This window comes from Proteiniphilum acetatigenes DSM 18083, assembly GCF_000380985.1.
Taxonomy (GTDB): domain Bacteria; phylum Bacteroidota; class Bacteroidia; order Bacteroidales; family Dysgonomonadaceae; genus Proteiniphilum; species Proteiniphilum acetatigenes.
Map to the genome: position 1 here is coordinate 491,216 of NZ_KB905693.1, position 56,672 is coordinate 547,887.

The 56,672-nt window shown below is 42.6% G+C and carries 55 protein-coding genes, 3 tRNA genes and 1 pseudogene (1 of these 59 cut by a window edge); 37 read left to right on the plus strand and 22 right to left on the minus strand.

Translation table 11 applies throughout. The features are described from left to right. The 6 genes from F597_RS0104010 to F597_RS0104035 all read left to right on the plus strand — a co-directional run. Window positions 1–98, plus strand: the end of a protein-coding gene (locus F597_RS0104010) for a winged helix-turn-helix domain-containing protein (protein ID WP_019538429.1). The gene continues 205 nt to the left of window position 1, outside the view; the window shows 98 of its 303 coding nt (coding positions 206–303); the start codon falls outside the window, past its left edge; its stop codon occupies window positions 96–98. Window positions 99–186: 88 nt separating this feature from the next. Continuing rightward, window positions 187–1,635, plus strand: a complete 1,449-nt coding sequence (creD, locus tag F597_RS0104015) for a cell envelope integrity protein CreD (RefSeq protein WP_221406089.1) — start codon at window positions 187–189, stop codon at window positions 1,633–1,635. A 327-nt stretch (window positions 1,636–1,962) separates the two neighbouring features. Then, window positions 1,963–2,286: a hypothetical protein gene (locus tag F597_RS0104020; protein ID WP_169337962.1), complete on the plus strand. Its 324-nt coding sequence runs from the start codon at window positions 1,963–1,965 to the stop codon at window positions 2,284–2,286. A 125-nt stretch (window positions 2,287–2,411) separates the two neighbouring features. Beyond that, a complete protein-coding gene (locus tag F597_RS20090; RefSeq protein WP_019538432.1) occupies window positions 2,412–2,708 on the plus strand; it encodes a hypothetical protein in 297 nt (98 codons plus the stop codon). A gap of 88 nt (window positions 2,709–2,796) precedes the next feature. Continuing rightward, on the plus strand, window positions 2,797–3,456 hold the full coding sequence (locus tag F597_RS0104030; protein WP_026327102.1) for an anion permease: 660 nt from the start codon (window positions 2,797–2,799) through the stop codon (window positions 3,454–3,456). A 46-nt stretch (window positions 3,457–3,502) separates the two neighbouring features. Then, complete coding sequence (locus F597_RS0104035; protein WP_019538433.1) at window positions 3,503–4,966, plus strand: hypothetical protein; 1,464 nt, start codon at window positions 3,503–3,505, stop codon at window positions 4,964–4,966. A gap of 64 nt (window positions 4,967–5,030) precedes the next feature. On the opposite strand, the gene hflX is transcribed toward F597_RS0104035, so the two are convergent. The 3 genes from hflX to mnmA all read right to left on the minus strand — a co-directional run bounded on the left by hflX (window position 5,031) and on the right by mnmA (window position 8,120). Continuing rightward, complete coding sequence (gene hflX / locus F597_RS0104040; RefSeq protein WP_019538434.1) at window positions 5,031–6,254, minus strand: GTPase HflX; 1,224 nt, start codon at window positions 6,252–6,254, stop codon at window positions 5,031–5,033. Window positions 6,255–6,399: 145 nt separating this feature from the next. Next, window positions 6,400–6,900 carry an outer membrane beta-barrel protein gene (locus F597_RS0104045; RefSeq protein WP_019538435.1) on the minus strand — a complete coding sequence of 167 codons (501 nt, stop codon included), beginning with the start codon at window positions 6,898–6,900 and terminating at the stop codon, window positions 6,400–6,402. Window positions 6,901–7,055: 155 nt separating this feature from the next. Beyond that, on the minus strand, window positions 7,056–8,120 hold the full coding sequence (gene mnmA, locus F597_RS0104050; RefSeq protein WP_026327103.1) for a tRNA 2-thiouridine(34) synthase MnmA: 1,065 nt from the start codon (window positions 8,118–8,120) through the stop codon (window positions 7,056–7,058). Between the two features lie 536 nt (window positions 8,121–8,656). Here mnmA and recJ point away from each other — a divergent pair. From recJ to F597_RS22975, 6 genes and pseudogenes are all read left to right on the plus strand, one after another. After that, complete coding sequence (gene recJ, locus F597_RS0104055; protein ID WP_019538437.1) at window positions 8,657–10,372, plus strand: single-stranded-DNA-specific exonuclease RecJ; 1,716 nt, start codon at window positions 8,657–8,659, stop codon at window positions 10,370–10,372. 20 nt (window positions 10,373–10,392) lie between these two features. After that, window positions 10,393–12,333: a RecQ family ATP-dependent DNA helicase gene (locus F597_RS0104060; protein ID WP_019538438.1), complete on the plus strand. Its 1,941-nt coding sequence runs from the start codon at window positions 10,393–10,395 to the stop codon at window positions 12,331–12,333. Window positions 12,334–12,400: 67 nt separating this feature from the next. Then, window positions 12,401–12,598: an isochorismatase family protein gene (locus F597_RS23075; protein ID WP_425413888.1), complete on the plus strand. Its 198-nt coding sequence runs from the start codon at window positions 12,401–12,403 to the stop codon at window positions 12,596–12,598. Next, window positions 12,595–13,164, plus strand: coding sequence for a YdeI/OmpD-associated family protein (locus F597_RS0104065; RefSeq protein WP_019538439.1), 570 nt, complete (start codon window positions 12,595–12,597; stop codon window positions 13,162–13,164). The genes F597_RS23075 and F597_RS0104065 overlap by 4 nt, the downstream gene beginning before the upstream one ends. A gap of 55 nt (window positions 13,165–13,219) precedes the next feature. Next, window positions 13,220–14,227, plus strand: a complete 1,008-nt coding sequence (locus F597_RS0104070) for a hypothetical protein (RefSeq protein ID WP_019538440.1) — start codon at window positions 13,220–13,222, stop codon at window positions 14,225–14,227. Between the two features lie 617 nt (window positions 14,228–14,844). Continuing rightward, window positions 14,845–14,994, plus strand: a pseudogene (locus F597_RS22975) (HepT-like ribonuclease domain-containing protein); the annotation flags it as partial. A 51-nt stretch (window positions 14,995–15,045) separates the two neighbouring features. Here F597_RS22975 and F597_RS0104080 read toward each other — a convergent pair. Next, a tRNA-Arg gene (locus F597_RS0104080) sits at window positions 15,046–15,119 on the minus strand. Between the two features lie 419 nt (window positions 15,120–15,538). Here F597_RS0104080 and rplM point away from each other — a divergent pair. The 4 genes from rplM to tsf all read left to right on the plus strand — a co-directional run bounded on the left by rplM (window position 15,539) and on the right by tsf (window position 18,290). Then, window positions 15,539–15,994 carry a 50S ribosomal protein L13 gene (rplM, locus tag F597_RS0104085; protein ID WP_019538441.1) on the plus strand — a complete coding sequence of 152 codons (456 nt, stop codon included), beginning with the start codon at window positions 15,539–15,541 and terminating at the stop codon, window positions 15,992–15,994. A gap of 1 nt (window position 15,995) precedes the next feature. Continuing rightward, window positions 15,996–16,382, plus strand: a complete 387-nt coding sequence (rpsI, locus tag F597_RS0104090; RefSeq protein WP_019538442.1) for a 30S ribosomal protein S9 — start codon at window positions 15,996–15,998, stop codon at window positions 16,380–16,382. Between the two features lie 198 nt (window positions 16,383–16,580). Beyond that, a complete protein-coding gene (gene rpsB / locus F597_RS0104095) occupies window positions 16,581–17,438 on the plus strand; it encodes a 30S ribosomal protein S2 (protein WP_019538443.1) in 858 nt (285 codons plus the stop codon). Window positions 17,439–17,468: 30 nt separating this feature from the next. Further along, a complete protein-coding gene (gene tsf / locus F597_RS0104100) occupies window positions 17,469–18,290 on the plus strand; it encodes a translation elongation factor Ts (protein WP_019538444.1) in 822 nt (273 codons plus the stop codon). A 178-nt stretch (window positions 18,291–18,468) separates the two neighbouring features. Here the strand turns inward: tsf and F597_RS0104105 are convergent, their stop codons facing one another. The 4 genes from F597_RS0104105 to mutY all read right to left on the minus strand — a co-directional run bounded on the left by F597_RS0104105 (window position 18,469) and on the right by mutY (window position 22,138). Further along, complete coding sequence (locus F597_RS0104105; RefSeq protein WP_019538445.1) at window positions 18,469–19,098, minus strand: 4'-phosphopantetheinyl transferase family protein; 630 nt, start codon at window positions 19,096–19,098, stop codon at window positions 18,469–18,471. Then, window positions 19,098–20,429 (minus strand): gliding motility-associated protein GldE, encoded by a 1,332-nt coding sequence (gene gldE / locus F597_RS0104110; protein WP_019538446.1) that lies wholly within the window; start codon window positions 20,427–20,429, stop codon window positions 19,098–19,100. Before gldE ends, F597_RS0104105 begins: the two co-directional genes overlap by 1 nt. A 97-nt stretch (window positions 20,430–20,526) precedes the next feature. Then, window positions 20,527–20,985, minus strand: coding sequence for a single-stranded DNA-binding protein (locus F597_RS0104115; RefSeq protein WP_019538447.1), 459 nt, complete (start codon window positions 20,983–20,985; stop codon window positions 20,527–20,529). A gap of 82 nt (window positions 20,986–21,067) precedes the next feature. Further along, window positions 21,068–22,138, minus strand: coding sequence for an A/G-specific adenine glycosylase (mutY, locus tag F597_RS0104120; RefSeq protein WP_019538448.1), 1,071 nt, complete (start codon window positions 22,136–22,138; stop codon window positions 21,068–21,070). A 363-nt stretch (window positions 22,139–22,501) separates the two neighbouring features. Here mutY and F597_RS0104125 point away from each other — a divergent pair, with 363 nt between their 5' ends. Further along, window positions 22,502–22,783 (plus strand): HU family DNA-binding protein, encoded by a 282-nt coding sequence (locus F597_RS0104125; protein ID WP_019538449.1) that lies wholly within the window; start codon window positions 22,502–22,504, stop codon window positions 22,781–22,783. 292 nt (window positions 22,784–23,075) lie between these two features. Then, window positions 23,076–24,644, plus strand: a complete 1,569-nt coding sequence (locus F597_RS0104130) for an Rne/Rng family ribonuclease (protein WP_019538450.1) — start codon at window positions 23,076–23,078, stop codon at window positions 24,642–24,644. 73 nt (window positions 24,645–24,717) lie between these two features. Here the strand turns inward: F597_RS0104130 and priA are convergent, their stop codons facing one another. The 6 genes from priA to F597_RS0104160 all read right to left on the minus strand — a co-directional run bounded on the left by priA (window position 24,718) and on the right by F597_RS0104160 (window position 32,088). Next, window positions 24,718–26,955 carry a replication restart helicase PriA gene (gene priA, locus F597_RS0104135; RefSeq protein WP_019538451.1) on the minus strand — a complete coding sequence of 746 codons (2,238 nt, stop codon included), beginning with the start codon at window positions 26,953–26,955 and terminating at the stop codon, window positions 24,718–24,720. A gap of 3 nt (window positions 26,956–26,958) precedes the next feature. Beyond that, complete coding sequence (locus tag F597_RS0104140) at window positions 26,959–27,585, minus strand: porin family protein (protein WP_019538452.1); 627 nt, start codon at window positions 27,583–27,585, stop codon at window positions 26,959–26,961. A gap of 119 nt (window positions 27,586–27,704) precedes the next feature. Next, entirely contained in the window at window positions 27,705–28,343 is a 639-nt protein-coding gene (locus tag F597_RS0104145) for a porin family protein (RefSeq protein ID WP_019538453.1), read from the minus strand. Between the two features lie 307 nt (window positions 28,344–28,650). Beyond that, window positions 28,651–29,406, minus strand: coding sequence for a succinate dehydrogenase/fumarate reductase iron-sulfur subunit (locus F597_RS0104150; protein ID WP_019538454.1), 756 nt, complete (start codon window positions 29,404–29,406; stop codon window positions 28,651–28,653). A 44-nt stretch (window positions 29,407–29,450) separates the two neighbouring features. Beyond that, window positions 29,451–31,394, minus strand: coding sequence for a fumarate reductase/succinate dehydrogenase flavoprotein subunit (locus F597_RS0104155; RefSeq protein ID WP_019538455.1), 1,944 nt, complete (start codon window positions 31,392–31,394; stop codon window positions 29,451–29,453). Window positions 31,395–31,413: 19 nt separating this feature from the next. Continuing rightward, a complete protein-coding gene (locus F597_RS0104160; protein WP_019538456.1) occupies window positions 31,414–32,088 on the minus strand; it encodes a succinate dehydrogenase cytochrome b subunit in 675 nt (224 codons plus the stop codon). Window positions 32,089–32,360: 272 nt separating this feature from the next. Here F597_RS0104160 and trpS point away from each other — a divergent pair, with 272 nt between their 5' ends. The 3 genes from trpS to F597_RS0104175 all read left to right on the plus strand — a co-directional run bounded on the left by trpS (window position 32,361) and on the right by F597_RS0104175 (window position 35,434). Beyond that, window positions 32,361–33,350, plus strand: coding sequence for a tryptophan--tRNA ligase (gene trpS, locus F597_RS0104165; protein WP_019538457.1), 990 nt, complete (start codon window positions 32,361–32,363; stop codon window positions 33,348–33,350). Between the two features lie 210 nt (window positions 33,351–33,560). After that, the gene (locus tag F597_RS0104170) at window positions 33,561–34,457 is read left to right on the plus strand and encodes a DUF2156 domain-containing protein (protein ID WP_019538458.1); all 897 of its coding nucleotides are present in this window, start codon (window positions 33,561–33,563) and stop codon (window positions 34,455–34,457) included. Between the two features lie 95 nt (window positions 34,458–34,552). Continuing rightward, a complete protein-coding gene (locus F597_RS0104175) occupies window positions 34,553–35,434 on the plus strand; it encodes a GNAT family N-acetyltransferase (RefSeq protein WP_019538459.1) in 882 nt (293 codons plus the stop codon). 45 nt (window positions 35,435–35,479) lie between these two features. Here the strand turns inward: F597_RS0104175 and F597_RS0104180 are convergent, their stop codons facing one another. The 4 genes from F597_RS0104180 to rsmA form a co-directional block, all read right to left on the minus strand. Beyond that, complete coding sequence (locus tag F597_RS0104180; protein WP_019538460.1) at window positions 35,480–36,253, minus strand: sulfite exporter TauE/SafE family protein; 774 nt, start codon at window positions 36,251–36,253, stop codon at window positions 35,480–35,482. Between the two features lie 82 nt (window positions 36,254–36,335). Further along, the gene (locus F597_RS0104185) at window positions 36,336–37,166 is read right to left on the minus strand and encodes a helix-turn-helix transcriptional regulator (protein ID WP_019538461.1); all 831 of its coding nucleotides are present in this window, start codon (window positions 37,164–37,166) and stop codon (window positions 36,336–36,338) included. 199 nt (window positions 37,167–37,365) lie between these two features. After that, complete coding sequence (corA, locus tag F597_RS0104190) at window positions 37,366–38,310, minus strand: magnesium/cobalt transporter CorA (protein ID WP_019538462.1); 945 nt, start codon at window positions 38,308–38,310, stop codon at window positions 37,366–37,368. Between the two features lie 44 nt (window positions 38,311–38,354). Further along, window positions 38,355–39,155: a 16S rRNA (adenine(1518)-N(6)/adenine(1519)-N(6))-dimethyltransferase RsmA gene (gene rsmA, locus F597_RS0104195; RefSeq protein WP_019538463.1), complete on the minus strand. Its 801-nt coding sequence runs from the start codon at window positions 39,153–39,155 to the stop codon at window positions 38,355–38,357. A gap of 172 nt (window positions 39,156–39,327) precedes the next feature. Between rsmA and F597_RS0104200 the strand changes: the two genes are divergently transcribed. From F597_RS0104200 to F597_RS0104240, 9 genes are all read left to right on the plus strand, one after another. After that, on the plus strand, window positions 39,328–40,323 hold the full coding sequence (locus F597_RS0104200; RefSeq protein WP_139224113.1) for a lysylphosphatidylglycerol synthase transmembrane domain-containing protein: 996 nt from the start codon (window positions 39,328–39,330) through the stop codon (window positions 40,321–40,323). 4 nt (window positions 40,324–40,327) lie between these two features. After that, a complete protein-coding gene (locus F597_RS0104205; RefSeq protein ID WP_019538465.1) occupies window positions 40,328–41,791 on the plus strand; it encodes an aminoacyl-histidine dipeptidase in 1,464 nt (487 codons plus the stop codon). A 6-nt stretch (window positions 41,792–41,797) separates the two neighbouring features. Further along, window positions 41,798–42,298 carry a flavodoxin domain-containing protein gene (locus F597_RS0104210; protein ID WP_019538466.1) on the plus strand — a complete coding sequence of 167 codons (501 nt, stop codon included), beginning with the start codon at window positions 41,798–41,800 and terminating at the stop codon, window positions 42,296–42,298. Further along, window positions 42,282–42,509 (plus strand): LPXTG cell wall anchor domain-containing protein, encoded by a 228-nt coding sequence (locus tag F597_RS0104215; RefSeq protein ID WP_019538467.1) that lies wholly within the window; start codon window positions 42,282–42,284, stop codon window positions 42,507–42,509. The genes F597_RS0104210 and F597_RS0104215 overlap by 17 nt, the downstream gene beginning before the upstream one ends. Beyond that, the gene (locus tag F597_RS20095; RefSeq protein WP_019538468.1) at window positions 42,506–44,155 is read left to right on the plus strand and encodes a S8 family serine peptidase; all 1,650 of its coding nucleotides are present in this window, start codon (window positions 42,506–42,508) and stop codon (window positions 44,153–44,155) included. Before F597_RS0104215 ends, F597_RS20095 begins: the two co-directional genes overlap by 4 nt. A gap of 2 nt (window positions 44,156–44,157) precedes the next feature. Further along, the gene (gene xseA, locus F597_RS0104225; RefSeq protein ID WP_019538469.1) at window positions 44,158–45,414 is read left to right on the plus strand and encodes an exodeoxyribonuclease VII large subunit; all 1,257 of its coding nucleotides are present in this window, start codon (window positions 44,158–44,160) and stop codon (window positions 45,412–45,414) included. Between the two features lie 25 nt (window positions 45,415–45,439). Beyond that, the gene (gene xseB / locus F597_RS0104230; protein ID WP_019538470.1) at window positions 45,440–45,631 is read left to right on the plus strand and encodes an exodeoxyribonuclease VII small subunit; all 192 of its coding nucleotides are present in this window, start codon (window positions 45,440–45,442) and stop codon (window positions 45,629–45,631) included. Next, window positions 45,628–46,320 (plus strand): 2-C-methyl-D-erythritol 4-phosphate cytidylyltransferase, encoded by a 693-nt coding sequence (locus tag F597_RS0104235; protein WP_019538471.1) that lies wholly within the window; start codon window positions 45,628–45,630, stop codon window positions 46,318–46,320. The genes xseB and F597_RS0104235 overlap by 4 nt, the downstream gene beginning before the upstream one ends. Window positions 46,321–46,444: 124 nt before the next feature. Then, window positions 46,445–46,918, plus strand: a complete 474-nt coding sequence (locus F597_RS0104240; protein ID WP_019538472.1) for an Lrp/AsnC family transcriptional regulator — start codon at window positions 46,445–46,447, stop codon at window positions 46,916–46,918. 26 nt (window positions 46,919–46,944) lie between these two features. On the opposite strand, the gene F597_RS0104245 is transcribed toward F597_RS0104240, so the two are convergent. Both F597_RS0104245 and F597_RS0104250 read right to left on the minus strand, forming a co-directional pair. Further along, complete coding sequence (locus F597_RS0104245; RefSeq protein ID WP_245541985.1) at window positions 46,945–48,909, minus strand: DUF3857 domain-containing protein; 1,965 nt, start codon at window positions 48,907–48,909, stop codon at window positions 46,945–46,947. A 22-nt stretch (window positions 48,910–48,931) separates the two neighbouring features. Then, window positions 48,932–50,638 carry a DUF3857 domain-containing protein gene (locus F597_RS0104250; protein WP_019538474.1) on the minus strand — a complete coding sequence of 569 codons (1,707 nt, stop codon included), beginning with the start codon at window positions 50,636–50,638 and terminating at the stop codon, window positions 48,932–48,934. A 283-nt stretch (window positions 50,639–50,921) separates the two neighbouring features. Between F597_RS0104250 and F597_RS0104255 the strand changes: the two genes are divergently transcribed. Together F597_RS0104255 and F597_RS0104260 are read left to right on the plus strand one after the other, a co-directional pair. Continuing rightward, window positions 50,922–51,497, plus strand: a complete 576-nt coding sequence (locus F597_RS0104255) for a hypothetical protein (protein WP_019538475.1) — start codon at window positions 50,922–50,924, stop codon at window positions 51,495–51,497. Between the two features lie 2 nt (window positions 51,498–51,499). Next, entirely contained in the window at window positions 51,500–51,796 is a 297-nt protein-coding gene (locus F597_RS0104260; RefSeq protein WP_019538476.1) for a winged helix-turn-helix domain-containing protein, read from the plus strand. 28 nt (window positions 51,797–51,824) lie between these two features. Here F597_RS0104260 and F597_RS0104265 read toward each other — a convergent pair. Continuing rightward, a tRNA-Pro gene (locus tag F597_RS0104265) sits at window positions 51,825–51,898 on the minus strand. A gap of 83 nt (window positions 51,899–51,981) precedes the next feature. Here F597_RS0104265 and F597_RS0104270 point away from each other — a divergent pair. The 5 genes from F597_RS0104270 to F597_RS0104290 all read left to right on the plus strand — a co-directional run bounded on the left by F597_RS0104270 (window position 51,982) and on the right by F597_RS0104290 (window position 56,183). Next, window positions 51,982–52,054: transfer RNA gene (locus tag F597_RS0104270), tRNA-Gly, on the plus strand. A gap of 484 nt (window positions 52,055–52,538) precedes the next feature. Beyond that, window positions 52,539–53,453 carry a GRP family sugar transporter gene (locus F597_RS0104275; protein ID WP_245541986.1) on the plus strand — a complete coding sequence of 305 codons (915 nt, stop codon included), beginning with the start codon at window positions 52,539–52,541 and terminating at the stop codon, window positions 53,451–53,453. Beyond that, the gene (locus tag F597_RS0104280) at window positions 53,454–54,278 is read left to right on the plus strand and encodes a sugar phosphate isomerase/epimerase family protein (RefSeq protein WP_019538478.1); all 825 of its coding nucleotides are present in this window, start codon (window positions 53,454–53,456) and stop codon (window positions 54,276–54,278) included. 17 nt (window positions 54,279–54,295) lie between these two features. After that, the gene (locus F597_RS0104285; RefSeq protein ID WP_026327107.1) at window positions 54,296–55,336 is read left to right on the plus strand and encodes a Gfo/Idh/MocA family protein; all 1,041 of its coding nucleotides are present in this window, start codon (window positions 54,296–54,298) and stop codon (window positions 55,334–55,336) included. A 19-nt stretch (window positions 55,337–55,355) separates the two neighbouring features. Next, window positions 55,356–56,183: a phosphogluconate dehydrogenase C-terminal domain-containing protein gene (locus F597_RS0104290; RefSeq protein WP_019538480.1), complete on the plus strand. Its 828-nt coding sequence runs from the start codon at window positions 55,356–55,358 to the stop codon at window positions 56,181–56,183. Between the two features lie 202 nt (window positions 56,184–56,385). Here F597_RS0104290 and F597_RS21900 read toward each other — a convergent pair. Further along, on the minus strand, window positions 56,386–56,672 hold a 287-nt coding region (locus tag F597_RS21900), incomplete at its 5' end, for a transposase (protein WP_026327108.1).

The following is a 56,672-nucleotide window of genomic DNA, read 5'->3' on the forward strand; positions in this document are numbered from 1 at the left end:
AGCCTAGGACCACATTCGCTCGAACCGGAAAAGGAGAGAAGGCGTTTCGGGAACATCTTCAGGCATTGGAATCTTTTTTGAATAAGGTGGAACGGTGAGAAGGTGGGACAGTGGAAAGGGAGACAGGGAAGGACTCAATGCCTCTGGTAATTAGTAAATAATAATTTGTAATTGATAATTGACAATATGGAAACAATGGATTCTTCAAATCAAATGACACCGTTACCGTCGGAAGGGAACGGAAATAAAAGGAGTTTTATTGAACGCTATTCTGCAAGTATTAAGCTGGTGATAATTGGATTCTTAACTCTTTTTTTGTTGATTCCGTTAGGAATGATCCGCGGGCTTATCAATGAGCGAAAATTCACGAAATCCAGTGCAGTTCAGGATATTACTTCAAAATGGAGTGGTGAGCAGATCGTGACCGGACCGTGTATCGCTATTCCGTATACTCAGGAGCGGATTATGAACGATAAGCGTGAAATAGTTAGCAGGGATATCCTCTTGTTTCCTGAAACGCTGGATATACAAGCTAATGCGGCAGTGGAAAAACGTAAGCGCGGCATTTATGATGCGTCGGTCTATAAATCCGAGATCACTTTGGAGGGTGCTTTTGATATGAGTGAGATTGAGAAGGCCGGTATTAAAGAAGAAGATATAAAGTTTGATAAAGCCCGTGTTATCATGGGAATAACCGATCTGAGAGGTATTCGTGAGGTAGTCTCATTACAACTTAACGGGAAGACCTTCCTTATGGAACCCGGAATTCCGGTGGAAAATTTATTTACCGGCCCGAATCCGGATATGAATATATATATTCCCGACACAGAAAAATCGGTGGCAGCACCGAATGTTTTTTCCGGGATCTTTGCAGCGGGGCTGAATGCCCGTCCCGATTCGTCGGCCATAACTGCAATGAGGGATGGAAATACACCCTTTTCAGTAACGTTGTATCTGAATGGATCGATGGGATTGTATATTGTGCCGGTGGGAAAAGTGACGACAGCAGCCTTTCAATCAGATTGGTCAGCACCGAGTTTCGGAGGTGGTTTCCTGCCTTCTGATCATGAGATTGGAGATGAGGGTTTCTCCGCGAATTGGAAGATATTGGATCTTAATCGCAGTTATGGACAGGTAGTACGTGCCGATGACAGTTCGACAATTAATCTGGTAGCATCATCACTCTTTGGGGTGAAGTTCATTCAATCGGTAGATCAGTACCAGCAGAATTTACGGAGTGTAAAATATGGTATACTGATTATTTTACTTACGTTTGTGGTAGTACTTTTTATTGAACTGATCAAGAAGAATCCGGTCAATCCGTTTCACTATTTACTTGTCGGATTAGCATTGGTGCTCTTTTATGCGCTGCTCCTCTCCATCTCTGAAATATGGGGATTTAATCTTGCTTACGCCGTGGCGGCTCTCATGACTATTATTATGATCACACTTCATATGGGGGCCATCCTTAAGAATCGGAAACAGGGATTGTTGGTCGGGGGATTGTTGGCTTTTCTCTATGTTTTTGTCTTCCTGTTGATCCGGATGGAAAGCTACTCCCTGTTAGTCGGAAGCTTAGGATTATTTGCTATTCTGGCGGTAATCATGTATTATGCAAGGAAGATAAGAATATGATTTTTATTAGTGATCTCATATATATACCTTTACATCAACTCTACATTTTGAATGTAGAGTTGTTTTTTATGATTAACAACTATACATCTGTATTTTAAAAGTGTTGATAATTAGTGTTATACTATAATAATTAACCATACGTTTCAGTCTTATCCCTTTTGACGTTGTATTACGTATTTTCCCTGATATCGGGGTGTAGGGACTGAAAAGTTTCGTAACATTGCAGAAAAATTGTTACAAGGTAGCAGTTTTTATTTTAGTTAAAGCCAATTAGCAAATATATTTATTGTACTGATGTTGTTGGCCGTATCGTGTGTGGAAGACAATATGTACAAAGGCCCGGCAAATATAGAAAAAATTGAATATACGCCATCAAAAGTAATGCCCGACGGTGATGTTACCGTAACGGCAATCATCACCGATCTGCAGGATGTCACTGCAGCCAAGATCCAGTATAAGGTGAATGGCGGTACGCAGATTGAAGTGGCCATGACCAAAGGAAGTGGTGATACTTATACCGGTGTTATCCCGAAACAGGCTGATAAAGGTTCCTATCAGCGTATACCGAATGGCACGGGCACTTGGAAACTTGCGGCATCCACCAACGGAAGCGCAAATCCGGCTTCAGGAGAAGATATTCCTCAACAATAATAAAAAAACTGTTTTTTAATATGTAAACCAAACAGAAGACCGGAACGTAACATGCCTGTAAAGGCTGTTTATCCGGTCTTTCTTAAGGTTTCTTCTGATTTATAATAGTAAATATCAAAGAGTATATGAGTAAAGAAAAAATGGAGATTGGAGCAATCTCGAAACCAAGATTTGAATTCCGTTCATTCGGACGTTGTTTTTGTGAAGCGGAAAAAGTGTGGGAGCGCCGCAGCACGGAAACCTATATAGTAAGCCGCACGAACGACGTGAACAACACGAAGATCCGCGACGGAAAAATGGATATCAAAACCTACGCACAGACCGTGGATAGATTGGAACAGTGGAATCCGCTGATGAAAGGCGAGTTTCCCATATCCGCCCAGGTACTGAACAAAGAGGTATTCCCCGCTTTTGCTTCTTAACAGGCGGCCCTTATCGAAATCGTCTTATCTGCATTTATTTCGGCAACGACGGCAAAAGCGACCATCCTTCTGCCTATCTTTATGGTTATTGCCGCCATTTACGGCGCTTCAGGAGGAAAGCGTAATAACTTCGGACGGAACCTGGTGCTTCAGAATCTGTTCCAGATCAATATTGGCGCGTCGGGATTCATTACCGGTTCAGGGGCGAATCTACTGGCCGGAGCGCTTATTGCCGGGAATAGGGATTGTGAAATGGAACGACGTGGATATTCCCTGGCACCTGTTGCTTTTCTCGGTAGGTGCTTATACGCTTGGAGCCGGGTTGGACGTTACAAATTTACCCGGAACAATGATCGATGCCGTCTTTACCCACGTGGGTATTACGGAAACTACGCCGTACTGGGTATTGTTTGTCATACTCACAGGCGCCATGATGTTCTCGGCTTTGATCTTTCAAAGTAAAACGATGCGAACGCTTATCTTTGTCCCGATTGCGATAGGTGTGGCACAACGGTTTAATTTTCCGATACTGAGTCTGGCGTTTCCCGTAGCGCTGCTGATCGAGCATGTTTATGTATTACCGTTCAACAGTAAGCCGGCTGCGTTGTTATATACAGCAGACCAGTATAGTTGGAGCGATACTTTCAGGTTCGGGATAACGATGATGGTGATCAGTTGGACGTTAATTATGGTATGGGGTGAAACGGTACTCAGATGGTTGGGATATACCAACGGACTGTTCTTCTGATTGTAAGTGTTTTGCCGATACGAAAAAAAGGAGAGAAGGATAAAAAATGATTGATATTGCAGCGAAGGTACATGATAAGTTTTCCATTGAGTTCAAGGTAGGGTTTCTGGTTCGCCGTAAACGTGAACAGAGTAATTTCTCTATCAATACCTGGATGTTCGTGCCGAACAGTCTGGATATCAATTCGCTTACTTATGATAAAAATCATTTTTACCGCGATGTGAAGAGTTATATCCGGTTGATAACGCCGGTTTTCCTGTTGCGGGAGATTTCCGAAGGCGACGCAGTTCCTTTAAAGAATCTGGAGAGAGTTTTCCATAAAACAGCCAGTGAGCCGACACGGACGGCTATCAGGGAGTATGAGTCCCAGATAAAGATGTTTACTGCTATTTTTAAAAGCGCTATCCGTAACGAGGTGGTACATCTGCTGAATAATCATATCAAAGATGATATGGAATATCTGATTACCTCTTATGTGGAGAGTATCAGGGATATACTTGTGAAATTCAGGAACCTGAGACGAATTATTAACGTACCGACCATTTCTTCCGAATACCTTAATTACTATTTCTTTGCTGATGAATACATCAGCAACCTGGTAGACCAGAGGACCGCTTATCTTGTGAGATTTCTGCAATCCAAGAAAAACAGGGAATATAAAAAATCAATCGCTCTTTTGTCCTCGCTCTGGCATGAAGAAACAGCTTATCGAAAAGAGAAGGGATATATCAGTATCGATAAGGATAATCCGGCAAAGAACAGGGAATTTATTTTTCGAAGAAGCATATTGAAGAAATATGTCGAAAGTGATCTTTTTCTACGTGCACGTAAAAAGAAAGACGGCGTTCTTGTGGAACAGATTTATTACAGTATTGCTGCCGGACTCTCTATGGTTTTTGCTACGGCAGTGGCTTTTTCGTTTCAAATGAAATATGGCAACTTTACGATGCCGCTATTTATTGCGCTGGTTATAAGTTATATGCTGAAGGATCGTATCAAGGAACTGATGCGTTATTATTTCGCCCATAAACGGCTTAACCGGTATTTCGACAATAAAACCGAGATAGGAATTAAGGATACCACCATAGGATGGATCAAGGAAGGTGTGGATTTCATTTCCGAGGAGAAAGTGCCCCGGGAAGTAATGAATCTGAGAAGCCGGAGCCCTTTGGTCGAGGCGGAAAACCGTATTACGGACGAGAAAATTATCCTTTATCGTAAGCAGGTCTTCTTAGACCGCGTGGAAATAAACAGAAACAGTGATTACCCGATTGCAGGTATAAACGACATTATGCGTTTTCACTTGTCCCGTTTCATGCAAAAAACGGATAATCCTGATGAGGCAATATATTACCTGGATGAGGAAGGTGAATCTGTTGAAATTTATGGTGAAAAAGTGTACTATTTAAATATTCTTATGCAGCTCCAATTCGAGGACCAGATTGATTACAAACGTTTCAGGGTTGCTTTTACTCAGGCGGGAATTGTCCGTCTGGAGAAACTGGCTTAGTACTGGAAAATCTTTTATATTTCGGTTTGCAGACCTATTTTGTTAAGTAGCACATGCACCCTATTTATTCCTCCTCATAATTATGATACAGGAAATCGTTATAGGGAAAACGGGTGATATGGATCTCTTTTACCTTGTCGTAGATGATTTCCTTCAGGGCGTCGATATTTGTTTTCTCCCTGGCAGAAATAAAGATACAGTTCTCCTTCATCTTGTGCATCCAGGTCTGTTTCAATTCCTCGAGTGTATAATTTTCCCGTTTCTTCGGTGTGAGGTCGTCTTCATCCTTTACCACATGCGAAAATGCATCAATTTTGTTAAAGACGAGGATAGTAGGCTTTTCGGTCTCATCAATCTCAAACAGGGTCTTTTCCACTACCTCTATCTGTTCATCAAAAGCGGGATGTGAAATATCCACCACATGTACCAGGATATCGGCTTCGCGCACCTCGTCGAGTGTCGACTTAAACGACTCGATCAGGTGGGTGGGGAGCTTACGGATAAAACCGACCGTGTCGGTCAACAGGAACGGCAGGTTCTCGATGGTTACCTTGCGTACGGTAGTGTCGAGTGTGGCAAAAAGTTTATTTTCGGCAAACACCTCACTCTTGCTGAGGAGTGTCATCAGGGTGGATTTCCCTACGTTGGTATATCCCACGAGCGCTACACGCACTAATTTTCCCCGGTTCTTGCGCTGGACAGCTTTCTGCTTGTCGATCTCTTTCAGTTCCTGTTTCAGGCGGGAGATCTTATCGAGGATGATACGGCGGTCGGTCTCCAACTGCGTTTCCCCCGGTCCGCGCATGATGGTGCCGCCACCACCCCGTTGCCGTTCGAGGTGCGTCCACATACGAGTAAGCCGCGGTAACAGATACTGGTACTGAGCCAGTTCTACCTGCGCCTTGGCATGTGCCGTCTGGGCACGCATGGCGAATATATCGAGAATCAGGCTGGTGCGATCCATGATGCGGATTTTAAGCTCCTTCTCGATATTGCGAAGTTGACGGGCGGACAATTCATCATCGAAGATAACGACACCAATCTCATTCTCTTCCTCTTTCACGTAGTTCTCTATCTCTTCCAGCTTTCCTTTTCCCACAAATGTTACTGTATTGGGCATTTCTAAGCGCTGCACAAAACGTTTTACAGGGATAAGTCCGGCTGTCTCTGCCAGAAAGGCCAGTTCGTCGAGGTATTCATTTACCCTCTCTTCGTTCTGATCAGGTGTAATAAGCCCTACCAGTACGGCATTTTCTTTTTTTATTTCGTTAGTAATGAAATCTTTCATTTTTTTTGTCAGATTCAGGATTTGGCTTACGTCAATTGCTAATTCTCAATCTCAATTTTTATCTTTTATCCTCTATCTCTAATTTCAATTAAATCAATAAATGAACTTTCCCACTCTCCCACTTTTCCACCTTCCACTTTCAATACTAAAACCAGAATCCAATTCCTGCACTGAAAACCACTTGGGAATAATCCGGAATGAACTGGTATTTTAGTTCGAAGTTGGCCCTTACCCTGTAAGCGATATCATGTTGTACTCCCAGGCCAAGGTTAGCGCCCAAGCGATGTTTTTTCCAACTCTCATCGGCAAGGTCGCTGTCCTTTGAAGCATTATACTTCCATTGAGAGTAATGAAGACCGGCAATCGGATATAATGAAGCCGAGTAAGAAACCGGAAAAATATAATGTGCGTCGGCATCTGTCATCCACATACCCTCTCCTTTCCGTTCCAGGAAATAGGTAAATGATGGGGTGAAGCGTATATTATTTGTATAATAATAATGGGCATGTATACCCCCTCCTATACTATTGATTTCTGCTCCATATCCTGCATGTACACCTAATCCGAAGGTGCCTTCAAATTGTGCCTGTATTTTTGGAATGAAAAACAGGAAAAAAAGGAAGATCAAAATAAACACTCGTTTCATTTGATTATTTTATTTGATGATTTGACTACGTCGATTTTCAATTCAGGATTTCGGAGCTTCTCAATTCTATTTATCCATTATCCATTATCAATTATCCATTGTCAACTGTCAATTATCCATTGTCCATTGTCAACTGTCCATTGTCAATTGACACATTAGTATATCATCCCGCTTCCAAGGCAAAGTTTTTTCTCTTTGTCGTATATTACCCCGAACTGGCCGGCAGCAATACCCTGTACCGGTTCGGAGGAATGGATACGATACATATCGCCGATTCTTGAAATCCTCCCCGTTGTGAAATCGGGTGTATGTCTTATTTTGAATGTGATCTCTTTTTCATCTTCAAAATCACCCCAGACATCTTTGGAGATAAATTCAAACCCCTGCAGGTTAATGACTTCTCCGTACTGATGTTTTGTATCATACCCTTTGGAGACATAGACAATATTCCGCTGTATATCCTTCTTGATAACGAACCAAGGACCACCACTCAATCCGAGCCCTTTACGCTGGCCGATGGTATGGAACCAGAATCCCTGATGTTTTCCCAGAATATTCCCTGTCTCCAATTCTACGATAAGTCCTTCTTTTCTACCTAAATAGCGCTCGATAAACTCATTGTAGTTGACTTTCCCTAGGAAGCAAATTCCCTGGCTGTCTTTGCGTTGGGCCGAAGGCAATTTCTCGCGAGCAGCAATAGCCCTCACTTCCGACTTAAGCAGATTGCCGATCGGGAACATCAGTTTTGAAACCTGCAGATAGCTTATCTGTCCCAGAAAGTAGGTCTGATCCTTTACACGATCTTTCGCGGTAGAGAGCCAAATCAATCCATCTTGTTCCGTGGTGGTAGCATAGTGCCCGGTCGCTATTTTATCAAACTGATGACCCCATTTCTGTTCAAAAACACCGAATTTGATCAGTTTATTACACATCATATCGGGATTGGGAGTCAAACCCCGCTTTACCGAGTCGATGGTATAGCGCACAACACTGTCCCAATATTCCTCGTGCAGCGAGACGATCTCAAAACGACAACCATATTTTCTTGCGATGAACGACACGATCTCAATATCTTCTTCCGATGGGCAATCGATATATCCGTCTTTGTCCTCCATCCCTATTTTTATATAATAGATGGTGGGGTTGTACCCCATCTCTTTTAGCTGATGTACTACAACCGAACTGTCTACTCCGCCTGATACCAGTGCTGCAATTTCCATTCTTGCATCGAATTTAATATACAAAGGTACAAATAAGAATTGAATCGTGGAAAATGGGTTATTTATTGTTAGAAACGAGCATGATAACCCTTCTAACCCATGAACATGATTAAAAGTGAGTTGCCTCCCCGATAAATCGGGACAGGCCCGGCTAAGATTTTCAAATGAAGTCGGCGATTTGCGCTTCAATTCAATTGTCATACGATACATTTGAACTATTTGAATGAATTCAGATATCTAACTTTAGTGCAAATAAATAATTTTAATCGTATGAAACCGACATGTTTAAAATAATCATTAAACACCCGAAGGGAATGATTATTTTGAACATCAAAGGTTCCATATACCGAAATAAAACAATAAAATAATCATATGAAATAACCGGAAAAGAAAAAAATAGTATTACCTTTACAACTTCGGAATGGTATATCATTAACCCATTACTGAGATCCTTTGCTGCAGGACTTTTATCATCCAACTGCAGCGTCCCCGAAGCCGATTCGGGATTTGAGAGAGAAAAGAAAAAAACTATATAAATGACTTACAGATGGAATTATTCAACCCTTACAAACGACCAAAAAAATAAAAAAAATGAATTAGCGAAAGAATTAAATTTGCATCCCGTTCTTGCTGAATTGCTTATCAAAAGAGGTATAGAGACAAAAGAGAAAGCAATCGCATTTTTGTATCCAAAACTCAAGGATTTGCATGACCCTTTTCTGTTACCTGATATGGATGTGGCCATTCGGCGGATTGAACAGGCTCTGGGTAATAAAGAGCGGATTCTTATTTATGGAGATTATGATGTGGATGGTACAACAGCTGTTTCGTTGGTGTACAAATTCTTTCGGGGAATTACAAGTAATATTGATTATTATATTCCAGACCGGTACGATGAAGGGTATGGCATTTCGTTTCAAGGAATCGATTATGCCGTGGAGACAGGCGTAAAGCTCATTATCTCTCTTGATTGTGGCATCAAGGCCGTAAGTAAGGTTGCCTATGCCAAAGAAAAAGGTATTGATTTTATTATTTGTGATCATCATATGCCGGATGATCATCTTCCGGATGCCGTAGCTGTTGTCGATGCGAAGCGGCTCGATTCTACCTATCCCTATAACGATCTGTCGGGTTGTGGTGTCGGTTTTAAATTAGTACACGCTTTTTCACAGCGAAACGGGTATCCTTTTTCTGATATCGAACCGCTACTCGATCTGGTGGCAGTAAGTATTGCGTCTGATATTGTCCCGCTTACGGGTGAGAACCGCATCCTGATGTACCATGGACTAAAGCAACTCAACTCTAATCCCAGCTTCGGACTACGGGGTATCATCGAGATATGTGGACTACAGCGAAAGCAGATTACTGTCAACGATATCGTCTTCAAGATAGGACCGCGTATCAATGCATCGGGTCGGATGATGAACGGGAAAGAGGCGGTCGATCTGATGATTGAGAATGATATGACCTCTGCCAGGGAGAAAAGTAAGAATATTGATAAGTATAACGAAGATCGGCGTGAACTGGATAAGAAGATCACGGATGAGGCCATAGCATATATCGATAACCATATCGATATCATTCAGCAGAAGAGTATTGTAATTTATAATGAAACGTGGCACAAGGGAATTGTGGGTATTGTGGCTTCGAGGTTAACCGAGAAATATTACCGACCGGCGGTCGTGCTCACCAAATCGGGCGGGATGATTTCCGGGTCGGCCCGTTCTGTTCCCGGATTTGATGTCTACAAAGCTATTGAATCGTGTCGTGATATCCTGGAGAATTTTGGAGGCCATACCTATGCCGCGGGATTGACGTTGCGGGAAGAGAGCCTGCAGGCATTTACCGAGCGATTTAATATGCTCTCTTTTGATGGTGTCGAGGCACGAATGATGCTGCCACAGATCACGGTCGATGCAGAGATATCACTTTCACAAATCAGTCCGGCGCTTATTGCCGGACTCGATTTGTTTAATCCTTTCGGGCCGGAAAATGAAAATCCTATATTTCTTACCAGAGAGGTGTATGATGCGGGAAACAGCAGGCTTGTAGGGAAAGAGAGCCGTCATATTAAGCTGGAGATTGTTGATAAAACGACTGACAGGCCATTTCCCGGTATTGCTTTTAGCCAGCATGATTTCTATCAACGTGTCAAAGCCGGTATGCCGGTGGATATTTGTTACACCATCGAAGAAAACAGACATGGCAGCAATTCTTTTACTCAGCTTATTATAAAGGATATAAAGGAGTAAACAGCACAGGGCGTTTGCGTATGCAATCGGATCTATTTCATAATATACTGCGTGAAAACTGGGGATATTCCTCATTTCGGCCTTTGCAGGAAGAAATTATCCAGTCCGTATGGGAAGGACGGGATACTTTGGGATTAATGCCTACCGGCGGAGGTAAATCATTAACCTTTCAGGTGCCGGTGATGGCAATGAAAGGGATTTGTCTGGTCGTGACGCCACTGATAGCCTTGATGAAAGATCAGGTGGACAATCTCCGTGAGCGAGGTATCAAGGCGGCAGCCGTCTATTCCGGGATGTCGCGTGACGATATTATTACCACACTCGAGAACTGTATTTTCGGAGATTATAAATTTCTCTATGTCTCCCCCGAGCGTCTTTCTTCCGAGATTTTTATTGCAAAGCTACGGGCTATGGATGTCTGCCTGTTAGTGGTGGATGAGTCCCATTGTATCTCACAATGGGGGTATGATTTCCGTCCCTCCTACCTGAAAATCGCAGAAATCCGTAAATTATTGGAAGGTGTTCCCTTGCTTGCACTTACTGCTACGGCTACCAGGGATGTAGTAGATGATATCCAGGAGAAGCTGCTCTTCAAGGAAAAAAATGTATTCCGGGTAAGTTTTGAACGGGAGAATCTTTCGTATGTAGTACGGACTGTGGAGAGCAAAACGGTGGAGCTGTTACATATTCTTCAATCGGTTCCCGGATCGGCTATCGTTTATGTGAGGAGCCGGCAAAAGACGGCCGAGGTTGCCCAATCGCTCCGGAAAGCAGGTATTTCGGCCGATTTCTTTCATGCAGGCCTTTCTTATGAGGATAAGGTATTCAGGCAGAACGCCTGGAAGATGAACGACTGTAGGGTGATGATAGCCACCAATGCTTTCGGAATGGGAATCGATAAGCCCGATGTGCGTGCAGTTGTGCATTTAGACTTACCCAATTCGCTCGAAGAATATTTTCAGGAAGCAGGCCGTGCAGGCCGCGACGGGGAGCGTTCGTACGCCATTATTCTATATACGAAGGCCGATAGCACCAAGTTGAAAAAGCGGATTGCAGACTCGTTTCCTACCCGGGATTTTATACTGCGGGTGTATGAAGCATTGGGAAATTATTACCAGATAGCCGTCGGGGCCGGGTATAATAATGTGTATGATTTCAGTCTTCAGGAGTTTTGCCAGCCATACAAACTCCCTTTCCTGCAAACCCATCATGCACTGAAAATACTGGAACTGGCCGGCTATATCGAATATACGGAAGAGATAGATATGCGTTCCCGGGTACGATTCCTGATCTACCGTGACGAGATCTATTCGCTGCATCTGGACAAAGAAATGGATACCCTTTTGCATGCTATCCTACGTAATTATACAGGTGTTTTTTCGGACGATGTCTATATTGATGAGTCGTTGCTTGCCATAAAAATTGGAAAAAGCCGCCGTGAGGTGTGTGAAATGCTTGTCGCTCTTTCCCGTGCAAAATATATCCGCTATATACCACAGAAGAAAACACCCTTTGTAGTGTTTACCACTTCACGTGAGGAGAATCATTTCGTCTCCATCCCCCGAACAATTTATGAAGAGCGGAAAAAACGTTTTGAGAAACGAATTTTCTCTATGATCGATTATGCGGAGTCTGCAGATATATGCCGTAGCAGAATGTTGTTGATCTATTTCGGAGAACTTTCTGCGGAAGATTGCGGACACTGCGATGTTTGTCTCAAGAAGAGTGTAACCGGCCTGCCCAACTACCTGTTCCATCAGATCGCGAACAAGTTGAGGGATACTTTACTGCAACAGGGATCTTTGCGGTTCAATGAGCTTATTGATGCTGTTTTGGATAAAAACGAAAATTCGGAGGAAAACCGGGAGAGAGTTATTCCGGTACTCCGATTTTTGATCGATACAGGAGAGTTTACCTTGACAGATGATGTGGTGACTTCCATAAAGAAAGTAGAAAACTAAAAAATATTTTCACAAAATACAAAGGAAACGCATTAAGCAGTTCGCAGACTTTATTAATAAAAATGAAATAGATGAATTCTATCTAACAGGAGCAGATGCGATTGCTTGTGTCAAATCAACCTGTTATAACTTGATTAAGGCAAATTATAAAGCTAATGTCTTATCAGATTGCATTACGAGTTATGACAAAAGGAAAATTGACGAAATGCTGCGCTATTATGAAAGTAAAGGCTGTAAAATAATCAGTTTGAACGACTTGTTATGACAACAGAAAATAAAATCAAGTATTTTGAAAATCGAGAAGATTGGCGAAAGTGGCTGACAGACAACTTTGAAACCACGGATGAAATTTGGTTTGTGTTTCCCAATAAGTCTTCGGGCAAAAAAAGTATTCTATACAATGATGCTGTTGAAGAAGCCCTTTGTTTCGGTTGGATTGACAGTACAATAAAAACACTTGACAAAGGACATAGAATTCAGCGTTTCACACCCAGAAATCCAAAAAGTACATACTCGCAAGCCAACAAAGAAAGACTTAAATGGCTCTTGGAAAGAAAAATGATACACCCAAAATTTGAGGATAAAATACGAAATGTTTTGTCTGAACCTTTTATTTTTCCAAATGATATAGTTGACAGATTGAAAGAAGATAAAATAGTATGGAAAAATTATCAACATTTCTCCGACACATATAAGCGTATCCGAATTGCATACATTGAAGCTGCGAGGATACGTCTTGAAGAATTTGAGAAGCGGTTAAACCATTTCGTAAGTAAAACGAAAGAGAATAAAAAGATAACAGGATTTGGTGGAATTGAAAAATACTATTAATCCGAATAAAATACCCGCACATAACGACCGTTATGCCCCATTTTAAAAAACGACAATGCAGAAAATATTAGTTGATATAAAAGATTCAAAGATTGGATTTCTATCAGGAGGGACTGAGATAAGTTCTTCAATGTCTGATATTATTGCAAACAAGGATAACATATTCAGGATTCAATTTTCTTCTAGACCTGATGTTCGTTTGCTAAAAGATATTTCTGACTTTTTAATTGATAATCCACATATTGATTTACGGTTCTATGGTAATTATTGTGAGGATTTGATTGATTGGGGATTATTAAATGACATTCAAAGATTATCTATTGATTTATGGGAAACAAAGGATTTAAATGGGATTAAGAACCTAAAAAAATTAAAAAGATTAGGTATTTCAAAAATTGTAAAGTCTTCGGTTTCATTAAAAGTGATTGAGAATCTTGACAACTTGGAAATGTTATTTACATCTATCTCCAAGGATATAGAGACAATAGGATTGCTGAAAAAAATTAATCTGGTTAGCTTAAGTGAGATTAAAACTGACAACTTGGATTTTTTATCAAATAATATACATTTATCAAAGTTGTGGATTTCACTTGGTTCGATAAAAAACATAAGTGGAATTGCGAAAGTTCAAAACTTAAAAACTTTATCAATACATCAGCTAAAAGGATTTGATGATTTTGTTGCTAATTCAGTTCTTTCAAATTGTAATAACCTTGAGGATTTGGAGCTTATGAACTTGGCAAATCTTTCTAGATTTACATTTATTTCAAATCTTAAAAATTTGAGAACATTAAATCTTGAGGGATTAAAAAAAATTGACTCATATAAAGATTTTGGGCAATGTGACAGTTTAAAGGTGATATCCGGTTATGATAGCCGTCCACTTGATAAATCATTAGTAGGATTAGAAAATCTTGATTCTATAATACTTGGAGATTCCTATTCAAAATCGGAAATTGATTCATTTGTGAAAAGATTTAAGGGTCGTAATTTGTGGATTCGAGGTAAACAGATTCTTGGAAATAATAAATTTGGAGGAAGAATTTCGATACTAAATGAATAAAAAATGGGGCATAACGTTTCATGCCGCCACCATTGTGGGTAGTTTGGAGCAGATAGAATTGTACATTGATTTTGAGTAGTGTGATAAAAAATATAAAATAATAGATGTTGGAGGATATAGAAGGCTCTCCGTTTTCATCGGAGATATTAAAGTAGTCGAAAATGAATAAATTTGTATGAGCTAGGATAAACTTTCCCTTCTGAAGTATGTAGATGTAACGTTTCCCGCTCTTTATGACGGAGTTATTTTCATTAACTATAGATACATCGGATACATCCAAATAGTTGAAATTGAATATATAGCCCCTATTAAGAGGGACAGGTAAATTATTTTTCAAATCAGCATCAATTATATCTTTTTGATTTTCATAATAGTCAATTTTTTAATGGATTATTACAATGAGTACCGAAAGCAAAGTTAAGTTTTTTCATCAGTAACCTCTCTATTCCTGCAATTTTGCCATTGATGTTATAAATTCCCAATACTCCATACCCTCCACTGATATTGGAGAATATTTAACCGGCTCGGTAAAATGATCTGTATCTCCCGCAAGCTCTATAAAACGGAGGTACCTGTAAAGATTGTCCGATAAAATAACAGTTCGTCCTAATGGCCGAAGATTATTCGACGCTGTTGAACGGAACATTGAGATTATAGGAGAAGCCATGAACCGAATATTAAAAGAGGATGGTTCTATTGAAATAACAAATTCCCGAAAAATCGTTGATGTCAGAAATAGAATAATACATGGCTATGACTCTGTTTCCCAAAAGAAAAACACTTACCGAAATTCATCGATAAGTGTTTGATTATTAGTGTGACTCCGACAGGATTCAAACCTGTAACCTTCTGATCCGTAGTCAGATGCTCTATTCAGTTAAGCTACGGAGCCCTCATTTGCGGGTACAAAAATACACTATTTTTGTCAAAATGCAAAATAATTTGATGATTTGTTGATTTCAGATTCAAGATTGCGAATTCTGAACTTCTCCACTTCTATTCTTTATCTTCTATCCTGCGAAGCACATTATTCTTTTCCAGCCCCCCCCCTTTTCACCTTAGTCACATCGGTATATTAGTAAATTGGTACATTAGTTTATTTTGGGTTCTTTGTTCTTTATTCTGAATAAAATAATAGAAAATAGTTTGTTGATTTTCTGAATTATTGTAACTTTGCAGTCCGATTATTAGTTTTTATCAATTAAGAGTTTGATTCATAGCTTTTTATTTGCCAAAACCCACCTTAGCCGGGCAAAATAAGGAGCAGTGAGGGTCAACTTCACAGTAATTTACTAATTAAAATCAACAAAAGTGGATACACTAAGTTATAAAACCATTTCTGTAAACAAGGAAACGGCGCAGAAAGAATGGGTTGAAATTGATGCCACCGGGCAACCGTTGGGCCGTCTCTGTTCCAAAGTAGCCAAACTGCTGAGAGGAAAGTACAAAGCAAGCTTTACCCCTCACGTAGATTGTGGTGATAATGTAATCATCCTGAATGCCGACAAGGTTGCGCTTTCGGGTAACAAATGGACAGATCGTATTTATTTGCGTTATTCCGGTTATCCTGGCGGACAACGCGAATATACTCCTGCCGATTTGATGGCAAAAGGTCCCGACAGACTTTTCAGAAAAGTAGTAAAAGGGATGCTGCCGAAAAATAAATTAGGCGATGCTATCATCAAGAACATGTATGTTTACGCAGGAAACGAACATCCCCATCAGGCTCAGAAACCCAAAAAATTAGATATTAATACGCTAAAATAATATGGAAGCAGTAAATGCAATAGGAAGACGCAAAGCAGCCGTAGCCCGTGTTTTTGTTACAGAAGGTACCGGCAAGATTGTGATCAATAAACGCGATCTGGAGAACTATTTCCCTTCTTCTATCCTTCAGTTCATTGTAAAACAGCCGCTCAACACCCTGAACGTATCGGATAAATACGACATCAGGATAAACCTCGATGGCGGTGGTTACAAAGGACAATCGGAAGCAGCCAGATTAGGTATTGCCCGCGCATTGGTGAAAATTAATCCTGAAGATAAATCCGCATTGAGAGCTGCAGGCTTTATGACCCGCGATCCCCGTGTGGTGGAACGTAAAAAACCGGGACAACCCAAAGCCAGGAAAAGATTCCAGTTCTCCAAGCGTTAATACTCTGGGCATACGATCCGGAAGGTTACCCGTTGCTGGTACCCTTTTTGGGAGTATGCCAATAAAAGCCGCTTAGCGGCTATAACGTTTAGTATCTAAATCGTAAGGACGTTATCCGACATCAATGAAGAATTGGGGTAATTTACCTTACGATTCGGTTTAGAAAAAGAATGTAAACGAATAAATTAAAAAACAAAAATGGCAAAATTAGAATTTGACCAACTTCTTGAGGCCGGAGCGCATTTCGGTCACTTAAAAAGAAAATGGAATCCTGCAATGGCTCCTTATATCTTTATGGAGCGTAACGGAATCCATATTATTGACCTCTACAAAACTATCGCTAAAGCAGAAGAAGCTGCTGCCGCTTTGAAACAGATTGCCAAAGCAGGTAAGAAAATACTCTTTGTCGCAACTAAAAAGCAGGCGAAACCTGTGGTTGAAGAGAAAGCACAAAGCGTGAATATGCCTTATGTGATCGAACGTTGGCCGGGCGGTATGCTTACTAACTTCCCCACTATTCGCAAGGCAGTGAAGAAAATGGGTAGTATCGATAAGATGATCAAAGATGGTACGTTCGATACGCTCTCTAAACGTGAGAAACTACAAATTACCCGTCAACGTGCGAAGCTCGAAAAGATGCTGGGTTCCATTCAGGATCTTACCCGTCTTCCTTCTGCAATTTTTGTGGTAGATGTAATGAAAGAACAGATTGCGGTGAAAGAGGCTGAACGTCTCGGCATTCCTGTATTTGGTATTGTAGATACCAATTCGGATCCCTCCAATATTGATTTTGTGATCCCCGCTAACGACGATGCCGCCAAAGCGGTTGACCTGATCCTTGGATTCCTCTGTGATTCCATTAAAGAGGGATTGGATGAGCGTAAAGTGGAAAAAGCTGACGCCGCCGCTGCCGAAGAGCAGGACGAAGACGCTCCGCAACGCAGGGAACGCAAATCGAAAGCAGCCAAGAAAGAGCGCGTGAAGAAAGAAGATACCGAAGCGATGAAAGCTGCCGTAGTGAGCAAGTTTACGAAGGATGTAGAAGTTGACGAATAAGATTATAATCAAAATATAAGTATATAGAATATGGCAGTAACAATGGCAGATATCCAGCATCTACGCAAAATGACCGGTGCGGGGATGATGGATTGCAAAAATGCACTGAATGAAGCGAACGGGGATTTCGATGGTGCCATGGAAATAATCCGTAAAAAAGGACAGGCTGTAGCTGCAAAACGTGAAGATCGCGAAGCATCTGAAGGTTGCGTATTGGCAAAGACAGAAGGTGATTTTGCTGCGGTAGTGGCGTTACAGTGTGAAACAGATTTTGTGGCAAAGAATGAAGAATTCATCGCTTTGACACAGCAGATCCTTGATGCGGCCATCGCCCACAAACCGGAGAGTCTTGAACAACTACTTGCAGTGGAACTTTCCAACGGTACGGTATCACAACTGATTACCGATAAGATCGGGGCTACAGGTGAAAAAATGGAATTAGGATTCTACGAATACATTACCGCTCCTTATGTTACCTCTTATATCCATATGGGTAACAAGCTGGCGACCATCGTCGGTTTTAATAAGGCTGATGTGGATGAGCACGTAGCGAAAGATGTGGCAATGCAGGTCGCTGCCATGAATCCGATTTCTGTTACACCCGAAGGTATTCCTGCCGAAGTGAAGGAAAAGGAATTGGAAATTGCACGCGACAAAGCACGCGAAGCCGGTAAACCGGAAAACCTGCTCGACAGGATTGCGGAAGGAGCATTGCAGAAATTCTACAAGGAATCGACTCTTCTTCAACAGGAATATGTGAAAGATCCCAAGAAGACCATTGAACAGCTTCTGAAAGAAAGCGATAAAGAGTTATCTGTTACTACATTCAAACGTGTATCGTTGAACGTGTAAGATATATTTTTGCGATTTAATAAATAGAGCGCTCCGGAAGTTTTTTCGGGGCGTTCTTGCTAATTACCAAATACTAATTACCAATTACCAAATCGTGAATTGAAAATCGACGGAGTCAATTAACAATCGGCGTAAGCCAAATCATGAAATCTTCAATTTTGAATCTTGAATCTTGAAATTATCCTACGACCCATGTAAGCACATAATCGGGATGTACTTCATAGTGTATATTGAAAGTACGGTTATGGTCGGTTCTGGTTTCTGTGGCTGTTATAATTCCTTTGGATGCGGGAGTGAACGGCTGGATATGGAGATGGTGCTTGAAATGGATTTCGTTTTCTTCCATCAGTTTGAACATGCTCTCTTTTGCCGACCAATGCAATAGTTGATGTACTGTCTTCTGTGAAGGATCGATATACTCGTTATCCCCGATGAATTTGTAGGCTACTTTTCTTACCCGCTCCGACCGGATCTCGATATCGATCCCTACCGGGTAGGTTTCATGCAGATAAATAGCAGCATAATCTTTTGTGTGGGAGATGCTGATATGGTATGTTCCGTCTTGCAAATAGGGTTTGCCGTCCGCATGATTAAGGATGGTTTTTTCTTCGTTCAACAGCATGAATAACAGAATACGAGTGGAGAGCCACTCAATGGTACGTCTTTCGGAGCGGATAGTTTTTACATGTTCAACCGCATCGGAGCGCATATGTCCCGGAAGAAGCTGTAACAGTTCTTCACGCGATTCATCCATTTTCCAGATTCCCAGCAATCCTTCGCTGTCGGTATGTTCTCTTCTGATCAGCATTATTCCTCACGATTTACTCTTGGAGGGATATAGCGCACTTTAGTGATCCTTTTTTTGCTCAGATCCTCTGCCTGGAAAGTATGTTTTTTATAGACAAAACTCTCCTTACGTTTTGGGAAATCACCTTTCAACTCCAGCAACAGCCCGGCAAGTGTATCCACCTCTTCAGACATCTTCTCGAAATCTTTTGCGGGTAGCTGGGTGATCTTGATAAAATCCTCTAACTGGGTTTTTCCTTCGAAGATGTAAGAACCATCGGCCTCGATCGTATAAAAAGGCAGTTCCTCATCATATTCGTCACTGATATCGCCCACGATCTCTTCAAGAATATCTTCCATTGTGACTAATCCCGATGTACCTCCATATTCATCCACTACAATAGCCATATGGATCTTCTGTGTGCGGAACTCTTCCAGCAGGTCGTCGATACGTTTTGTTCTAGGCACGAAATAAGCCGGTCGGATCAGCGTCTGCCATTTGAAAGAGTTGACTTTTCCCAGGTGTGGCAATAAATCTTTTACATACAGAATCCCTTTGATATTATCGGCATTTTCTTCAAAAACAGGAATACGTGAAAAACCGGCATCTACGATAAAGTCAATCACTTCGGTGAAGGGTTTTTGTAATTCAATGGCCACCATATCACTTCTGGAGACTAATACATCGTCTACCAGTTTATCTTTGAAACGGATAATACCCTCGAGCATCTCTTTCTCCTGTTCATGTGTAATCTCGTTCGACCTGATCTCAAGAGCCTTAGAGAGATCGTTTGCCGACATCTCGTGTTGCCATTGAGATGCTGGACGACTAAAGGTAGCCGCATTTTTTGCAAGCAAAGACGAAAAAGGGGACATCAGTATGTTTATCAGACGGATAAAGAAACTATTGTTAGCTGCAAACCGCAGTGGGTATTGCGAAGCATACAGTCTCGGAAGAATATTGGTCAGTAACAGAATAACAAAGATAGTAACAATCATTCCTGGTACAGAGATATTTATGCTGTTTCCTCCGAAAAGGGATGGGCGGTTCAGCAAGTAAATAACCAGTACGGTAATAGTTACTTGGAGGAATAATTGAGTAACTACAAGAGATGCCAGTAATTTTTCCGGTTTTTTAAGCAGATTTGAAATGCGGATCTTTTTCGGCTCTTCAGACGTATGGAGGTCGTCGGCAAATTTCTTTTCGAGTATAGTAAAAGCAACTTCAGCACCTGAAGCAATTGCATTTGAGATAATAAGCAGGAGAAGCAGTGCCGCAACGATATAATCGGGCAATGTATGCAGGTTTGCCGTCAGGTATATATTTAATAACGATAAAGGGTCAGGGTCCAAGTGGTAATTTTTTAGTGAAACAAAGAGAGAATGTTTTAGCGCTTGATTCCCAGGTGGGAAGCGATAAAACATTCTCCACAAAATTACAATGTTTTATTTAAAATGGCAAATCATCTACGTCGGAGATTTCGTCCTGTTCGTCACGGGGAGCAGTACCTGACGGCGAGGAGTAATTATTACCATTTTCATGTTCCCTATTTCCAAATCCTTCGTCACCACCCCCTCTGCGACCCAGGAGTTCCAGGTTATCGGCCACGACTTCGGTGATATACCTTTTCACTCCGTTCTGATCGTCGTAAGAGCGGGAACGGATCTTTCCTTCCACATACACCAATGTGCCTTTCTTTACAAATTTTTCAGCAATTTGTGCCAATCCTCTCCAACATACAATGTTATGCCATTCCGTACGCTCAGGCACCTGCGTGCCGCCAGAAGTTGTGTAACCTCTTTCACTGGTTGCAAGCGAGAAGTTTGCTTTTGCAACATCATTGTCAAAATACTTCATTTCCGGGTCTCTTCCTACATTCCCCACTAAGATTACTTTGTTTACCGACATAATTAAAAATTTTTGGTTTTAGAATAGCTCTCGCTGTAAAAACAAAATTAAGCATTTATTTGTAATTAACAACAATGAATAGCTAAATTATTTCGAGGTATTTGTGGGTTAACCTCGATACCGGATAATCCGGAAGTTGTTCATTTTCAATTTTAAAGATTTCTTTCGGAGGATTGTATGGAATCTCACCAGGAATAATTATCCGGTAAAAATGGGTATGTATGGTCTGATGGGTAAGCTGATGCTTGATTGTCAGCCGATGGTCGACAGATAAAGAGGATGTTCCGTTGAAAAGTTCCCTGAAAGGTTCCGTTTTTTCTAATTCTGTAAAATCGAATGGCGTTGGAGTTTCGATCAGAGGAAATTCGAAAAGGTTTTTCCAGATATCCGAACCGTTACGTTTTTGCAGAAACGTGTTATCATTGTGTTGAATATGAAAATAGTGGAAATATCGGTTCCTGATGAAGATTTTCCGGTCGTTCACGGGAAGCTCGCCCACCCGGTTTTCAGCAAGAGCTGTGCAGTAATCCTGAAGTACACAATCTATGCATCTGGGTTGAGCAGGGGTACAGACCAAAGCGCCGAAATCCATCACAGCCTGATTATATTTTCCGGGATCTTGCGGATCAAGCAGCGACTGAGCCATCTCCCTGATTATTTTTTTCCCTTCAGAAGTATGTATGGATAATGCAATGCCGAACAGCCGGGAGATTACCCTGAATACATTGCCGTCCACTACTGCATAAGGCTCATTGAATGCGATCGATGCGATAGCTGCTGCTGTGTATTCACCTACGCCTCTCAGCGAAATAATGTCAGGGTAGGTAGATGGAAATATGCCATTAAAGGTGGTCATTACCTGTTTTGCTGCTGCATGTACATTGCGTGCCCGGGTATAATAACCGAGGCCTTGCCATAATTTCAATACTTCATCTTCTTCGGCAACGGCAAGTGATTCTACGTTGGGAAATCTCCCGATGAACCGGAAATAGTAGTCTCTCCCCTGTACGACCCTTGTTTGCTGTAAAATGATTTCAGATATCCATATTTTATAGGGATCGGTGGTTTCGCGCCACGGCAGATCACGCCCTTTTTCACCGTACCATTTTAGTAAAAGTGAGGTAATTATTGAATTATTATCTTTCTCTGTCATTTCTTCTCCGTTCCGTTCTTCTTTGTTCCGGCAAAGCTAATGAAAAAAGTGGAAAGGTGGAAAGGTGGGAAGTGAAGATGATATTAGATTCAAGATTATTTGGGAAAGGGACTTGGGATGTAGGAGATTATTCTCCACTTCTTGGACTTCCAACTTCTTAGTTCTATTAAAATTATCAAATTATTACATCAGTATATCAGTGCATCAGTTAAGTTCTTGGCTCTTGATTCTAAAAAAAGGGGAAATTCGGAAAAATTCCCGTCATTTATTTTTCGTGTTGAGAAAAAAGCTATATATTTGCAGTCCAAAATTTTACTAATTAATAACCCAAGGTATTATTATTAATATTAAAATATAGATAAAATGACTAAAGCAGACATTGTAAATGAAATTGCAAAAAAAACCGGCGTAGATAAAGCATCGGTATTGGCAACAGTGGAGTCTTTCATGGAAGTGGTAAAAGACTCTTTGGCAAATAACGAAAACGTATACCTCAGAGGTTTCGGAAGTTTCATTGTAAAGAAAAGAGCACAGAAAACGGCCCGTAATATCTCAAAAAATACGACCATCATCATCCCCGAGCATAATATTCCCGCCTTCAAGCCGGCCAAAACATTTGTAGGCCAGGTAAAAGGTGATAAATAACATATAATTAAATAAGGAGAAATAGCATATGCCAAGCGGAAAAAAAAGAAAAAGGCATAAAATGTCTGTACACAAGCGTAAAAAAAGACTTAGAAAGAATAGGCATAAGAAGAAGAAATAACGCCGAAATACTTTTTTTACTCAGCAATAGAGGAACAAACTTAAAAGAACCAATCGGCTATTAAGTTTGTTCTTTGTGTATAAACAGGGTAATGGTTCTGGCGAGAACCTCCTTTCTGTTGTGAGGACAGAAGCCTAAAATGTTGAAAATTAATTTATAAAACGAACAATTGTGACAAGCGAACTTGTTGTGGATGTTCAATCCAAAGAAATTACCATTGCGGTTCTCGAAGATAAGAAACTGGTAGAATTGCAACAGGAGAGCCAGGACGGTTCATTTGCGGTTGGAAACATCTACGTGGGCAAAGTTAAAAAACTAATGCCCGCCCTCAACGCTGCATTTGTGAATGTGGGACATAAAAAGGACGCTTTTCTTCACTACTTGGATTTAGGGGTTGAATTCAACTCGGTTCTCTATTTTCAGAAACTGGTTGAAGACAAGAAGAAGGTACCGCAGCTCCAGAAGATGAAGTTGCAACCCGAGATCGAGAAAGAAGGGTCTATCGCGGATATATTGAAAGTAGGGCAGGAGATATTGGTGCAAGTAGCCAAAGAGCCTATTTCAACGAAGGGTCCGAGATTGACGGCCGAAATCTCTTTTGCAGGACGATTCATGGTGTTGATTCCATTTATCAACCGGGTATCGGTATCGCAAAAAATTAAATCGCGCGAGGAGCGTGCCCGACTACGACAGTTGATGCAGAGCATCAAACCGAAAAATTTCGGAGTGATCATACGTACCAACGCCGAGGGTAAGCGGGTTGCCGACCTCGATGCGGAGTTGAAAGTGCTGGTAAAAAGATGGGAAGACAATATCGGTAAGATACAGAAGGCCAAGGCGCCCTCGCTGATTTATGAGGAAACGGGACGTACCGTAGCGCTGTTACGCGATATTTTTAGTCCCTCTTTCGAACAGATCCATGTCAATGACCGGGAAGTGGCCCGGCAGATTGCCGATTATGTAAGTGTGATAGCCCCCGACCGTAAGAACGTTGTCAAGGAATACAAAGGCGCACTTCCTATTTTGGATAATTTCGGTATTACCAAACAGATTAAATCGCTCTTTGGAAAAACTGTTACGTTTAAAAATGGCGCTTATCTTATTATTGAGCATACCGAGGCGTTACATGTGATAGATGTGAACAGCGGGAATCGTAATAAATCGAAACTCGGTCAGGAAGACAGCGCTTATGAGGTGAATGTGGCCGCCGCCGAAGAGATTGCCCGCCAGTTACGTTTACGGGATATGGGTGGTATCATCGTTATCGACTTCATCGATATGAATAAAGGGGAGCATCGCAATAAGCTGCTCGCCAGGATGCAGGAGTTGATGGCAAAAGACAGGGCCAAGCACAATATTCTACCATTGAGCAAGTTCGGGTTAATGCAGATCACACGTCAACGTGTCCGCCCCGAAATGGAAGTTGCCACAAGCGAGGTTTGCCCCACCTGCTTTGGTAAAGGAAAGATAAAGTCGTCGATTCTTTTCACAGATACGCTGGAAGGAAAGATCGATTATTTAGTGACCAAGCTAAAAGTGAAGAAATTCAGTCTGCATATACATCCTTATGTTGCAGCTTATGTTCAGCAGGGTCTCTTTTCGTTGAAGTACAAATGGAGAAAAAAATTCAATGTAGGTATGAAAATCATTCCCGACCAGAAACTCGGGTTCCTGCAGTATGAATTTTATGACAGAGAAGGAAACGAAATAGATCTGAAAGAAGAAATTGAAATGAAATAATGTCCCGTACTAACGGGACGAAAAGCAAAATAAAAACCGGTATTCCACAGTGAGTGCCGGTTTTTTGCGTTTTCTACACCCAGTCTACATTGTAATACAAAAGGATCTGCTTGAAATCACTGTTTTCCCGGAGACGGGATTCGGCTGATTTTATCCATTCTCTGGCCTGTGCAGGAGAAAAGGAATGATCGAGTTTTAGCAAAATTTCACGTATATGCTGTTGTTGAATACGGCCGACCACAGGCTTGTTGGGACCTAGTACACTATTCTCGAATGATTGTCTTAACAGCCGGAAAAAAGAGATTGCAGCATACTCTGCCTTTTGTTCATCTTTGTGTTTCAGTACGATTGAGATCAGACGGGTGAACGGAGGATATTTAAACAGTTTTCTCTCTGTGATCTGGGAATGGTAAAAACCCTCATAATCGTTGCGGGTGATGAGTCTGTAAATGGGTTGTTCCGGATCAGACGTTTGAATGATAACTGTACCCTGTTTGTCTCTGCGTCCTGCACGGCCTGCTGCCTGGGTAATCAGTTGGAAACCCCGCTCATGGGAACGGAAATCGGGATAGTTCAGCAGCGAATCCGCGGCGATAATCCCTACCACCCGTACATTGCCGAAATCCAACCCTTTCGAAAGCATCTGGGTGCCTATCAGTATTTGGATACGGTTCTCCTGAAAATCGTTGATAATACGTTCGAATGAATCCTTTCCACTTGCGGTATCCCTGTCCATACGCCCTACTACTGCACCGGGAAAGAGTTGAGACACTTCCTCTTCCAACCGTTCCGTGCCTGCTCCGAAAGATTTCAGTCCCTCACTATGACAGGAAGGACATGTTGAGGGTAAAGAGTAGGAACTGTTGCAATAGTGGCATATAAGCCTGTGCTCCCTCTTGTGATAGGTGAGTGTGACATCGCAGTAAAGACATTTTGGGATCCAGCCACATGCCGCACATTCAATCATTGGGGCAAAGCCTCGACGGTTGCGAAAGAGGATAGCCTGCTCTCCGTTTTCGAGCGCCTGGTTGATCTCCTCTATTAATGCAGGGGCAAGTACGCTCTTCATTTTCTTCCGTCGGCGCAGATCTTTGGTGTTTTGCAGACTGATCTGGGGTAACTCTATCTTGCCAAAGCGTTCGTTCAGCATTACCAATCCATATTTTCCCGTCTGTGCATTATAATAAGATTCTACAGAGGGAGTTGCTGACCCCAGCAATGTTTTAGCATTTGACATATGTGCCAGCATAATGGCCGTATCGCGTGCATGGTAGCGTGGAGAAGGCTCCTGTTGCTTATAGCTTGTTTCGTGTTCTTCATCTACAATCACCAGTCCTAACCGCCTGAACGGGAGGAAAAGGGAGGAGCGTACACCCAATATGATTTCATAAGGTGTTTCGGACAACATCTTCTGCCATATCTCTGTTCGTTCCTGGTCGTTAATCCCGGAGTGATAAATACCTATCCTATTGCCGAAAACAGTTTGTAAGCGGTGGGTCAGCTGTGTAGTCAGGGCAATCTCCGGCAGGAGGTAAAGTGTCTGTTTCCCTTCAGTAAGCAGTTGATCGATAAGGTGGATATAGATCTCTGTCTTTCCGCTGGAAGTAGCACCGTGTAAAAGAACAGTCTGCTTATCAGAAAAACTGTCCTGGATAGCATCCATAGCTTTCTGCTGTTCTTTGCTTAAGGGGTAAGGGCTGCGGGTAAGTGCGGCTTTCCGGTGGAGGCGGCTTCTTTCTACTGTAAAAGAAATTAATATCTCTTTTTTAATTAAACCGTTTAGTACCATCGGTGTGTATCCATTCAACTCTTTGACCTCACTCCTGCTGATGCTTTCTCTCTCGTTTTCGGTAAGGAACCAGATAATCTCATCCAGTAGTAATTGCTGTTTGGGAGATCTTTTCAGGATGGCAGCGACACCGGTATCTTCGAATGTCGGGTTCAGCCGGAACTGTTCTTCGCTTTTCTGGATATAACCCTTTTGTAAATCTTCCGGCATCATCGGGGAGGGGAGCGCCGCTTTACACACATCTCCTTGTGCGGAGAGATAATAAAAGGAGACCCACTCCCACAACTCCAACTGCTGGTCGGTTACAACAGGCGTGGAATCAATAAGAGAATGGATCTCCTTGATAGTGAAATTTCCGGGTAATTGCCGGTGTACTTTTGCTACGACTGCGGTGTAATATTTTCGTCTTCCGAAAGGTACGACCACCCTGAATCCCCTCCCGATCTTGTGTTGCATGTCAGTGGGAACGGCGTAGGTAAACAGGCCGGAGAGCGGAAGCGGCAATATTACATCGGCATACATGCCTTAAAAATATACGGCTGCCGTCAGTGACCAGGTTCCTTTTTTTCCGTTGAAAGCATCTGTCCACTTCGGTTCGTCCACCGAATAGTTGTCGGTCATCCTGATCCCGTAGTTCACCCCTACCGCCAACCGGCTGAATACTTCGGCGCCTGCACCCAGATTGATGCCCGCTTCAAAGTTTTTCGCCTCCACTTTGCCTTTTATCGTTTCCCACGTGAAATCATCGCTCGCTACAAGGAAACGGGCATAAGGGCCACCGGCGATAAAGACTTTTACCGGCAGTAATAGGCCGAACTTATATTTCACATTCACCGGAATATCCAGATAATGATTAGACACTTTTTGTACCACGCTTTGGGCTCCCTCTTCGGAAACGCTTTCTACATTCATCCTGTCATTGCTGTATAAAAGTGATCCCTCAATTCCCAAATTAACGATAGGAAATGTAAACTCGGCCGTAGGACCCAATTTGAACGAGTTGAGGTTTTCCACTTTTATCACATCTTCTGAAAAAGAGGGCGTATTTAATCCTACTTCGCCTCTTAACCCGAAACGTAATTGTGCATTTGCAGCCGGCCCTATTATCAGGAACAGGATAAGGCTACTTAGGAATAATTTTTTTGTTTTCATTTTTGATTCATTTAGTAAGAATAGTTCTCTGTTTTGGTTTCTGCAAAGCTATAACATTTGAATGGATTTGCCGCCTAAAGTTAAAGAAAAAACTTTATACGGCGGGAGAATCGCATTTTCTAAAAATAGATGGCTCCCATAATACTCCAGGTATGTGATTTACCGTTCAGCGGATCTTTCCAGTTGGGCTCATCCAATGAATAATTATCGGTAAGTTGTACGCTGTAGTTCACTCCTACCTGTATCATTTTCAACAATTCCAGGCCAATACCCACATTGGCTCCTGCCTGAAATGATTTTGCCTTAATATCGTTACCGATATCCTGGAAATCTACTTTATCGCCGGAGATCAGATAGCCGGCATATGGCCCGGCTACGGCATACCATCTCAGGGGAAGCATTCCCCCTCCGAATTTTAATTTTGCGTTTACGGGCAGCATGAGATAGCGGTTCGAGACATCCTCTTCTGCGTTCATGTCTCCGGAAAGTTGGGAGATGGTCATGCGGTTATCGTTGTAGAGGAGCGAGGCCTCTATGCCGAAGTCGGCAATACCTAACGGCAGAAACATTGCCTCAATCGAGGGGCCGATACTGTAAGAGGTCAGGTTTTCAACTTTCAACGCATCACTGTCGAAACTCGGGTTATTCAACCCCACATCTGCTTTTACTCCGATCTTAATTTGTGAAAACAGAGGAACACTTAATATGGACAATAGCGCAATGGCTACGCTGGTCCGAATGATTTTGTTTGTTTTCATAATACTCTTTTTAGTGAAAATTTTGTTCATAGATTGTCTTAAAATAGGCATATCAAACCATACTTGATGACAACTCACAATTTAAACAAAAGAGAACGGGAATAGGTGGTTAAAAAAATATAAAAAACTATATAAGAAAAGCGTTTATACCCCCTTACAGGAGAAAAACGCTTTTTTACTTTATATAGATTAGGGTGGTGGTGTTGGTTTTACCTTTACACCTTCCCACCTTTTCGCTTCGTGCAATCCGCTACTATTTGGCAAAACAAGTTTACCTGGTTTGCACTCGCTTACTCGCAGATTTCACCTAGTCTGCAAATTTTGCTTTCAAAAACTCGCGGTTCAACCGTGCGATATTGGTGATGGAGATGTTTTTAGGGCATTCCACTTCGCATGCGCCGGTATTGGTACAGTTCCCAAAGCCCAGTTCATCCATTTTGGCCACCATCGCTTTGGCGCGACGTTTGGCTTCCACACGTCCTTGCGGCAGTAATGCCAACTGGCTCACCTTGGCTGATACGAAGAGCATGGCCGATCCGTTCTTACATGCGGCCACACAGGCGCCACAACCGATGCAAGCTGCGGCATCCATCGCCATTTCGGCGTCGTCGCGCGGAATAGGGATGGCATTTGCATCGGGGACACCGCCGGTATTGACCGAAACATAACCACCTGCCTGGATGATTTTGTCGAAAGCCGTTCGGTCCACCATCAGGTCTTTGATGATGGGGAACCCCGCAGAACGCCACGGCTCAACGGTGATGGTGTCACCGTCGTTGAACCGGCGCATATGCAGCTGGCAGGTAGTTATACCCTGGTCGGGCCCGTGGGGGTGACCGTTGATATAGAGGCTGCACATACCGCAGATACCTTCGCGGCAGTCGTGATCGAAAACCACCGGCTCCTTTCCTTCATTGATCAGTTGTTCATTCAGGATATCGAGCATCTCCAAAAATGAGCTTCCCTGTGAGATATTTTCCAATGGGTAAGTTTCGAAGTGCCCTCTATCTTTCGGTCCGTTCTGGCGCCAAACTTTTACTTTTATGTTGATATCTTTATCCATGATCGTTTTGTTGTTTTAAAGTTTACCCGTTATTCATCAACAGTTTAAGATTTGTAGTTCCTTTGCTGACGAACCACAAACTCATAATTAAGCGGTTCCTTATACATCACCGGATCTTGATCCTCTCCCCGGTATTCCCAGCAGGAAACATAAGAGAACTGATCGTCATGGCGCAATGCTTCACCTTCGGGTGTTTGATGCTCTAAGCGGAAGTGTCCTCCACAGGATTCTTCGCGGTCGAGGGCATCGTGTGCCATCAGTTCGCCGATCTCGATAAAGTCGGCCAGACGCAACGCCTTTTCGAGTTCCACATTAAGTGTCTCTTTGTTGCCCGGTATGCGTAAGTTGGTCCAGAAATCCTTTTTCACTTCTTTCAGCTTCTCGATCGCTGTCTTCAACCCTTCTGCATCGCGTCCCATACCGACGAAATCCCACATGACATGGCCCAACTCCTTGTGGATATGATCCACCGAGTGTTTTCCCCTGATGCTCATCAGGCGGTCGATCCTGTCGTTGATCTCTTTTTCGACCTTATCAAATTCCGGCGTATCGGTCTTGAAACGCGGCACGTTGATCTGGTCGGCCAGATAGTTTTGTATGGTGTAGGGAAGCACGAAATAGCCGTCGGCCAGCCCCTGCATCAATGCGGATGCTCCCAGACGGTTGGCGCCGTGGTCGGAGAAGTTGGCTTCACCTATGGCAAACAACCCGGGGATAGAGGTCATCAGTTCGTAATCCACCCAGATACCGCCCATTGTATAGTGGATGGCGGGATAGATCATCATGGGCGTTTCATAGGGATTGTCGTCCACGATCTTTTCATACATCTGGAACAAGTTGCCATAGCGGGCTTCCACCACATCCCTGCCGAGTCGGTTGATGGCATCGGCAAAATCGAGGTAAACAGCCAATCCGGTGTTACCTACACCGTAACCCGCGTCACAGCGTTCTTTGGCGGCACGCGATGCCACGTCACGCGGAACAAGGTTCCCGAATGCCGGGTAACGGCGCTCCAGATAGTAGTCGCGGTCTTCTTCCCTGATATCGGTCGGTTTCAGTTTCCCCTCGCGGATGGCTTGAGCGTCTTCCAGTTTTTTTGGCACCCAGATACGCCCGTCGTTACGCAGCGATTCCGACATCAGGGTCAGTTTCGACTGGAACTCTCCGTGTACCGGGATACAGGTCGGGTGGATCTGTGCCATACATGGGTTGGCAAAGTAAGCCCCCCTCTTGTAGCACTGCCATGCAGCCGAACCGTTGGAGGTCATCGCATTGGTGGACAAAAAGAATGTATTGCCATATCCTCCTGTGGCGATTACCACGGCATGGGCGGCAAAACGTTCCAGTTTCCCGGTGACCAGGTTGCGGGCAATAATACCCCGCGCACGGCCGTCGATGATAACTAAGTCCACCATCTCATAACGGGTATAGAGCTTTACTTGTTTGCGGTGTACCGCACGACTCAATGCCGAGTAGGCACCCAGCAGCAATTGCTGTCCTGTCTGTCCGCGGGCGTAAAATGTGCGGGATACCTGTGCCCCTCCGAACGAGCGGTTGTCGAGCAGGCCTCCGTATTCGCGTGCGAAGGGAACACCCTGCGCCACACACTGGTCGATAATGCTGTTGGATACCTCCGCCAGACGATATACGTTGGCCTCACGGGCACGGTAGTCGCCTCCCTTGATCGTATCATAGAACAACCGGTAGACGGAGTCGCCGTCGTTCGGATAGTTTTTTGCGGCATTGATACCTCCCTGCGCGGCGATTGAGTGCGCGCGGCGGGGAGAATCCTGAATACAGAAATTCAGTACGTTGAAACCGAGTTCACCTAATGATGCCGCCGCCGACGCACCGGCCAGTCCCGTACCTATCACAATAATATCGAGGCGGCGTTTATTGGCCGGATTCACCAACTTTTGATGATTCTTGTAATTCGTCCATTTCTCGGCGAGAGGCCCTTCGGGTATTTTGGAATTTATCTTGTTCATAATATTCAATTGCTTTTTGTTATCCTAATAGGTTGGAATATCCGAGATATACGGCTATGGGTACAATAGCGAATCCCAGGCAGACAATAGTTGAAAAAACGTTCCCTAACACTTTGATCCGTTTCATCCAGACAGTATTGTTCCAGCCGACGGTATGGAGGGCGCTCCAGAAGCCGTGTGTAAGGTGAAGCCATAAGGCGAGAAAGGCAAGTTCATAGACAATCACGACCCAGAGGCTGGAGAAAACTTCTGCTATCAATTGCGCACTGTCGTGTCGGAATCCTTCAATTCCAAGGAGTTCTTTGAACTGCATCTGATACCACATCTGGTAGAGGTGCAGGACCAGGAACAAGAGTATAAATACCCCCAGTACAAACATATTTTGTGACGACCAGGTGGTTTTGGTTTTGCTTGCGGAAGCATACCTGTCTTTTCCCCTGGCTTTTCTGTTCTGTAACGTCAGGATGACCCCGTACAAAATGTGGAAGATAAATCCCAGTGCCAGGACACCCGTCGCCGCAACCGCCCACCAGTTCGCGCCAAGCACCTCGTTGGCGATGAAATTGTAGGTGTCGTAGCTGAAGATGAGTACCAGGTTCATCGACATGTGGAACAGAAGAAACAGAATCAGAAAAAGGCCGGAAATACTTTGGACAAACTTCCGCCCGATAGATGATTTGATTAGCCAACTCATAAAGTTCTCTTTTTTAAATTATTTTGATTTTTTATTTTTTACGTCCTGGTTTTGCTAGTGCCGATAATTTATTTTCCTTTAGCACTACAAAAGTACAACTTTTTATCTGTTTACCCAGAACTATTTGAGGAAATTTTTCTTTAATTGATTTTTGCAGTAAATCTTAAAAAGACCGGTGGGAAAGCAATTTTTCAACTTGTGACCGGTACGATCGATCCTCGATTTGAAAAAAAAGGTTATCTTTGTGCGTTCAAAAAGAATTGTAACTGATTATGGATATAGTATTAAGCGGTATTCGTTCTACCGGGAAACTGCATTTGGGAAATTATTACGGTGCGTTGCGTAATTTTATCAGGATGCAGGAGGAGAACAAGTGTTATTTTTTTATAGCCGACATACATTCCCTCACCACGCATCCCGATCCGAAAATGCTGCATGAGAATGTGAAGAACGTGCTGGTGGATTACCTTGCTGCCGGAATTGATCCTGAGAAATCGGTGATTTATGTGCAGAGTGATCTGCCCGAAACAGCAGAGTTGTATCTCTACCTTAATATGCATGCTTACCTGGGCGAACTCTCCAAAACGTCTTCATTTAAGGAAAAAGCGCGCAAGCAGCCGGAGAACGTAAACGCAGGACTACTTACCTATCCCACGCTAATGGCCGCCGATATACTTATTCATCGCGCCGATAAAGTGCCTGTGGGGAAAGATCAGGAGCAGCACCTCGAAATGACCCGCCGTTTTGCCCGCCGCTTTAACCATTTCTACGGAGTGGAGTATTTCAAAGAGCCGGTGGCTTATAACTTCGGGGAAGAACTGGTGAAAATCCCCGGATTGGATGGTAGCGGAAAGATGGGGAAATCGGAGGGAAATGCCATTTATCTGGGTGAAAGCCCGAAAGAGATTGAAAAGAAGGTGAAAAAAGCGCTTACCGACGCCGGTCCGACCGCCCCCAACTCCATAAAACCCGACTATATCGAAAATCTTTTTACTCTGCTTCGGGTGGTATCTGCCCCCGAGGTAGTGCAACATTATGAATTGCAGTGGAACACATGTACAATCCGTTATGGTGATCTGAAGAAACAACTGGCCGAAGATATTATTAAAGTAACTACCCCTATACGAGAGCGGATACAAGAAATAGAGAAAAATGACGCTTATTTGCGTAAAGTGACCCTTGAGGGGGCGGAAAGAGCAAGGGAAAGCGCCCGCAAAACCATAGAAGGAGTAAGGGAAATAGTCGGGTTCAAACCATTTTAAAAGTGGAAATTCCTCTTAACTTCACTTCCGTAAATACATTCAGCAGAATGTGTGCAACTAAATCGGAGACCTTTAGATGTTTCGCGGGATACCTATAACCAGCGATGAGTAATACAACTTAATGGTACAGCTTGCGAAAGTTAAATGATCTAAACTTTTCAGCCCGTTGGTTGTTCACCAAAGTAATACAAAAAAGAAAAGTATGTCTCTATGCTGACATTTAAATCGCTTGAATTAAAAGATAAAAATATCATCAATTCCTACCTTCGGCAACAAAACTACAGAGCATCAGATCTTTGTTTTACTAATTTGTATTGCTGGGGAAGAAAATTCGATACACAATTTGCTATAACACCCGATTGGTTGTTTATCAGGTTTAAAGACAATAATGGCCGGAATTCTTATCTCAAACCGGTAGGGGCGGGTAATTTGAAGGAGGCTATAGATCTTATTCAGAAAAATCATTCGTCGTTCAGTTCCCCCTTTCAGATGAGGGGATTGACGAAAGAAATGATAAAAGAAATTGAAGATGCGATGCCCGGCCGGTTCGACTACCAACTGAACAGATCTGTCTCCGATTATATCTACACGACCGAAAAACTGATCCATCTCAAAGGAAAAAAACTGCAAAGCAAACGAAATCATATCAATCGGTTCAAACGAGAGAATGACTGGAAGTATCATTCCCTTACCGGAAACCGGTCGTTGGTGGAAGAGTGCAAGAATATGCTCGACAAGTGGATGGAAATGAACAAAGAGGAAAAAGATCCATCACTGGTCTATGATGATCATGCCACTACGCTGATGCTCGATAATTTCGAATATTTTAACCTGAAAGGAGGATTGATTTGTGTCGACAACGAGATAGCCGCCTTTACTATCGGTGAGCCGCTTACTGAAGATACTTTCGTGGTGCATGTGGAGAAAGCGTTTACCTCTATTCATGGTGCGTACACTATCATCAATCAGCAATTCATCGAAAATGAGGCATCGGAATTTTCCTATGTGAACAGGGAAGAGGATATGGGGATGGAGAATCTCCGTCGTGCGAAGGAGTCCTATCATCCCGATATATTGCTCGAAAAATATAACGCGAGATTTAAATGATTTAAGTTTCGCATTTAAATTTGAAATGTATGCGATTAAAACGGAGACCTATAGATGTTTTAGTCGCAATCATACAACTTACGGAACTTGAGTAAATGATACAATTTGCCGACGAGACAACAAGACTACAGGTGCGGGAGATGTGGAAAACCGTCTTCGGTGATCCTGATGACTACATGGAAGTCTACTTTCGTCATAAATACCGTGACGAGACCACTCTTCTGTACATGGAGGGCGATAAAGCGGTTGCTTCCCTGCAAATGTTACCTTACCGATTCACCTTTTGTGAGACGGAGATTCCTGTCATTTACCTCGCCGGTGTTTCTACCCTCCCCGAATACAGGAGAAAAGGATATGTGCGGCAACTGTTGATCAAAAGTTTTGAAGAGGCGGAGCGTAAGGATGTGCCGCTGATGTTGCTTGTCCCTCAGGAAGAGTGGCTGCTGAGATTTTATGATCGGTATGGGTTTGCACAGACTTTTGATGCCGGAACGGAAGCGTTGCCTTCGTTAAAGGTACTGCTTGAAAAGTATCCCGACGACCTGTATGCGGCCTTCAGGGGGTTTAACGCCTTATTCAGGCAAAAAGATATGACCGTCCAGAAATCATTCGATGATTTCCGTGCCATGGTGGAGGAGGCGGCGCTTTATGATTTTCCGGCGAAAAGAAATTTGATAGGGATGGCACGTGTGATCGATGCCGAAAGATTGCTTTCCCTGTTTGCTGCATGTTATAAACAAAAATCATTCTCAATAAGGGTCTATGATGAGTTGTTGGGAAATAACAATGCCTCATTCACGGTCATGGACGGAAAGGTTGAGAGGACGTTTCCCGTCGATAGATCGAAACCTATACTCACGACCGGCATAAGGGCGTTGGCGCAACTCCTTCTGGGATATCATATTTCCAAAAAAGGAGAACCGTTCAGCACTCTCTTCCCTGAAAAAGAACCACAAATGCATTTTATGCTCGAATAAATTCAACAAGAAAGATGTTTCTATAAATAATTGGAATCAGGAAATTTAAATTAATCCTAAGCCCAATGCAATTGAAATCAAAACAAGCATTACCGCCACAATAAACTGAATGCTTGGTAAAGTTACTTTTTTAAGCAGCTTTTTTCCGAGATATGCCCCTGCAATTGCTGAAAAGGTTGCCGAAATTAAAAGTGCCAGGCTTTCATCCAGATTTGCGGATGTAAAACGTGAAGCGTAAACTGAAAGCCGTGTAAAATCGACTATACAGGCGATCACTACGCCTGTTGCAATATAGGCTTCTTTTGAAAGTCCGCTTTTTATAAGAAATGCACTGCGTATAGCACCCTGTATGCCCGATAACCCACCAAAGAAACCGCTCAGCATACCACCCCACACTAATTTATCTTTACCAAATTGAACCTTTTGAAATGAGGGTGAGATTTCGAGTACTGAAAAGACAATTAATGATAAGGCTATAATGAGTTTTACAGGTGTAATTTCAAAAGATCTCCCCCAAAGTTCATATTGGAAAAGCGTTGACAAAACGGAGATTCTTAGTAATAGCCACGCTCCTGCAAACGATGCTAAGAAGGCAGGTAACCCAAAACGTAGTAAAACTGTTTTGTCGGTACTTTTACCGATTAATGCGATTTTAAAAAGATTATTTGAAAAATGGACTACACCCGTGAGTGCAATGGCAATATCAATCGGGAAAAATAATGCAAAAACAGGGGTTAAAATTGTTCCCAGCCCGAAACCCGAAAAGAATGTCAGAATAGCTGTGAAAAATGTACCCAGACAAATTATTACTATTTCCATACAAGTATATTTTTTAAATTACGGAACAAAAATACCTTGTATGGATGCCTGAGATATGGTAAGAATATATGATAAAATGGTATTATTGAAAATATTTGTTTCTGAATTGTGCCGGTGTTATATTTTCATGTTTCCTGAAAAACTTTATGAAATTGGAAGGGTCTGAGAAGAATAGGATTTCGGCTATCTCATTAATGGTGTTGTCGGTATGTAGTATATATCTTTTAGCCTCAAGTAATAGTTGATTAGTAATAATTTTGCTGGCACTTTTTCCCGCCTGTTTCCGGCAAATGGTATTCAGGTTTTGAGGGGTAATATGTAACAAGTCGGCAAATTCATTGACTTTATGTAGTCGTGGACATTCTTTTACCAGTAACATCATAAACCGCTCATAGATAGGTTGTGGTTGGGTTTGATTATCAGGATTGTCTTCCTTTATTTGCAGTAGCTTGCCGAATAAAGCTTTAAGCAATCCATGAATGATTCCTTTTGAATAGGGTGTGTTGAGTTGAAATTCGTTATATATTTCCTCCAATAGATAGGTTGGATATTTATCAGGTTGGATTTTTAGTCTTGTTGTATCGGTCAGTTCCCGGATCAAGTCAATCAACAGGTTTTCTTTAACGGCGTTAAACTCGTTATCGTTGAAGAGTATTACAAATCCTTTGGGAATAGATGTAAATTGCCAATAATGAAGTTGTCCGGGTTTAAGGAAATAAAAATCAGGGGCTGATACCATGAACTTCTCCGATTCGATACAATGAAAACCTTCACCCTCAGATAGAAATATCAATTCGAAATATTTATCGTGCTTATGGGGCTTGGTTTTCTTAATATGTTCTTTAAACCGTGAAACTTTAAGAGTCGACCCCTCATCAAGTTTGTTTTTTATGTCAATCTTTTTGTCATTCATAGTTCAAAGTTCTCAAACCTGCAGTGGTGAGTTGGTAAATTACAGCCTTTTTGTAAACTGTTGGTTCGAATGTTGGCTCGTATGATAGGAAAGAAAAAACAAAATAAATTTGAATAACTATCAATTTCAATCTTTTGTCTTGGATCCTGGATCTTGACTCTTGAATCTGAAATTTTGAATCTTAAATCTTAAATCTGAATCACAACCACTTCTTCTTTTTAAAGAAAATCAGCAGCCCCACTACCGGAAGAACCATCATTGCAATGGAAAAAGGATAACCTAATACCCACTCATACTCGGGCATATTGGTAAAATTCATTCCGTAAATACTGGCAACAAGGGTTGGCGGCAGAAAGATGACATTAAAGATGGTAAATATCTTAATGATCTTGTTCTGCTCAATATTTACATACCCAAGGAAGGTATCCTGCAAGTAATCCAGACGGTCGAAACTGAACTTGATGTGCTCCACCAGAGAGTTGATGTCCTTAATGATAATGGTGAGTTTAGGTTGCAACTCGGCAGGGATAAATTCACTCCGTAACATGCTTGATACAACGCGTTGTTTGTCAATTATATTCTCGCGGAGCATCATCGTCTTTTCCTGCAGATTCTTGATTTCGGACAGCAGTTCCTCGTCAGCTTCCTGTAGTGTGAGAGAGTTACTTAACTGGGTGATCTTCTGGGTCATGTTCTCGATCATGTCGGCATCATATTCCACACGTGTTTCCAGAAGTGCCACCAAGACATGCGCCCCGGTGGGATAGTTCCTGGGGTTGGCCGATATTTTTTTTACCGTTTCGTGGAATGAGATCAGTTCTTCACCACGGACAGTCACCAGGATATTGTTTTTAAGGATGAATGATACCGGATCCGTTTCAAAATTGGACAACAGGAAGTTGGAGTTGACCACCAGCGTGTCGTTGGTCTCGATGTAACGCGACGACATCTCGATCTCGATCATCTCTTCTTCTTCCTGGATATATATTTTGAGGAAATCTTCGAGTTCGTTCTCTACCTCCTCGTCCACGTCGTTGAGGTCGATCCACAGAAAGTTCCCGATGGGGTTTGATTTTAGGAAATCGAGGCTACGGCTCAATCTCACGATACCGTCTTTATGATAAAAAAGTTTTACTTCCGCCATGGTGTCTCTTTTTTAATCGTGATTAAAATTAGTTCAAAAATGGTTTATCTCTCTTCCGGTTGAGCTTGCCTGACCAGCGGTTCCAATAGATTAGTCAGCTCTTCGAATTGCTCGATCGATAATTGCTCAGGTCGTTTCGTAAGCATAGGATCGTCGGGCAAAGGATCCTCTCCGGATAGTAGTGACTTGACGGAGTTGCGAAGCATCTTTCGTCGCTGGTTAAAACCGGTCTTCACTACCATTTTGAATAACTTCTCATTACAGTTGAGTTGCTTTCGCTTATTGCGGGTGAGCCGTACAACTGCCGATTTGACTTTGGGCGGAGGAATAAACGCCTGTTCATTCACCGTGAAAAGATACTCTACATCGTACCATGCCTGCAATAAAACAGTCAGAATACCGTAGGCCTTGTTGCCGGGTGAAGCGACCATACGTTCCGCAACCTCCTTTTGGATCATACCCGAACAGCAGGGGACGGAGTCCTTGTGGTCGAGCACTTTGAAAAAAATTTGCGATGAGATATTGTAAGGATAATTCCCAATAATGCAGAAAGGACCATCAAAACATTGCGTGAGATCCATCCGTAAAAAATCCTGCTCCAGTATCTTCCCGTTTAATGTGGGATAATGCTCTTTGAGGTAGGCGACCGATTCACGGTCTATCTCTACCACGGTCAGGTCTCTTTGGTTCTCCAGCAGGAATTCGGTAAGCACACCTGTCCCCGGTCCCACCTCAAGCACGGGCAGCGAGGGGAACTGATCGAGGGTCGCCGCGATGCGGCGCGCGATTTCCTTGTCTTTAAGGAAATGCTGTCCCAGGTTTTTTTTTGCTTTTACCGGAAACATTGCAATATGGCGATTATTCCTTATCTTTACCGCCGCAAAGGTAACATTTTATTACGTAAAACAGGACAAATGCGTTCATAAAAAAAGAGATACGGCTGTTGAATAGTTTGTATTCGTTTGCCTTTGAGAAGAGGTGATAATCGTGGTTGTATAAGATAATAATCGATAGCAGGTGAAAGTAAATATGGATTCGGTGAAGAGTCTGTTAAAGACCCTCTTTTCCCTGTCGCTCGGATTACTTATTATTTGGGCGATGTACAGGAATACCGATATGGGGGAGTTGTGGCATATCATCAAATCAGCCAATATCGGTGTAATTTTAGCTTCCCTTATTTTTGGTCTCATAGGGAATACTATCAGAGGGCTGAGATGGGAGTTGTTTGTGAACTCACTCGGGTATCATCCCCCCCGAGCCAGTATTGTGTATGCCACGCTGGGGAATTATGCAGTCAATTTTGTGCTTCCCCGTGCCGGAGATATATGGCGTTGCGGCGTGGTGAGCAGATACGATAGTATCCCGTTTTCGAAAACCCTTGAGACCTTTTTGGTGGATAAGATGGTGGATATTGTGGCAGGACTGGTTATCATTTTTATCAGTGTGCTGCTTTATATTGATTTTTTTGCCTCTTATCTTCGTGATAATCCGCAATTTACGGATGGTCTGACAAACATGTTTTCATCTGTCTGGATATATGTGATCCTGGCGGTAGTGGTACTGATTATCGGATTAATGTGTACCCTCTTCAGAAAAACCTCTTTCATGGAGAAAATCTACAAATTTTTCAGTACACTCAAATATGATCTGAAGCTTATCTCCAAGATGAAGGAGAAAAAACGCATAATAATTTATACGATCTTAGTCTGGTTGTGTTTTTATTTGTATTTTTACATTTGCTTTTATGCGTTTGATTTTACGAAAGATCTTGGTCCTCTGGCCGGTTTGATCGTGTTTGCGATGACCAATATCGGTATTTCCGTGCCGGTGCAGGGAGGAATAGGGCCGTGGCATTTTGTGGTGATCTCTTCACTCCTCATTCTGGGAGTGGCGGAGAAGGAAGCACTTGCTTTTGCCGGAGCAGTATTCACAATTCAGTCGGTATGGCAGATCCTTTACGGCCTTTTCGGTGTAATTGCCATGCCGTACGTGAAAAGAGAACAAAAATTATAATAATATGGCTGTAGCAGAAATTTTGAGTTTAGACCCGCAGAGAGTTTGGAAGCATTTTTATTCACTTACACAGATACCCCGCCCTACGGGACAGATGGAAGAAGTGACCCGGTTCATAATGGATTTTGGGAAATCGCTTAATCTGGAAACAAAGCAGGATGGCGTGGGCAATGTAGTGATAAGAAAACCGGCTTCTAAAGGGTATGAAAGCAGTAAAGGGGTGATTTTACAATCGCACCTCGATATGGTACCTCAGAAAAATACCGGTATAGAGCATGATTTTGCTACAGATCCCATAGAAACATATATCGATGGAGAGTGGGTGAAAGCCCGTTCTACTACGTTAGGTGCCGACAACGGTATCGGTTGTGCTGTCATGATGGCTGTGCTCGAAGGTGAATCTCTGCAGCATCCCCCGCTTGAAGCGCTTTTTACTATCGACGAGGAAGTCGGGATGGATGGTGCAAACGGTCTGGAGAAAGGATTCTTGAAAGGTTCAATAATGCTCAATCTCGATACTGAAGAGGATGGTGAACTTTGTATAGGCTGTGCCGGCGGCAGGGATGTGAATGTCTCCTTCCGGTTCCAGCCTGATAAAGGGATCGACGAAGGGGATGTAGCCTATAAGGTGAGTTTGCAGGGATTGAAGGGGGGACACTCCGGTATACAGATACATTTAGGACGTGCCAACGCAAACAAACTGATGAACCGATTCCTGAAAGATGTCGTGGCCAATTACGAAGCACGCATTGCCAGCATACAGGGTGGATCGCTGCGTAACGCCATCCCACGCGAATCATTCGTGATACTGACTATTCCCGAACAACTCTCAGACGATCTGGTCGATCTGGTGAGTGAATATGAATCGCTCTTCCGTGAAGACTTTGCCGGTATTGAAGAGAATATCTCATTCAAAGCCGAGAAGATCGATATGCCTGAAGCCCTCTTCCCCGAAGAGGTGCAGGATGATATTATTAATGCGGTAGAAGCTTGTCCTAATGGTGTGATCAGCTATCTGGCCGACTTTCCGGGGGTGGTGGAGAGTTCGCTGAACCTTGCCCTTGTGCGTTCTTCCGGCGATAGTGTCGATATAAAACTGCTGGTACGGAGTTCCTCCGAAAGCCGTAAAGATTGGATCTGTTCTTCGGTAGAGAGCCTCTTCCATCTGGCGGGAGCAAAAGTTGAATTCGGCGGTGATTATCCGGGATGGCAGCCCAATGCAGCCTCCGAATTATTGCACACCATGGAGAAGATCTATCTGGAGAAATATGGTGAAAGACCTAAAGTGGTAGTGATCCATGCCGGACTGGAATGCGGTATCATCCAGTCGAATGTGGAACAAAAATTGGATATTGTCTCTTTCGGGCCGACTATCACCGGGGCGCACTCGCCTGATGAAGCGGTTCAGATAACTACTGTGGGGAAATGCTACGATTATCTTGTTGAGACACTGGAGAATTTGAAATAGTCATTCATGGACAATACGCTGATTGTCTTTGCATCCAATCACGGCACAGTGGAAAAATGTGCACGGGAATTGTTCAGGCGGATAGACGGAAAGGTAGATATCTGCAACCTGAACAGGAGGGATTTTCTGCCCGATCTTTCGGGATATGATACAGTGATAGTAGGAGGCTCCATCCATAGTGGTAAGATCCAGGAGGAGATATCGTCCTTTTGCAACGAAAATCTGGAATTGCTTGCCACAAAACGACTCGGTCTGTTTATCAACTGTCTTTACTCGGGTGAGAAGGCGCAACAGCAACTGGAGAATGCCTTCCCGGAAACCCTTAACCGGAAAGCAGTGGTGCGCGATTACTTCGGAGGAGAGGTAGATAAGTTGAAACTGAGCTTCTGGGAACGCGTAGTAACTACCCGGATGATAGAGCAGGGAGATCTGGTTGTGGCCATCTCAAAGGAGAGAATTGAGCGTTTTGCCAATATAATATTATCAGTTAATGAGCCGGAATATTAAAAGACATATACTATTCCCTTTGGTGTTGCTTGTCTATTTTGCCATTATGGCTGTGATGGCTTATCCGAGATACAAAGCATCCGGTAACTGGAACGAGTACTTCGGGATTATCGGGATATGCTTGCTGATAGCAATATTGCTCTTCTTTATCCTTAAGAGAAGACAAAAAATAAGAGATCGATTCTCTTCCAAAAAAGATTTGAATCAATGAGGTATTTGTTCCTGTTTCTTTTATTCCTATTTGCATTTCTCTCTTCCGGACAGACGTCTCAATATCCGCAATATTATAAATTCCGTGTCTATCTGAAAGATAAAGGAAATATCCCCTATTCACCCGATAGACCCGAGACCTTCCTTTCCGGACGGGCAATCGAAAGAAAAAAGAAAGAAAAAGTTGAGATCGATGAGTCGGATCTTCCTATCTCACGCGACTATTTCACGCTGGTAGAAAAGGCAGGGGGAAAGGTTATCACACATAGTAAATGGTTCGGTACCCTGGTTGTAGAGATCAGTGACAGCCTTGGGATCGGAAATATCGAATCCCTCTCGTTTGTCGATTCAGTGAAATATATCTGGCGGGGAAACAAGCTGCCTGCCGCAGAGAAAGCCCGTCCCCGTTTGGTGCCGGTAGGTTGTCATGAAATTGTGGATGCTGATACTGAATACGGGTTTACCGATGCACAGTTCCGGATGCACAATGCCGTTATAATGGCTGATGCCGGATTCAGGGGGAAGGATATGCTGGTAGGTGTGATCGATGCGGGATTTACCAATTTTGATGTGATCCCCCGATTCGAATCGGTCAGGTTGGGAGGTTATATGGATTTTGTGCCATCAGGAAGTATATTTGCTTCCAGTGATCATGGTACCAAAGTGTTGTCCACAATGGCGACCGATCTGCCGGGAGTAATGATGGGTTCTGCACCGGAAGCTACTTATTGGCTCCTGCGGTCGGAAGATACTACCAGTGAGTTTCCCGTAGAAGAGGATTATTGGGTACGGGCTGTTGAATTTGCGGACAGCCTGGGAGTGGATATTATCAATACATCACTGGGATACAATTCTTTTGACGATAAGTTATTAAATTATACGCATGCCGAACTGGATGGAAGTGTGTCGATTATGTCGCAGGCTGCCGATATAGCCTACGAAAAAGGAATATTAATAGTAGTAAGCGCCGGCAACGAAGGAAATAAGTCATGGCAAAAGATTACCCCGCCGGCTGATGCAAAAAATGTACTCGCAGTGGGAGCTGTAGGTACGGACAGTATTATTGCTTCTTTCAGTTCGCACGGGTTGACGGCTGATAACCGTATCAAGCCGGATCTGGTTTCCGTGGGGAGAGAAACCATTACCATTGGCCGGGATGGGGCAATAGTACACACAAACGGTACTTCCCTCTCATCTCCTTTTCTGACCGGGCTGATAACATCACTATGGTCGGTGAACCCTACCCTGCACCGTTCGGAGTTGATAGATATCGTGAAACGATCGTCCGACAGGTATCTTGCCCCCGATTCCATATATGGATACGGTATTCCTGATTTTCATCAGGCAATGAAAGAGGTATTGGGAAAACTGGAGATTTATCCTCAAAAAGTGACGGACAACGGATGGGATATTCGTCCCGAGTCTTCGGGCGATTATGTGGTGAGCCTTTCTTATCCGGTATTTTCTCCCTCATCTTACTCGTTCCGGGTACTCGATGAATCGGGTTCGTTGATCTATGCGTACAGATTCAATGAAGAGAATACACTCTTTGTTCCACTCCATGACAGTATCCGCAAAAATAGCCGATTCCTCTATTTCGTGACGGAAGAACCGTTTAAGCAACGTATATATAAGGTGGAGATCTGATTATGAACGAATCTTCTCTTACATTATCTGAACTCAATCGTCAGGTGAAGGATGCTATCCGCGATCATCTGCCGGAAACCTACTGGATGCGGGCGGAGACAAGCGATGTGCGCCGTAACCGTAACGGGCATTGTTATCTCGAATTTATAGAAAAAGATGCTGTAACGCAATCCATCATTGCAAAAGCAAGGGGTGTGATCTGGGCGAACGTTTTTCAGATGTTGTCGGCCTATTTTGAAAATGAGACCGGGCAGCAGTTCACATCGGGGATCAATGTATTGGTATGTGTCTCGGTTGAGTTCCATGAGCTCTACGGATATTCACTTACCGTAGTGGATATCGATCCCTCGTTCACACTGGGGGAGATAGCCCGTAACAGGCAACTCATCCTGAAACAACTGGAGGAAGAAGGTGTTTTAACGCTTAACAGGGAACTGGAGTTGCCGGAATTAGCAAACCGGATTGCGGTGATTTCGTCTCCTACTGCCGCCGGGTATGAGGATTTTTGTGATCAGTTGGCGAATAACCCCGGAGGATTTGTTTTCTATGCGAAATTGTTTTCGGCGGTCATGCAGGGTGATAGGAGCGAAGCTTCCATTATTGCAGCATTGGAGAAGGTGTTTCAATACAGGGAACTGTTCGATGCCGTGGCTATTATCCGGGGTGGGGGAGCATCGTCAGACCTGAGCTGTTTCGATTCCTACCTCCTGGCTACCAACGTAGCGCAGTTTCCACTTCCGGTGATTAGCGGTATTGGGCATGAAAGGGATGTAACCGTACTGGATATCGTGGCACATACCCGTACGAAGACACCCACAGCGGTAGCCGAGTTTTTTATTGCCTGTCTCAACCGGACGGCAACTGAGCTTATCAGCCTGGAAGAGAGAGTGGTGTCTGAAAGTGAATCCCGGCTGTTAAAAGAGCAAACGGATCTTTTTTCGTTGTCTAAAGAATTAGTGCATCAATCCTCCCTTATGATACAGCGAGAGATTGCTGCAATACAACAACTTTCAGGTAGGATGAAATATGGAGTGAAGCATTTGTTGCAGCATCAATTCCATCTGTTGGAAAACAGGGAGCAATTTATTCAGATGGTTTCTCCCGTGAATATCCTCAAACGCGGCTATACCCTCACACTAAAGAACGGAAGAATTGTGACTTCGTTGCATGACCTCTCTGTGGATGATATTATCGAAACCCGTTTCAGGGACGGTATTTCTACCTCTGTTATCTCTAAGATAGAGAAATCTGAGCGATAATTTTATAATCAGCAAAGGAAGTAATATGGGAAAAATGACCTATACAGAAGCCAAAAAAGAACTCGAAGCAATTGTCTTTGCTATTGAGTCGGGTGAATTGGATGTAGATGCCCTTACCGAGAAAGTAAAAAGGGCATCGGAACTGATCGCTTTTTGTAAGGAAAAGCTGACCAAAACCGATAAAGAACTACAGAAAATTTTAGATGATATCGCATGATCCCTGAAAAGAAACGAAGCGTGATTATTGTAGCCGGAGGAAAAGGACTTCGGGTCGGAGGGGAATTGCCTAAACAGTTCCAATCCATCGGGGGTGAACCCATGCTGATGCGCACTATCCGGGCTTTTCATGATTATGACTACAGGATGCGTATTGTCGTGATGCTTCCGGAGGAAGCGCAGTTGTTGTGGTCGCAATTGTGCGAGGAATATCGATTCTCTATCCCGCATACAGTCGTACCTGGTGGAGAAACACGATTTCATTCCGTGAAAAACGGGTTAGAAGAAATTTCGGCAGATGAGATAGTGGGTGTGCATGACGGTGCACGCCCCTTTGTAACACCCGGACTGATAGGACGATGTTTTGATACTGCTTTCGAAAATCAATGCGGAGTGATCCCCGTGGTGGATGAAGTAAACAGTGTGCGTCAGCTCACCGGAACAGGGAGCCGGATGGTCGACCGGAAACAGTTGAAACTCGTTCAGACACCACAGGTCTTTCCGGCAGAGGAATTGAAAAAAGCTTATGAGACCGGTTTTGATCCTTCTTTTACTGATGATGCATCGGTAGCGGAGAAATGGGGTATGAGAATTCAACTGGTTGAGGGGGAGGAAACCAACATCAAAATCACCACTCCCTTCGATATGGCACTTGCCGGTTATTACTGGCAATTGATGGCAAATCGATAGATATTCGGTGTTTTCTTCAGTAAATGGTATAGAAAATTGGGCTAATTCAAAAAATATCATTCCATTTTGTCAAAATATCATAGAAATTTATTACTTTTGAAGGATCAATCAAAAGCAGACACCTATGGAAAAAATAGATAAGTTAGATCGGCAGATTCTGGAGATCATTTCCCAAAATGCCCGGATTCCTTTCAGAGATGTGGCGGAGCAGTGTGGTGTGTCGCGTGCCGCTATCCATCAACGTGTGCAACGGATGATCGAAAACGATGTGATTACCGGTTCCGGATACCATGTAAACCCAAAAGTGCTTGGCTATGCCTCCAGTGCTTATATCGGGGTAAAACTCGAAAAAGGATCGATGTATAAAAATGTGATCCCCGAGTTCGATAAGATACCTGAAGTAACCGAATGCCATTTTACCACCGGCCCCTATACCCTTCTGGTGAAGATATTTGCACGTGACAATGAGCATCTGATGGATCTGCTGAATAACCGCATCCAGGAGATACCGGGTGTAGTAGCCACAGAGACGATGATCTCACTCAGCCAGAGCGTGAAGCGCGGAATTCCAATTATGAAAGATACGAATGGGGAATAAGATTTCACAACCGCAATTCATTTTTCTCACTCCTTAACCAGTATCATCAGATCCGAAAGGCATTTGATCATTTTATTGAAATCATCTTTCAATTCTCCATATTCTTCAGGTTGTATAATGAATTGTTTTAAATTAAATTGAGTGTTAAAGACAATTTGATCTCCAGTGATGAATGTAGAGTAGGAAAATGAGATCAAATCGTTTTCTATCGATTCATTTTCAGGAATATATTCAACTTTATATCCTTCGGGAATTACGACCGTACTTTTATAGGCTTCTCCCTGTAAATAGACAAGATCAACCGGAAGTGCCCTGCTTGACTGCCTGAACGGATTCTTATTTAAACTCAAAGAGCAGAACGGATGAATAAATAATTTACCGGAATGGTTATCGACCGGACTCTCAAATCGGAAGAAGAAGGTAAAAGGTTTATTCAGTGCTGTTGTCTCCGGAAGTTTCATGTCGGTGGCGGTGATCTGCTCTCTCTCTTTTAGATATCTGATCAGATTATCGGGATCGCCAAGATAAGTTGAACGCAATCTGTATGCATCCGGCCCTGTAGACAAGTACAGGGCTTCAGTCTGAATGGTATTTGTCTCGGGATTAATTTCCAGCTTTAAATTTTTCTGTAATGTTGATGAGGTTTTTTGTTGAATTGTAATCCATTCCTCTGATTGTGGTTTTATCACTAACCCCTCTACATTCATACATTTTTCAGGCAATACGGCATAATACAAAAGAGGATCAGTCGCATCAAGAAGCACAATCCTGCTATCTGTTTCTGTCAATACAATGACATAATTAAAAAATTGTTGAAACGGATGGGAAAAACTGATGGTACCATTGCCCCGGGTACTTAATATGACGGGGTATGCCTCTATCCCTTCTGATTTTAATAATCCTGCAAGCAGTAAATTAATGTTTCCGGTATTTCCGCTTTGCTGTTTCAAAAAATCTTTCAGATTCGTATCTGCAAATTTCCCTGAGAACCCGTTCCATCTGTATTTCGATTTAACAAATTCGGTGATGATTTCAATCTTTTCCTGTGCAGATTTATCTTTAAGTTCGATCCCGGACATAATTTTAGGAGCTTGCTTTTCTACATCTTTGATATATTTTCCGAAATAATCGTTCTTTAGGAATTCATCGCACATGGCCGGCCACGTGGTCATGATATCTCTGCTTCCTCCGTTGGGGTGATGAAACTTTGAAAGCTGGAAATTGATATTGATCATATAATCGTCAACGGAAGAAATAAATTCTTCATCTTTAAAGGCAGGAAGATTATTCATCCCGAAGTTATAAATTACTTCCCGGTATCTGAGATTCCTGAATTGGATTTCATTGCTGGGTGTAGTGGCGGTGAAAATATCTAATTTATCGGTTCCTTTAAGTATATATGCATATTCATAATATGGGATTGCTTTGTATTTTAAGTGGCTGAAAATAACCGGTATCTTTTGCTGGAAATACCATCGGCGCATATTGAAAAAATAAGGGCTTACAATGGTATAGCTTAGTTCGATGACCGAACCGGGACGTACATCTGAGAGAGCGATTTTTTTGACACGAACATCATCATCTACTTTCTCTTCGAATATGTTCCTTGTTTCTAATTTTGTTTGTGTAAAGCCTTGGTCTATGTTATATGTGGTGCCTTCAACACTTTCGATGGATTCCCATCCCGAATTTCCGTTAAATATTGGAATTTCGAAATTAGCATACTGTACACCCGACTGTTTGAGAATTTTGATCTTGATCTGTTTCTTCATGCGGAGGAGGAAACCGCCCTGCTCATAGTTTCCCGAATAAAAGTACTCCCCCTGATTGTAAAGTATGACGGCATCCGCATCGGGATCATTTTCATACTCTTTCATGACCATTTCGTACTGGGTTACTCTTCCGAAATCGAGTGAATATTTCTCTTCCTGGGCAAATCCCATTATAGACAAAAAGAAGAAAAGAGATAGAATAGCATTTTTTTTCATCATATATATTAGTTGGGATGTTTCATTAAAGAGTTTCGATATGGATATTTTTCAATTCGTTGTTCTTCATCGTTTGGATGAACCGGAAGAATTCTTCATATCTTTCAATAGGATGCTTACCTGGGTATAATAGAAAAGTTTTATAACAAACCAATGTGTGATTTTTTAGGTCAAAAAAGATTTCATATTTCCCGAAATCAGTCTCAACAAATACTCTTTCCGGGATCTTGATAATTTCTTTGTCGGGTATCTCGTAAATAATTGTATCCTGGTAAAATTCAGGATAATTGATTTGTACACCGGTTGTCCTTTGGTCAGGAGTTTCAAAGTCTTTAAAATCCATGGGGAAGGGTGAAAGAATTATATTCTTACCGTATTCTTTATATATATTTTCAGCTTTGAATCGGGCGGTCAGACTGATCTCAGGAGATTGTCGGTTGTTGGAGTTTAATTCATAATCAATAAGTTCCGCTTTGCCTGAAAAAATCTGACTACGGATAATATCATCTACTCTATCTTTGCCCAATTCTTTGGCTGCATAATTAAAAAATTCATATTTATGACCTTTCTGAACTTCCGATAGATGGATTTGCTGTATATCCGTTTTTACCTCTATAGTCCGGGAACAGAGCACATCGTCCGGCTGTAGTGCCGGAATCGGAATCAGCCGGCTGTCATTCTCATCGACCAGAAGCGCTTTCCTGCCTTGTGTAAAAGTACCGATGTATCCGAACGGAATATTTTTATCGGTGCATTCCAGGAAAACGGTATCTTCTTCAAGCGGTACGGTCAGTATAACATGGTTAAATGCCTGAGATGGAAAGTTAACATCCAATTCGGAGATTTTTGTACCGGCTTCGACAAGTGTATAATATGATGGTATACCTGCATATTTCAGCATGGATTGCAAATAATTGGTAAGGGCTTTACAATCGCCATACTTATTATTGCAAACATAGCTGGCCGGATAAGTTTGAAGACCTCCTAATTTAATACTCACATTGATGTATCTCGTATAATCCTGAAGATACCGGTAAAGAATTTCAACTTTTTGCTTTTGACTATGAGTATTCCTGAGTAGGTTGTCAATTCGTTGACACTCTTCTGCCGGTAGTTTGTCTTTATTTTTATTCAGGCGGAATATCCAGTTTCCAAAGGATTTCCAGGACTCAAAGCTTCCGGCTTCACCGTATTTGAAATGCAAGGGAACAATGTGGATGGACGGGGCTTTCAGATCCTTGTCCAGGCGATAGATGTCAGCAGAGGACGGCGGTATGTAACCATATTTCCAGATATATTTCCTGAACCGGTTCTGTACAGCTGTTTTGGGACTTTCCACATTTTCATATTTGTATCTTATGGAATCTTTTATCGGTACTTCTACGATTAAAGTGCCCGAATGGACAGGTGTTTTAGTTCTGGCATGGTCTATATCGACAATATTCAGTGATTTTGCATAATGAATCCAGGAGACGTAGAAGATACGGTAGGGAAATTGATCATGCTTCAGATCGAAATATTTTACAAAATCATCTTCGTATAACGATATCGAAGAGATAAAGCTGCGGTCCTTTATTTCATTTTTCTTCAACTTCCGGATAATATTCCCGTCCTGATCTTCAAGCCGGACAATATCTACACTTATCTTATCTCCTTTGGAATAGGGTATGATGATCTCTGTATCCGCATTCCTGTCGTTTATTTGCATTAATACGGTATCAATCTGTACCATTCCGTTACTATTAAATATGAAATGGGAGGTGCGGTTTATTATCTCGCTCGAAGATGACTGCGAAAGGCAGGCGAATGACTGAAAAATGACGAATAGAACTGCGATGTTTCTCATAGTGCAAATCTTCAAAGAGATAAAAGTTACGACACAAATATAAACCATTTTTTATTATTTTATTCAATTTTCTTGTAATTTATTTGGTTTATATTATAAACTGATTTATATTTGCAGTATAATTATAGTTTATATCATAAACCGATTTGTAATATTAAAAACAAAAACAATGGAAGAGAGACAATTAAATGAGAAAGAGAGTTTAGAACTCATCACTCGAATGATTCAAAACACGCAGCGTAAACTGGAGAAAGGCAACGGAATGCCCTTCCTTGTCTGGGGATATACTACGATTGTGGTGTCTTTACTGGTCTGGTATTTTCTATCGACAACCGGGGATTACCGGATGCATTATTTGTGGTTTCTGATCCCTGTGATAGCTGGTCCGATGATGTTCATCCTTCTCCGGAAAAATGAAAAGGGTGTCAAGACCTATATCGACAGGGTAGTTGGGTATGTCTGGATAGTGATGGGGGTGACCGGTTTTATGATATCGATAACGGCTATGTTTTTCTGGAATTTTCCGATCCTGTTCATCACTATTCTGTTGATGGGAAGCGGTACGGCAATCACCGGGCTGGTCATACGCTTTATCCCGATAGCGGTTGCCGGGTTTGCGGGAATTGTGTTATCACTTGCCTGCCTGTTTACGCAAGGTACTGATCAGATATTGGTTTTTGCCGGCTTATTTCTTGTAATGATGGTCATTCCCGGTCATATTCTCTACGCAAAAGGAAGGAGATAGTTATGTTTGCATCGCTCGATCCTTTATTGCATTCCGAACTTCGTCTGGCTGTAATGTCTATTCTTATTTCGGTAGAAGAAGCCGATTTCGTTTATCTCCGCGAGAAAACCGGTGCTACTGCCGGTAACCTCAGCGTACAGATCGACAAACTGAACGAAGCCGGATATATTGATGTGGAACGGGGATTCGCCGGTAAACGCACGCGTACCGTCTGTCGTATTACCCAAAAAGGCATGCATGCTTTTCAACTGTACGTGGAAGCTTTACAGAGTTACCTGAATCCGCCGAAAGAGGAATAAAAAAAGGCTGATATTCAGCCCTTTTATGTCGGGATGAGGTGACTCGAACACCCGACCTCCACGTCCCGAACGTGGCGCGCTAGCCAACTGTGCTACATCCCGATCAATTGTGGGTGCAAAGGTAAATAATTTTTTCCGAATCAGAGAGGAATTCTATGAAAATTGATTATTTTTGCATCTGTAATGCGGCAATAGCTCAGTCGGTAGAGCATTAGCTTCCCAAGCTGAGGGTCGCGAGTTCGAGTCTCGTTTGCCGCTCTCTTATTATTAAGCACTTATCGATTTATTTCGGTAGGTGCTTTTTCATATAACAAACCTATGATCGAAAAAACTATGAAGAGAAAATACCTTTGTCGGAAGATATATTATACTACACCATACATCATCAATTTTAAAATTACTGCAACTCCGCCTGATACCTGTAATCAATTTATCATCCCGATAATTAGTTTATCCCGCATCAGCAACCTGTTATCTCCCTTTTGATAAGAAAATATTCTGAGAAGATTATTGAAGAGGTTAAAAAATAAAATTAAAAAAATTGTTTGATTTTATTGTGTGTATGTAAAATGTTCATATATTTGCATACACAAAATTGGAATATAGTATACAAAACATATCTTAATTACCTAAAACATTTTACAAATAGAAGAACATGTTTGAAGTACAGAATTATTTTTTAGCCATAATATTATGTTTCCTGGCAATGATTTGTTGGGGTTCATGGCAAAACACAAGAAATGTGATTAAACGTCCCTGGCGTTTTGAATTATTCTACTGGGATTTTTCTGTCGGAATTGTGATTTTATCGCTTATCACCGCATTTACTCTTGGTAGCATGGAGCCTGCCAACAGGACATTTGTGCAGGATGTAGCCCAGGCTCATCTCCGTTATATCCTGTTTGCGATACTTGGAGGCTTTATCTGGAATCTGGGTACCCTTTTACTTACGGCCGGTATTGCCACAACGGGTATGGCCGTAGCTTTTCCTATCGGAGGAGGTATAGGATGGATATTGGGCATTGTGGTGAATTATATTGGTCAACCCGAAGGAAATCCTGTTTGGCTTTTCGTCGGTTGTGCCGTGATAATTTTGGCCATCATATACAGTATGCTGTCCTATAAAAAGAGGTCGGTATTTCAGCAGAAAAGCACGAAAGGGGTTATTTATGCATTGATGGCCGGTATTTTCATTGCCTTTTTCTATCGTTTTGTAATGATGTCTGTCGGTACTGATATCTCTCCTTCGTATACCGGAGGTGCATTGACGCCTTATACTTCTGTGGTATTCTTTGCCTTGGGAGCTTTTGTAAGTACACTTATATTCAACCCGGTATTCATGAAACATCCGGTGGAAGGGGAGCCTGTAACGATGAAAGACTATTTCAAGGGAACTTCCGGTATGCATTTTATAGGAATGCTTGGTGGGATGATCTGGTGTCTGGGACAGGTGTTGAGTGTAATGTCAGCCAAAGCCGCTTCTCCTGCCATTGCATACGGACTGAGCAATGGTGCGCCTATCGTAGCTGCTATATGGGGTATTTTCGTTTGGAAAGAGTTCAAGGATGCTCCCAAGGGAACGAACAAGTTGTTGGGACTCATGTTCCTGTTTTACCTGATCGGATTGGCGTTGATCATTTATTCACGGTATGTGTAGATGATGAATAACAGGCTTAAAATAGGGATTGGTAGTTACACCTTCACATGGTCGATAGGTGTTCCCGGATACGGAAACAAAACTCCCCTGTCTGCTTTTGATCTGATTGAAAAAGCATCGGAGCTGAAAGCGGAAGTGGTGCAGTTTGCCGATAATATGGCCCTTGAGAACTATTCCCGGGATGAACTGGCCGGACTCCTGTCGTTTGCCGGAGAGAGATCGATTGCGATAGAAGTGGGTGCAAAAGGACTTACCTTGGAAAGATTGAATATGTACACCGCTATAGCCGGATTTCTACAGGCAGGTATTTTACGCTTTATTATCGACGATGATGGATATGAACCCTCACCGGATATCGTAATTGAGGTGATTCGTTCATGTATTCCGGCATTGGAGGAAGCGAAGGTCAGGCTTGCATTGGAAAATCATGACAGATTGAATTGTGCTCAATTTTCATCGATTATAGAGGCCTGTAATTCCCCTTTTGTAGGTATTTGCCTGGATACGGTCAATTCCCTCGGAATACCTGAAGGCACCGCAGAAGTTATCAACGCACTCTCTTCTTATACATTGAACCTTCACGTGAAAGATTTCAGTATCGGGCGGCTGGATCATAAAATGGGATTCAGGGTGGAAGGTACACCGGCAGGGGAAGGTAAACTCGATATAGCCGGATTGTTCGGTAGACTCGGTGCCACGAATAAATGCAGGAGCGCAATTCTGGAGTTATGGACTCCGTTCGGGCCTACCCTCGAAGATACGATTGCCCGTGAAAATGAATGGGCTTGCAGGAGTATGCAATACTTACGTCAGTTATCATATTAATTTTTTATACTAATTCGATGGAAAAATTAAGATTTGCCGTTTTAGGCACCGGCTTTTGGTCGCAGTTTCAGGTAGGAGCCTGGAGTGAAATTCCCGAGGTGGAACTTGTGGCGCTTTACAATCGTACCAAAGCGAAAGCGGAGGTATTGGCAAAGCGGTTTCAAGTGGAACGTATTTATGATGATGCTGCCGAGTTGTTTGCCAAAGAAAAACTCGATTTTGTAGATATTATTACCGATGTCGATACCCATTTCAAGTTTGTAGAAATGGCTGTTGACGCAGGGATAAAGCATATAATCTGTCAAAAACCAATGGCACCTGATTGGGAGACTGCTAAAAGGATGGTAGAGAAATGCAGACAGAAGAGCGTATCACTATACATTCATGAAAATTTCCGTTGGCAAGTTCCCATCAGACGTTTTAAGAGGATACTGGATTCCGGAGTTATCGGTAAACCTTTCAAGGCGCGGGTTTCCTTCCTTTCGGGATTTCCTGTCTTCGATAATCAGCCCTTTCTGAAGGAACTTCCTCATTTTATCCTTACCGATATGGGGTCGCATGTACTCGATATCTGTCGCTATTTATTTGGAGAAGCGTCTAAGTTGTGGTGTCAGATCAGAACGGTAAATCCCGAAATCAAAGGGGAAGATATAGCTGTGATAATGATGGAAATGGTCAATGGGATGCCGCTCTATACAGAGATGTCTTATGCTTCTATAGTAGAGCATGATATGTTTTCTACCGTCAATGTGTTGGTGGAAGGAGAAAAGGGAAGTATTGCCTTAGGGCCTGGGAATTCTTTTGAAATACGGACCACCATAGCGCAAGGAACAACTTTGGAGCAAGTTGAATTTCCCTCCTACAATTGGGCCGATTCCGATTATATCGTGAATCATGAAAGTGGAATACATATAAATCGCAATATCCTGAATGCCATGATACAAAAAGGAAAGGCCGAGACTACGGGTGAAGACAATCTGGAAACCGTACGACTGGTGTGGGCTTCCTATGAATCGGCAAAGAGGGGAGAATTAATTTATCTGAGAGATTTTGATTAGCACTTATAAATATATTACAATGAAAAAAATAACAATTATCGGTGCGGGTGGGAAAATGGGTATACGTATTTCCAGAAACCTGAAGAGTGAACTTTATGACATCTCTTATGTAGAAATAAGTGAAGAGGGAAGGGAGAGGCTGAGAGCACTTGATATCAGCTGTTCTCAGGAATCGGAATCGGTGCCGGAATCAGATGTGGTGATATTGGCAATTCCTGATGTCGCCATTGAATCGGTATCGCCCGGAATCGTGAAACTGATGAAACCTCATTCTCTGCTCATCACGCTCGACCCTGCCGCCCCTTACGCGGGAAAGCTTTACCATCGTCCCGATATCGCCTATTTTGTGGCTCATCCTTCCCATCCTTCAATATTCAACTGGGAACCTACCATTGAAGCGCAGAAAGATCATTTTGGAGGCAACCTGGCAAAACAAACCATGGTATGCGCCTTAATGGAGGGCGAAGAATCGGATTACGAACTGGGAGTAGAGATTGCCAGGAAAATGTACGCACCTATCTCAGTAGCACACAGAATTACCGTGGAGCAGATGGCTATTTTGGAACCAGGCTTGGTGGAAACGCTTTCATCTACCTGTATCTATGTGATAAGACAAGGACTGGATGAGGTGATCAAACAGGGGATGCCAGCCGAAGCGGCGAAAGATTTTCTCTTGGGGCATCTTCATATACAGTTGGCTGTCCTTTTTGACCAAATACCCGGAGCGGTATTCTCTGATGCAGCTAATAAGGCCATTACATACGGAATCAATGAGATCTTTAAAACCGACTGGAAGAAAGTACTGGATATTAACAATGTAAAGGAGCAAATATTGGCCATTACCTGACCATTTCATATTATGTGTCGTAGGGTTGAGAATTTGAAGAATGATGTTTACGAGACTAACATAAGCATAACGGACTGGGAATTTTATCGGAGTACCTTTTATTTTGACAATCTCGTACGGATGGATAATCCGTTTTTGTACTTCAATTCAAAGGTATAAAACATCCGATCAAAGTATCAACCGTGATAATTAAATAAAATGATTATCCGCAATAGTTCCTATTATAAATTCTTGATTTGAAATCGGGCGTGTAAGTGAGGGCAGCTACCAGAAGCCTGTCAAACTGCTTCTCACCGAAATAACGCCTGTTGAACTTGTAACAGAACTGATTTAGATAATATTGTAAGTATTCGGGTTTCATTTTGTAATATACGCCCAATAATTGTCGCTTGGCATTACTTATTGCCGTATGGACCCAGGGCAGGACACTGGGGAGCTCCTTGGGTGGGATGACAGATGCCGTATGCGAATGGACATGTTCTTTTAATT

Excerpts from the sequence above, each read along its gene's own strand:
- creD (WP_221406089.1), top strand. The coding sequence starts at position 187 with ATGGAAACAATGGATTCTTCAAATCAAATGACACCGTTACCGTCGGAA.
- F597_RS0104020 (WP_169337962.1), top strand. The coding sequence starts at position 1,963 with ATGTACAAAGGCCCGGCAAATATAGAAAAAATTGAATATACGCCATCA.
- F597_RS20090 (WP_019538432.1), top strand. The coding sequence starts at position 2,412 with ATGAGTAAAGAAAAAATGGAGATTGGAGCAATCTCGAAACCAAGATTT.
- F597_RS0104035 (WP_019538433.1), top strand. The coding sequence starts at position 3,503 with ATGATTGATATTGCAGCGAAGGTACATGATAAGTTTTCCATTGAGTTC.
- hflX (WP_019538434.1), bottom strand. The coding sequence starts at position 6,254 with ATGAAAGATTTCATTACTAACGAAATAAAAAAAGAAAATGCCGTACTG.
- F597_RS0104045 (WP_019538435.1), bottom strand. The coding sequence starts at position 6,900 with ATGAAACGAGTGTTTATTTTGATCTTCCTTTTTTTCCTGTTTTTCATT.
- mnmA (WP_026327103.1), bottom strand. The coding sequence starts at position 8,120 with ATGGAAATTGCAGCACTGGTATCAGGCGGAGTAGACAGTTCGGTTGTA.
- recJ (WP_019538437.1), top strand. The coding sequence starts at position 8,657 with ATGACTTACAGATGGAATTATTCAACCCTTACAAACGACCAAAAAAAT.
- F597_RS0104060 (WP_019538438.1), top strand. The coding sequence starts at position 10,393 with ATGCAATCGGATCTATTTCATAATATACTGCGTGAAAACTGGGGATAT.
- F597_RS0104065 (WP_019538439.1), top strand. The coding sequence starts at position 12,595 with ATGACAACAGAAAATAAAATCAAGTATTTTGAAAATCGAGAAGATTGG.
- F597_RS0104070 (WP_019538440.1), top strand. The coding sequence starts at position 13,220 with ATGCAGAAAATATTAGTTGATATAAAAGATTCAAAGATTGGATTTCTA.
- rpsI (WP_019538442.1), top strand. The coding sequence starts at position 15,996 with ATGGAAGCAGTAAATGCAATAGGAAGACGCAAAGCAGCCGTAGCCCGT.
- rpsB (WP_019538443.1), top strand. The coding sequence starts at position 16,581 with ATGGCAAAATTAGAATTTGACCAACTTCTTGAGGCCGGAGCGCATTTC.
- tsf (WP_019538444.1), top strand. The coding sequence starts at position 17,469 with ATGGCAGTAACAATGGCAGATATCCAGCATCTACGCAAAATGACCGGT.
- F597_RS0104105 (WP_019538445.1), bottom strand. The coding sequence starts at position 19,098 with ATGCTGATCAGAAGAGAACATACCGACAGCGAAGGATTGCTGGGAATC.
- F597_RS0104115 (WP_019538447.1), bottom strand. The coding sequence starts at position 20,985 with ATGTCGGTAAACAAAGTAATCTTAGTGGGGAATGTAGGAAGAGACCCG.
- mutY (WP_019538448.1), bottom strand. The coding sequence starts at position 22,138 with ATGACAGAGAAAGATAATAATTCAATAATTACCTCACTTTTACTAAAA.
- F597_RS0104125 (WP_019538449.1), top strand. The coding sequence starts at position 22,502 with ATGACTAAAGCAGACATTGTAAATGAAATTGCAAAAAAAACCGGCGTA.
- priA (WP_019538451.1), bottom strand. The coding sequence starts at position 26,955 with ATGTATGCCGATGTAATATTGCCGCTTCCGCTCTCCGGCCTGTTTACC.
- F597_RS0104140 (WP_019538452.1), bottom strand. The coding sequence starts at position 27,585 with ATGAAAACAAAAAAATTATTCCTAAGTAGCCTTATCCTGTTCCTGATA.
- F597_RS0104145 (WP_019538453.1), bottom strand. The coding sequence starts at position 28,343 with ATGAAAACAAACAAAATCATTCGGACCAGCGTAGCCATTGCGCTATTG.
- F597_RS0104150 (WP_019538454.1), bottom strand. The coding sequence starts at position 29,406 with ATGGATAAAGATATCAACATAAAAGTAAAAGTTTGGCGCCAGAACGGA.
- F597_RS0104155 (WP_019538455.1), bottom strand. The coding sequence starts at position 31,394 with ATGAACAAGATAAATTCCAAAATACCCGAAGGGCCTCTCGCCGAGAAA.
- F597_RS0104160 (WP_019538456.1), bottom strand. The coding sequence starts at position 32,088 with ATGAGTTGGCTAATCAAATCATCTATCGGGCGGAAGTTTGTCCAAAGT.
- trpS (WP_019538457.1), top strand. The coding sequence starts at position 32,361 with ATGGATATAGTATTAAGCGGTATTCGTTCTACCGGGAAACTGCATTTG.
- F597_RS0104170 (WP_019538458.1), top strand. The coding sequence starts at position 33,561 with ATGCTGACATTTAAATCGCTTGAATTAAAAGATAAAAATATCATCAAT.
- F597_RS0104175 (WP_019538459.1), top strand. The coding sequence starts at position 34,553 with ATGATACAATTTGCCGACGAGACAACAAGACTACAGGTGCGGGAGATG.
- F597_RS0104180 (WP_019538460.1), bottom strand. The coding sequence starts at position 36,253 with ATGGAAATAGTAATAATTTGTCTGGGTACATTTTTCACAGCTATTCTG.
- F597_RS0104185 (WP_019538461.1), bottom strand. The coding sequence starts at position 37,166 with ATGAATGACAAAAAGATTGACATAAAAAACAAACTTGATGAGGGGTCG.
- corA (WP_019538462.1), bottom strand. The coding sequence starts at position 38,310 with ATGGCGGAAGTAAAACTTTTTTATCATAAAGACGGTATCGTGAGATTG.
- rsmA (WP_019538463.1), bottom strand. The coding sequence starts at position 39,155 with ATGTTTCCGGTAAAAGCAAAAAAAAACCTGGGACAGCATTTCCTTAAA.
- F597_RS0104205 (WP_019538465.1), top strand. The coding sequence starts at position 40,328 with ATGGCTGTAGCAGAAATTTTGAGTTTAGACCCGCAGAGAGTTTGGAAG.
- F597_RS0104210 (WP_019538466.1), top strand. The coding sequence starts at position 41,798 with ATGGACAATACGCTGATTGTCTTTGCATCCAATCACGGCACAGTGGAA.
- F597_RS0104215 (WP_019538467.1), top strand. The coding sequence starts at position 42,282 with ATGAGCCGGAATATTAAAAGACATATACTATTCCCTTTGGTGTTGCTT.
- F597_RS20095 (WP_019538468.1), top strand. The coding sequence starts at position 42,506 with ATGAGGTATTTGTTCCTGTTTCTTTTATTCCTATTTGCATTTCTCTCT.
- xseA (WP_019538469.1), top strand. The coding sequence starts at position 44,158 with ATGAACGAATCTTCTCTTACATTATCTGAACTCAATCGTCAGGTGAAG.
- xseB (WP_019538470.1), top strand. The coding sequence starts at position 45,440 with ATGGGAAAAATGACCTATACAGAAGCCAAAAAAGAACTCGAAGCAATT.
- F597_RS0104235 (WP_019538471.1), top strand. The coding sequence starts at position 45,628 with ATGATCCCTGAAAAGAAACGAAGCGTGATTATTGTAGCCGGAGGAAAA.
- F597_RS0104240 (WP_019538472.1), top strand. The coding sequence starts at position 46,445 with ATGGAAAAAATAGATAAGTTAGATCGGCAGATTCTGGAGATCATTTCC.
- F597_RS0104245 (WP_245541985.1), bottom strand. The coding sequence starts at position 48,909 with ATGATGAAAAAAAATGCTATTCTATCTCTTTTCTTCTTTTTGTCTATA.
- F597_RS0104250 (WP_019538474.1), bottom strand. The coding sequence starts at position 50,638 with ATGGTACAGATTGATACCGTATTAATGCAAATAAACGACAGGAATGCG.
- F597_RS0104255 (WP_019538475.1), top strand. The coding sequence starts at position 50,922 with ATGGAAGAGAGACAATTAAATGAGAAAGAGAGTTTAGAACTCATCACT.
- F597_RS0104260 (WP_019538476.1), top strand. The coding sequence starts at position 51,500 with ATGTTTGCATCGCTCGATCCTTTATTGCATTCCGAACTTCGTCTGGCT.
- F597_RS0104280 (WP_019538478.1), top strand. The coding sequence starts at position 53,454 with ATGATGAATAACAGGCTTAAAATAGGGATTGGTAGTTACACCTTCACA.
- F597_RS0104285 (WP_026327107.1), top strand. The coding sequence starts at position 54,296 with ATGGAAAAATTAAGATTTGCCGTTTTAGGCACCGGCTTTTGGTCGCAG.
- F597_RS0104290 (WP_019538480.1), top strand. The coding sequence starts at position 55,356 with ATGAAAAAAATAACAATTATCGGTGCGGGTGGGAAAATGGGTATACGT.